This is a genomic window from Rhodoferax sp. LS1R11, assembly GCF_056521395.1.
The window spans coordinates 56,752-113,050 of sequence record NZ_JBWMAW010000012.1; the positions used below are offsets into that span (position 1 = coordinate 56,752).

At 61.1% G+C, this 56,299-nt stretch carries 57 protein-coding genes (2 of these 57 running past the window's edge); 33 read left to right on the forward strand and 24 right to left on the reverse strand.

Annotated elements, in window-relative coordinates; translation table 11 throughout:
- The 3 genes in view from AC097N_RS14695 to AC097N_RS14705 are tightly spaced (at most 1 nt apart) and all read left to right on the forward strand, a layout consistent with a single transcriptional unit that may run on beyond the window.
- Positions 1-228 carry the final stretch of a rhodanese-like domain-containing protein gene (locus AC097N_RS14695; RefSeq protein WP_479582155.1) on the forward strand. 306 nt of this gene lie to the left of the window's left edge, so the window shows 228 of its 534 coding nt (coding positions 307-534); its start codon lies off the left edge, out of view; the stop codon is at positions 226-228.
- A gap of 1 nt (position 229) precedes the next feature.
- The gene (locus tag AC097N_RS14700) at positions 230-763 is read left to right on the forward strand and encodes a YeeE/YedE thiosulfate transporter family protein (RefSeq protein WP_479582157.1); all 534 of its coding nucleotides are present in this window, start codon (positions 230-232) and stop codon (positions 761-763) included.
- A complete protein-coding gene (locus AC097N_RS14705) occupies positions 756-2,786 on the forward strand; it encodes a rhodanese-like domain-containing protein (protein WP_479582159.1) in 2,031 nt (676 codons plus the stop codon). Before AC097N_RS14700 ends, AC097N_RS14705 begins: the two co-directional genes overlap by 8 nt.
- A gap of 728 nt (positions 2,787-3,514) precedes the next feature.
- Here AC097N_RS14705 and AC097N_RS14710 read toward each other — a convergent pair.
- The 4 genes from AC097N_RS14710 to AC097N_RS14725 form a co-directional block, all read right to left on the reverse strand.
- A complete protein-coding gene (locus AC097N_RS14710; protein WP_479582161.1) occupies positions 3,515-3,841 on the reverse strand; it encodes a hypothetical protein in 327 nt (108 codons plus the stop codon).
- Positions 3,842-3,954: 113 nt separating this feature from the next.
- Positions 3,955-4,389: a hypothetical protein gene (locus tag AC097N_RS14715; RefSeq protein WP_479582163.1), complete on the reverse strand. Its 435-nt coding sequence runs from the start codon at positions 4,387-4,389 to the stop codon at positions 3,955-3,957.
- A 217-nt stretch (positions 4,390-4,606) separates the two neighbouring features.
- On the reverse strand, positions 4,607-4,990 hold the full coding sequence (locus tag AC097N_RS14720) for a DUF302 domain-containing protein (protein ID WP_479582165.1): 384 nt from the start codon (positions 4,988-4,990) through the stop codon (positions 4,607-4,609).
- Between the two features lie 184 nt (positions 4,991-5,174).
- Positions 5,175-5,336, reverse strand: a complete 162-nt coding sequence (locus AC097N_RS14725) for a hypothetical protein (protein ID WP_479582167.1) — start codon at positions 5,334-5,336, stop codon at positions 5,175-5,177.
- Between the two features lie 322 nt (positions 5,337-5,658).
- On the opposite strand from AC097N_RS14725, the gene AC097N_RS14730 reads away from it, so the two are divergent.
- The gene (locus tag AC097N_RS14730; protein WP_479582169.1) at positions 5,659-5,988 is read left to right on the forward strand and encodes a four-helix bundle copper-binding protein; all 330 of its coding nucleotides are present in this window, start codon (positions 5,659-5,661) and stop codon (positions 5,986-5,988) included.
- Positions 5,989-6,217: 229 nt separating this feature from the next.
- A complete protein-coding gene (locus AC097N_RS14735) occupies positions 6,218-6,592 on the forward strand; it encodes an iron transporter (protein WP_479582324.1) in 375 nt (124 codons plus the stop codon).
- A gap of 460 nt (positions 6,593-7,052) precedes the next feature.
- On the opposite strand, the gene AC097N_RS14740 is transcribed toward AC097N_RS14735, so the two are convergent.
- Both AC097N_RS14740 and AC097N_RS14745 read right to left on the reverse strand, forming a co-directional pair.
- Complete coding sequence (locus AC097N_RS14740) at positions 7,053-7,277, reverse strand: hypothetical protein (RefSeq protein ID WP_479582171.1); 225 nt, start codon at positions 7,275-7,277, stop codon at positions 7,053-7,055.
- A 206-nt stretch (positions 7,278-7,483) separates the two neighbouring features.
- A complete protein-coding gene (locus AC097N_RS14745) occupies positions 7,484-7,876 on the reverse strand; it encodes a YkvA family protein (RefSeq protein ID WP_479582173.1) in 393 nt (130 codons plus the stop codon).
- A 540-nt stretch (positions 7,877-8,416) separates the two neighbouring features.
- Between AC097N_RS14745 and AC097N_RS14750 the strand changes: the two genes are divergently transcribed.
- Both AC097N_RS14750 and AC097N_RS14755 read left to right on the forward strand, forming a co-directional pair.
- Positions 8,417-9,475: a 3-deoxy-7-phosphoheptulonate synthase gene (locus AC097N_RS14750; protein ID WP_479582175.1), complete on the forward strand. Its 1,059-nt coding sequence runs from the start codon at positions 8,417-8,419 to the stop codon at positions 9,473-9,475.
- A 44-nt stretch (positions 9,476-9,519) separates the two neighbouring features.
- Entirely contained in the window at positions 9,520-10,440 is a 921-nt protein-coding gene (locus AC097N_RS14755) for a transglycosylase SLT domain-containing protein (RefSeq protein WP_479582177.1), read from the forward strand.
- Positions 10,441-10,476: 36 nt separating this feature from the next.
- On the opposite strand, the gene AC097N_RS14760 is transcribed toward AC097N_RS14755, so the two are convergent.
- Genes AC097N_RS14760 through lplT form a run of 3 tightly spaced genes read right to left on the reverse strand, consistent with a single transcriptional unit; the run spans position 10,477 to position 13,173 of the window.
- Positions 10,477-10,962, reverse strand: coding sequence for a glutathione peroxidase (locus AC097N_RS14760; RefSeq protein ID WP_479582179.1), 486 nt, complete (start codon positions 10,960-10,962; stop codon positions 10,477-10,479).
- 52 nt (positions 10,963-11,014) lie between these two features.
- On the reverse strand, positions 11,015-11,890 hold the full coding sequence (locus AC097N_RS14765) for a DMT family transporter (protein ID WP_479582181.1): 876 nt from the start codon (positions 11,888-11,890) through the stop codon (positions 11,015-11,017).
- Positions 11,890-13,173, reverse strand: coding sequence for a lysophospholipid transporter LplT (lplT, locus tag AC097N_RS14770; RefSeq protein WP_479582183.1), 1,284 nt, complete (start codon positions 13,171-13,173; stop codon positions 11,890-11,892). The genes AC097N_RS14765 and lplT overlap by 1 nt, the downstream gene beginning before the upstream one ends.
- Before the next feature lie 125 nt (positions 13,174-13,298).
- Between lplT and alr the strand changes: the two genes are divergently transcribed.
- Together alr and AC097N_RS14780 are read left to right on the forward strand one after the other, a co-directional pair.
- A complete protein-coding gene (gene alr, locus AC097N_RS14775) occupies positions 13,299-14,438 on the forward strand; it encodes an alanine racemase (protein ID WP_479582185.1) in 1,140 nt (379 codons plus the stop codon).
- Positions 14,393-15,646: an HD-GYP domain-containing protein gene (locus AC097N_RS14780; protein ID WP_479582187.1), complete on the forward strand. Its 1,254-nt coding sequence runs from the start codon at positions 14,393-14,395 to the stop codon at positions 15,644-15,646. The genes alr and AC097N_RS14780 overlap by 46 nt, the downstream gene beginning before the upstream one ends.
- Before the next feature lie 3 nt (positions 15,647-15,649).
- Here AC097N_RS14780 and mgtA read toward each other — a convergent pair whose 3' ends face one another.
- A complete protein-coding gene (gene mgtA / locus AC097N_RS14785; protein WP_479582189.1) occupies positions 15,650-18,163 on the reverse strand; it encodes a magnesium-translocating P-type ATPase in 2,514 nt (837 codons plus the stop codon).
- A gap of 453 nt (positions 18,164-18,616) precedes the next feature.
- Here mgtA and radA point away from each other — a divergent pair, with 453 nt between their 5' ends.
- The 10 genes from radA to waaF all read left to right on the forward strand — a co-directional run bounded on the left by radA (position 18,617) and on the right by waaF (position 26,608).
- Positions 18,617-19,984 carry a DNA repair protein RadA gene (gene radA / locus AC097N_RS14790; protein WP_479582192.1) on the forward strand — a complete coding sequence of 456 codons (1,368 nt, stop codon included), beginning with the start codon at positions 18,617-18,619 and terminating at the stop codon, positions 19,982-19,984.
- A gap of 84 nt (positions 19,985-20,068) precedes the next feature.
- Positions 20,069-20,470, forward strand: coding sequence for a DUF1924 domain-containing protein (locus AC097N_RS14795; RefSeq protein WP_479582194.1), 402 nt, complete (start codon positions 20,069-20,071; stop codon positions 20,468-20,470).
- A gap of 49 nt (positions 20,471-20,519) precedes the next feature.
- Entirely contained in the window at positions 20,520-21,026 is a 507-nt protein-coding gene (locus AC097N_RS14800; protein WP_479582196.1) for a diheme cytochrome c, read from the forward strand.
- A gap of 17 nt (positions 21,027-21,043) precedes the next feature.
- Complete coding sequence (locus tag AC097N_RS14805) at positions 21,044-21,808, forward strand: cytochrome b/b6 domain-containing protein (protein WP_479582198.1); 765 nt, start codon at positions 21,044-21,046, stop codon at positions 21,806-21,808.
- 69 nt (positions 21,809-21,877) lie between these two features.
- Positions 21,878-22,549 carry a winged helix-turn-helix domain-containing protein gene (locus AC097N_RS14810; protein WP_479582201.1) on the forward strand — a complete coding sequence of 224 codons (672 nt, stop codon included), beginning with the start codon at positions 21,878-21,880 and terminating at the stop codon, positions 22,547-22,549.
- Positions 22,546-23,913 carry an ATP-binding protein gene (locus tag AC097N_RS14815; RefSeq protein WP_479582204.1) on the forward strand — a complete coding sequence of 456 codons (1,368 nt, stop codon included), beginning with the start codon at positions 22,546-22,548 and terminating at the stop codon, positions 23,911-23,913. The genes AC097N_RS14810 and AC097N_RS14815 overlap by 4 nt, the downstream gene beginning before the upstream one ends.
- A gap of 59 nt (positions 23,914-23,972) precedes the next feature.
- Complete coding sequence (locus AC097N_RS14820; protein WP_479582207.1) at positions 23,973-24,407, forward strand: glycerate kinase; 435 nt, start codon at positions 23,973-23,975, stop codon at positions 24,405-24,407.
- Positions 24,408-24,454: 47 nt separating this feature from the next.
- Positions 24,455-25,411 carry a branched-chain amino acid transaminase gene (locus AC097N_RS14825; protein ID WP_479582210.1) on the forward strand — a complete coding sequence of 319 codons (957 nt, stop codon included), beginning with the start codon at positions 24,455-24,457 and terminating at the stop codon, positions 25,409-25,411.
- Positions 25,408-25,614: a zinc-finger domain-containing protein gene (locus tag AC097N_RS14830; RefSeq protein ID WP_479582212.1), complete on the forward strand. Its 207-nt coding sequence runs from the start codon at positions 25,408-25,410 to the stop codon at positions 25,612-25,614. The genes AC097N_RS14825 and AC097N_RS14830 overlap by 4 nt, the downstream gene beginning before the upstream one ends.
- Entirely contained in the window at positions 25,601-26,608 is a 1,008-nt protein-coding gene (gene waaF / locus AC097N_RS14835; protein ID WP_479582214.1) for a lipopolysaccharide heptosyltransferase II, read from the forward strand. Before AC097N_RS14830 ends, waaF begins: the two co-directional genes overlap by 14 nt.
- A 264-nt stretch (positions 26,609-26,872) precedes the next feature.
- Here the strand turns inward: waaF and AC097N_RS14840 are convergent, their stop codons facing one another.
- From AC097N_RS14840 to AC097N_RS14855, 4 genes are all read right to left on the reverse strand, one after another.
- Positions 26,873-28,156: a sensor histidine kinase gene (locus tag AC097N_RS14840; protein WP_479582216.1), complete on the reverse strand. Its 1,284-nt coding sequence runs from the start codon at positions 28,154-28,156 to the stop codon at positions 26,873-26,875.
- A 2-nt stretch (positions 28,157-28,158) separates the two neighbouring features.
- On the reverse strand, positions 28,159-28,863 hold the full coding sequence (locus tag AC097N_RS14845) for a response regulator (RefSeq protein WP_479582218.1): 705 nt from the start codon (positions 28,861-28,863) through the stop codon (positions 28,159-28,161).
- A gap of 67 nt (positions 28,864-28,930) precedes the next feature.
- Entirely contained in the window at positions 28,931-31,378 is a 2,448-nt protein-coding gene (locus AC097N_RS14850) for a glycogen/starch/alpha-glucan phosphorylase (RefSeq protein WP_479582220.1), read from the reverse strand.
- Positions 31,379-31,470: 92 nt separating this feature from the next.
- Entirely contained in the window at positions 31,471-32,811 is a 1,341-nt protein-coding gene (locus tag AC097N_RS14855; RefSeq protein ID WP_479582222.1) for an AmpG family muropeptide MFS transporter, read from the reverse strand.
- A 48-nt stretch (positions 32,812-32,859) separates the two neighbouring features.
- Between AC097N_RS14855 and AC097N_RS14860 the strand changes: the two genes are divergently transcribed.
- Together AC097N_RS14860 and AC097N_RS14865 are read left to right on the forward strand one after the other, a co-directional pair.
- The gene (locus tag AC097N_RS14860; RefSeq protein WP_479582224.1) at positions 32,860-33,705 is read left to right on the forward strand and encodes a M48 family metallopeptidase; all 846 of its coding nucleotides are present in this window, start codon (positions 32,860-32,862) and stop codon (positions 33,703-33,705) included.
- Between the two features lie 452 nt (positions 33,706-34,157).
- Positions 34,158-34,685, forward strand: a complete 528-nt coding sequence (locus AC097N_RS14865) for a PEP-CTERM sorting domain-containing protein (RefSeq protein ID WP_479582226.1) — start codon at positions 34,158-34,160, stop codon at positions 34,683-34,685.
- A gap of 135 nt (positions 34,686-34,820) precedes the next feature.
- On the opposite strand, the gene AC097N_RS14870 is transcribed toward AC097N_RS14865, so the two are convergent.
- Positions 34,821-35,612, reverse strand: coding sequence for an exodeoxyribonuclease III (locus AC097N_RS14870; RefSeq protein ID WP_479582229.1), 792 nt, complete (start codon positions 35,610-35,612; stop codon positions 34,821-34,823).
- 9 nt (positions 35,613-35,621) lie between these two features.
- Between AC097N_RS14870 and pyrE the strand changes: the two genes are divergently transcribed.
- Both pyrE and AC097N_RS14880 read left to right on the forward strand, forming a co-directional pair.
- A complete protein-coding gene (gene pyrE / locus AC097N_RS14875) occupies positions 35,622-36,332 on the forward strand; it encodes an orotate phosphoribosyltransferase (RefSeq protein WP_479582230.1) in 711 nt (236 codons plus the stop codon).
- A 2-nt stretch (positions 36,333-36,334) separates the two neighbouring features.
- On the forward strand, positions 36,335-37,045 hold the full coding sequence (locus tag AC097N_RS14880) for a DUF4124 domain-containing protein (protein ID WP_479582232.1): 711 nt from the start codon (positions 36,335-36,337) through the stop codon (positions 37,043-37,045).
- A gap of 33 nt (positions 37,046-37,078) precedes the next feature.
- Here the strand turns inward: AC097N_RS14880 and gatB are convergent, their stop codons facing one another.
- Genes gatB through gatC form a run of 3 tightly spaced genes read right to left on the reverse strand, consistent with a single transcriptional unit; the run spans position 37,079 to position 40,413 of the window.
- Positions 37,079-38,602, reverse strand: coding sequence for an Asp-tRNA(Asn)/Glu-tRNA(Gln) amidotransferase subunit GatB (gene gatB, locus AC097N_RS14885; protein WP_479582234.1), 1,524 nt, complete (start codon positions 38,600-38,602; stop codon positions 37,079-37,081).
- 2 nt (positions 38,603-38,604) lie between these two features.
- The gene (gene gatA / locus AC097N_RS14890) at positions 38,605-40,089 is read right to left on the reverse strand and encodes an Asp-tRNA(Asn)/Glu-tRNA(Gln) amidotransferase subunit GatA (protein WP_479582235.1); all 1,485 of its coding nucleotides are present in this window, start codon (positions 40,087-40,089) and stop codon (positions 38,605-38,607) included.
- 24 nt (positions 40,090-40,113) lie between these two features.
- Complete coding sequence (gatC, locus tag AC097N_RS14895) at positions 40,114-40,413, reverse strand: Asp-tRNA(Asn)/Glu-tRNA(Gln) amidotransferase subunit GatC (RefSeq protein WP_479582237.1); 300 nt, start codon at positions 40,411-40,413, stop codon at positions 40,114-40,116.
- A 201-nt stretch (positions 40,414-40,614) separates the two neighbouring features.
- Between gatC and AC097N_RS14900 the strand changes: the two genes are divergently transcribed.
- From AC097N_RS14900 to mrdA, 4 genes are read left to right on the forward strand one after another with little or no spacing between them, the layout of a single operon-like run.
- A complete protein-coding gene (locus tag AC097N_RS14900) occupies positions 40,615-41,658 on the forward strand; it encodes a rod shape-determining protein (RefSeq protein WP_479582239.1) in 1,044 nt (347 codons plus the stop codon).
- Between the two features lie 15 nt (positions 41,659-41,673).
- Positions 41,674-42,597: a rod shape-determining protein MreC gene (gene mreC, locus AC097N_RS14905; RefSeq protein WP_479582242.1), complete on the forward strand. Its 924-nt coding sequence runs from the start codon at positions 41,674-41,676 to the stop codon at positions 42,595-42,597.
- The gene (mreD, locus tag AC097N_RS14910) at positions 42,594-43,124 is read left to right on the forward strand and encodes a rod shape-determining protein MreD (RefSeq protein ID WP_479582245.1); all 531 of its coding nucleotides are present in this window, start codon (positions 42,594-42,596) and stop codon (positions 43,122-43,124) included. The genes mreC and mreD overlap by 4 nt, the downstream gene beginning before the upstream one ends.
- A gap of 3 nt (positions 43,125-43,127) precedes the next feature.
- The gene (mrdA, locus tag AC097N_RS14915) at positions 43,128-45,131 is read left to right on the forward strand and encodes a penicillin-binding protein 2 (RefSeq protein WP_479582247.1); all 2,004 of its coding nucleotides are present in this window, start codon (positions 43,128-43,130) and stop codon (positions 45,129-45,131) included.
- On the opposite strand, the gene AC097N_RS14920 is transcribed toward mrdA, so the two are convergent.
- The 4 genes from AC097N_RS14920 to AC097N_RS14935 all read right to left on the reverse strand — a co-directional run bounded on the left by AC097N_RS14920 (position 45,118) and on the right by AC097N_RS14935 (position 49,824).
- Positions 45,118-46,137, reverse strand: a complete 1,020-nt coding sequence (locus AC097N_RS14920; RefSeq protein WP_479582250.1) for a GGDEF domain-containing protein — start codon at positions 46,135-46,137, stop codon at positions 45,118-45,120. The genes mrdA and AC097N_RS14920 overlap by 14 nt on opposite strands.
- A gap of 100 nt (positions 46,138-46,237) precedes the next feature.
- Positions 46,238-46,996, reverse strand: coding sequence for a TSUP family transporter (locus AC097N_RS14925; protein WP_479582252.1), 759 nt, complete (start codon positions 46,994-46,996; stop codon positions 46,238-46,240).
- 280 nt (positions 46,997-47,276) lie between these two features.
- A complete protein-coding gene (locus AC097N_RS14930; protein WP_479582254.1) occupies positions 47,277-49,001 on the reverse strand; it encodes a GMC family oxidoreductase in 1,725 nt (574 codons plus the stop codon).
- A 13-nt stretch (positions 49,002-49,014) separates the two neighbouring features.
- Positions 49,015-49,824, reverse strand: a complete 810-nt coding sequence (locus AC097N_RS14935) for an enoyl-CoA hydratase/isomerase family protein (protein WP_479582256.1) — start codon at positions 49,822-49,824, stop codon at positions 49,015-49,017.
- Between the two features lie 92 nt (positions 49,825-49,916).
- Here AC097N_RS14935 and AC097N_RS14940 point away from each other — a divergent pair, with 92 nt between their 5' ends.
- Genes AC097N_RS14940 through AC097N_RS14955 form a run of 4 tightly spaced genes read left to right on the forward strand, consistent with a single transcriptional unit; the run spans position 49,917 to position 53,493 of the window.
- Entirely contained in the window at positions 49,917-51,047 is a 1,131-nt protein-coding gene (locus AC097N_RS14940; RefSeq protein WP_479582259.1) for an MlaE family ABC transporter permease, read from the forward strand.
- The gene (locus tag AC097N_RS14945) at positions 51,044-51,832 is read left to right on the forward strand and encodes an ABC transporter ATP-binding protein (protein WP_479582262.1); all 789 of its coding nucleotides are present in this window, start codon (positions 51,044-51,046) and stop codon (positions 51,830-51,832) included. Before AC097N_RS14940 ends, AC097N_RS14945 begins: the two co-directional genes overlap by 4 nt.
- A 12-nt stretch (positions 51,833-51,844) precedes the next feature.
- Entirely contained in the window at positions 51,845-52,810 is a 966-nt protein-coding gene (locus tag AC097N_RS14950; RefSeq protein WP_479582264.1) for an MlaD family protein, read from the forward strand.
- Positions 52,807-53,493 (forward strand): ABC-type transport auxiliary lipoprotein family protein, encoded by a 687-nt coding sequence (locus AC097N_RS14955; RefSeq protein WP_479582267.1) that lies wholly within the window; start codon positions 52,807-52,809, stop codon positions 53,491-53,493. Before AC097N_RS14950 ends, AC097N_RS14955 begins: the two co-directional genes overlap by 4 nt.
- 10 nt (positions 53,494-53,503) lie before the next feature.
- Here the strand turns inward: AC097N_RS14955 and AC097N_RS14960 are convergent, their stop codons facing one another.
- Positions 53,504-53,782 (reverse strand): hypothetical protein, encoded by a 279-nt coding sequence (locus tag AC097N_RS14960; RefSeq protein ID WP_479582270.1) that lies wholly within the window; start codon positions 53,780-53,782, stop codon positions 53,504-53,506.
- 156 nt (positions 53,783-53,938) lie between these two features.
- On the opposite strand from AC097N_RS14960, the gene AC097N_RS14965 reads away from it, so the two are divergent.
- A complete protein-coding gene (locus AC097N_RS14965) occupies positions 53,939-54,400 on the forward strand; it encodes a FecR family protein (protein WP_479582272.1) in 462 nt (153 codons plus the stop codon).
- Positions 54,397-54,996: an OmpA family protein gene (locus AC097N_RS14970; protein ID WP_479582274.1), complete on the forward strand. Its 600-nt coding sequence runs from the start codon at positions 54,397-54,399 to the stop codon at positions 54,994-54,996. The genes AC097N_RS14965 and AC097N_RS14970 overlap by 4 nt, the downstream gene beginning before the upstream one ends.
- Positions 54,997-55,007: 11 nt before the next feature.
- Here the strand turns inward: AC097N_RS14970 and AC097N_RS14975 are convergent, their stop codons facing one another.
- Positions 55,008-56,299, reverse strand: partial view of a CHASE2 domain-containing protein gene (locus AC097N_RS14975; protein WP_479582276.1) — the 3' portion only. Its footprint extends 883 nt past the window's final position; the window shows 1,292 of its 2,175 coding nt (coding positions 884-2,175); its start codon lies beyond the right edge, outside the window — the gene reads right to left on this strand; the stop codon is at positions 55,008-55,010.

Consider the following 56,299-nt stretch of genomic DNA (forward strand, 5'->3'; position numbering starts at 1 on the left):
GGCTCGCTGGCTATGGCTGTAGGGGGAATCCTCTCCCAGGGTACTCGGCGCTCGATCAGGGTGCTCCATGGCGGACTGGAAGCCTACTGGAACGATACCGCGGCGCTGCTGCCGTCGGACCCAGCCCCTGCTCCAGCTCAAGCGGTAAAAGCCCCGGCTGCCGCGAAGGCGGCGGTCGCGGCGCCGGCCGGCCGTTCGACACCGACGAAGACGAGCGCGGGCTGCTGATATGACGACTGCAATCGTCGATCGTCATGGCCAGCCGGAGCCCTACGGGAATCCCTACCTCGTGGGGGTTCTGCTTGGGCTGGTGCTTTTGGCCTCGTTCGCCATTCTTGGCGCCGGGCTCGGCGCATCGGGCGGCATCGCGCGCTTCGGGGCGGCACTCTCCGCCTTCGTTGCGCCGGCGCACACGCTGGGCAGCGCGTATTTCGGCAAATGGGGTGCCAGTCCGCTGCACTACTACCTCGTCTTCATGTTCGTCGGCACCCTTATCGGCGGCTTGTTTTCGGCGCTGTTGGCGAATCGGGCACACATCCAGATTGAACGCGGCGCCACTACAAGCGTCGGTCGCCGACTCGGGTACGCCGTTGCCGGTGGCGTTCTCGTCGGCTTCGCCAGCCGCCTGGCACAGGGATGCACCTCGGGTCAAGGTCTGACTGGAGGCGCGCTGCTGCTCTCCGGCAGTCTGGTGTTTCTGGCTTGTCTGTTTGCCAGCGGCTACGGCGCGGCCTGGTTTGTGAGGAAGCAATGGCATGATTGACACGCTCTACAGCCTCGGTGCGCTCGACACTTCCCGGGCCCTCTTTCTGGCACTGCTGGTCGGCTTCGGCTTCGGCTTCGGACTCGAACGCGCCGGATTCAGCAGTTCGCGCCGTCTGGCCGGCGTCTTCTATTTCACTGACATGGCCGTGGTGAAGGTGATGTTCACCGCGCTCATCACGGCGGCCCTGGGACTCTCGTATCTGATCGGTTTTGGCTGGCTCCAGCTCGATCAGATTTACCTCATGCCGACCGTCTACGGCGCCCAGGTCGTCGGCGGACTGCTGTTCGGTGTCGGATTCGTCATGGGCGGCTGGTGTCCGGGAACGGCAGCGGTTGGCCTCGCTGCGGGCCGGATCGACGCCCTCGTGTTCCTGCTTGGTGTCGTCGGTGGCAGTGTCCTGTTCAACGAGCTTTTCCCTGTCATCGAGGGTCTCTACGTTGCCGGCAATCAAGGACCGCAGATGGCGTATGACAGCGTCGGCATGTCGCGCAACGGATTCATCTTCGCCTTCACGCTGGTGGCCGTGGCTGCCTTCTGGTTGGCCGAGTGGGCCGAGAAGAAGCGCACCGGCCGCGCGCCGTACCAGGGTTCGCCGTTTCTGAAGGCCTTCAGCCTGGCCCTCGTGGCGCTGGCTGGCGGCTTGTTCGTGCTCGTCGGTCCCGCCCCAGCGGACGCCGCCCCGAAAGTCGCCGCCGTTGCAAACGCAGGCGATGAGAAGGCGCTCATGAAGAGCGTCGAGGGGGGTCTGGACCATGTCGAGCCTGAAGTCCTGGCCGACCGCCTGATGGCCGGGGCCACGGACCTGGTTGTCGTCGATCTGCGCCCGGCGGCGGAATTCAAGGTTTTCCACATTCGCGGCGCGCAAAATGTGCCGCTTGCCGAGTTGGCGGAAACGCTGCAACCCCATAAGAACCGGGGTTCGATCGTGCTGTATTCCAATGGGATGACTCACCCCGCCCAAGCGCGGGACTCGCTCCAGCGTCAGGGCTACGGCAACGTCTTTCTGCTGACGGACGGGCTGGTGGGTTTCCAGGAGCGTTGCCTCAAGCCCGTCTCGTTACGCAATGAACCGATGACGACGGCCGATGCCGCCCGGGTCAACGCCTGGCGCTCATTCTTCACCGCGTCCGCCGGTTCAGCCAAGTCCGACGGCGCCAGCGCGCCGATACATGTCGCCATGCCTCGGACGGTGGAGACTCATCCGCTGGCGTCGATGATCTCCACTGCGGGGGTCAAGGTCATCGACCTGCGGCCTCAGCCGGAATACAACAACGCCCACATTCCGAGCTCCATCAGCCTCAATCTCGAGAGCTTGCGCGGCAACATCGGCGGCGTACCGTCGATGCTCCTGCCGGCCCCGATGCTCGCCGCCCAGTTTTCGCTGCTGGGTTTGCGAGCGTCTGACTCTATCGTTCTGGTATCCGGCGACAAGTTGTATGACACCACGTTGGCCGGGATGGCGTTCGAGCGGCTGGGCCACATGAACTACGCCGTCATGAACGGCGGATACGCAAAGTGGGCGCAGGAAGGTCGGCCAGCGGATGCCGTGCTGCCAATTACAACGGTGTCGAAATATCCGGTAAAGAAGGACGCCGACAACTTCACCGTGGAGTTCCCGTTTGTCGTCGCCCAACTCGGGAAACCGGGCGTTGTCATCATCGATGTCAGGCCGACGGACTACTACACCGGCAAAAAATCCGACGAAGCGCGTGGCGGCCATATCCCCGGCGCAATCAGTCGTCCGTTCACCGAGGATTTGGTGACAGCTTCCGACAAGGTCGTCGCCTTCAAGCCGACCCTGGCGTTGGCTGCGGCCTACAGTCGGATCATCCCCGCCAAGGACAGCTTGGTGATCGTTCACTGCCGAACCGGACATCAGGCCAGTCAGACCTATTTCGTACTGAAGCGCTTGCTCGGGTATACGAACGTCCGGTGGTACGACGCGGGATGGACTGAGTGGGCTGCCCGCCTGGAACTTCCGATTGCGAACCAGGCGCAGGACGTCACGCGCAAGCAATGATCGTATTGCCGAGCACGCATTCCGTCCTTCATTGAGTAGGGCATCCAGAAAGACAAATGACCAACCGGTGAGCAGCGCGGGCACCGTCTTGCTGCACATCTTCAGCCAGTTCTGCTTGACCCAGGTGCAATCTCCCGGAGCCGCCCACGCGGGCGGCACACCAGTCTGGCTCTCGATCCGGCATTGCGGCTGGTTCAGCGACAGACGCCGGCGGAGGAAATTCAACCGCCCTTTTCCTGGTTCTGTCGCAATGACGAGCTACAGACGGCGTTGCACAGGCGCTCGAGCAACTGTGTCGCTGCATCACCCGTCCGGCACTGGCCAACGAACAGGTGCAACGCAGCGCCGCTGGCCGGGTGGTAACCAAGCTCAAGACCCCCTGGCGCGACTGCACCACGCGCCTGGTGATATCGCCACTTGCATTCAGGCTGCTGCGCATTGAACTATCGCTTTGCGGCAGGCGGATTCATTGGTCCTACGTCAGCAGTGGGTCGGGTGCTGCCTGATGGCTGATACCGGTGAACGAGCGCACCTGGTCGTTGGCGGGTGCAGCGATCCTCGAAATCAACACCACATTGTTGACGATCGGGCTACTGGGTGAATGTCGGGTACGGAGCGAGTAGTTTGGACAAACCTATGTCGGCTGACGCTGCGCTCCGGTCAAATCACCCACGATTCGCGAAAGGCCGCCGCCACTCTGAAAGGAGTCCTTCGATATCAGTCAATCATCAAGCCTGCCAGACTCCAAACCCACCCTCGCGCAGATCGATGCCCAGTTCAACTTCCAAACTCCGAGCCTCGTCATAGGTCAACGGGTTGTAAAGCTTATAGATTTCCGGCAACAGACGCTGGCAATATTCCTGCACGTATCGGTTGGCTTGAACGCCAGCCTTGTGTTTATCGAACCGCACGTCAGGGTCCAGTCCGGTCATGCCAACATAAACGCACGGCTTTCCTGGCTGGTAATCTGGGTTCGAGCGCATGAACCGGGCATTGAGCAACACGTCATTGGACAATTCAACGACATAGACGTGGGAGTGCTTGCGCCGAGCCATGGTTGATTTGGCTCCTGGTTTACGCAAGCAAGGAGCGTTGGGCGGGAGGCACTGCGCCAATAAGCAACCGATCTGTCGGCTACCCTTACGCAGTAGATGGTTGACAAAGCCATCTATGGAGCTGCTGGCGCAGGCATGCGATCCATCATCATTTGCATCATGGAGGTCATCATTTCCATGCGCTTTTCCATCATGTCGTGATGGGCCATCATGTCCATGGACATGCCACCTTTTTTGGTGCCTGCGTCCATGCCTGACATTGCACCGCTGGAACCCATTTTTCCCATCATGGTCATACCGTCTTGCATGGCCTTCATGTGTTCACCCATGAGCGCTTTGCGTTCCTCAGGTGTTTTTGCTGCCATCATCTTGTCGTGCATGCTCTGCATGGTTTTCATCTGCGCATCCATCTTGGCGATGTAGTCGGGCATAGCCATGTCGCTGGCAAACGCGGTGCCTATGGGCATCGAGGGGGCGGTGTTGCAGGCGATCAATGCGCTGGCAGCAGTGAGGGCCAGTGCCAAGGGGATGAATCGAAATCGGGTCATAAAAATTTCCTTCTGAGTCGGTGGATGGGGAGTGCAATCCTGCGTTGGAGCACTGTTCAAGCGGGTCCGGGATGCGTTAGCGGCAGTCTTTGCACAGCTTTTTTAGTATCGAGATAGACCTGAAATCGGCATTGATTTCGATCAACCAAAACGCGAACGCCCCACTGTTCGCGTGTGCGATTCGGGTGTTCATGGTGTTTTGGGGGCTGCGGGGTGTCTACCTCGTCTCGTCAACCATTGCGATGGTTTTTTCCTCAACCTCTTTGGCAACTTGAACCAGCGCCGCGTCCTGCGACAGCGCGCAAAGCATGGGCACTGGCTTGATCAAACCGATCTTCGTTTGGCCTTTCTCCGTGTACACAGAAATACGACACGGTAACGCCATATTCAAGCGCATATCGGTGGTCAAAACTTTTGCAGCTTGGGCCGGATTGCAGACTTCAAAGACCTTGCACTCCTCATCAAATGCAATGCCTTTGCTGCGAAGTGTGGTCCCCAAGTCGTGGATATGCATTACCCCGAAGCCATTGCAGATCACTGCCGACTCAAGGTCTGTCGTCGCCTGGTGGAATGATTTTTGGGTTTCAACGACGTAGTACATGGGTTACCTCGATTTTCTATGATGCATAAACAATGCCCAGAATGAGCAAGAACATTTCGGTCAAGACAACCAAGACAGCCGAGCCAGCAGTCCTGCGTGGGACTTGGCCCCACACCTTTTTCACCTGCGCTCGGGCACGTCATTCAGGGCGCCGCGCAGTGTTGTGCAGACTTCCCGACGCCGATCACTTCTTTTGTTTAACAATCCACACCACAAGCGCAACGACCACAACAATCATCAAAATCGGCATCCATATTCCGCCGTAGCCGCCCATCCAACTGTTGCCCCACGCGCCATCATTCATCATGTTGCCGCTCTGCGCAAAAGAGACGCCTGTGGTCAGCACAGGCACCATACCAAGAGCGATGGCAAATAAATTTTCATAAATTTTCTTTAGTGAAACGAAGAATTAGACTGATAGTAAAAAATGCGTATGCGCCCGAAACGCCATCAGCGACCGCATCGCACACCACAGTTCGGAATCCGCAGTGTTGAAGTTACGCCTGCATCTAACCGCCGTCTGTGCAGCAGCACACGCAACCCTATTTCAGTGGCCTGTGAGACGCTGAATTCCTCACCCAGCCTTTGTGCACTGACGCACAGACGACCATCTTCGTTCTCGGGAAGATTCATGCGCCGCATCTTAGGCAAACTCCAAAGGAAAAAACATGTTGAGCCAAAAAGAAATTGAATGTCTTCGTGCTTGCAATGACTGCGCTGCTGCGTGCCTCCAATGCGCATCCGCTTGCCTGAATGAAAATCAGCCAAAGCCGTTGGCCCACTGCATTGCATTGGACTTGGAATGTGCTGACATTTGTCGCTTGGCAGCAGCATCCATCGCGCGTCAAGGCGCACAGCGAGACGCAATCTGCGCGTTGTGCGCCCAAGCCTGCCAAGCGTGCAGCACCGAATGCGCGAAACACGCTATGGATCACTGCAAGAAATGCGCAGAGGCCTGCAAGCTCTGCGCTGCTGCTTGTAGCGCCATGGCGGGATGAGATGCAACCCATGTCACACCTTACTCAAACAACATGGGCCTTCGCCTTAAGCGCAGCCTGCGCCGCCGCATGGTCCCAAGCTGCCCCAGTTCTCCCCGTCAAAGCACAGGTCAAGGCGCTTGCGGTTGCGGCGGACCCTTTGAAGAAAGCGGTTCTCATCGGCCGTGTTGCAACCAGCGGTATGGTGCTGCAGTTGGAGCTTGAAGGCGCCGAGGCAATGTGGATGGCCATGGGTACCCCGCCAGTTTGGGGGGCACACTCACCCGCTGCGGATGAGCGCTACCACGTGGAATTGAAGCTCGATGATCCAAAGACCAAGACGCGCATTTCCTATGCGAACGTTACGTTTGAAGCAACCAATGTGACGACGGGGAAGACCGCCACACTGTTATTGCCTCCGATGTGGGGCAGTAGCGGCTTGCACTATTCAGCCAATAGCGCGCTTTTAGGCGATGGGGCGTACGACGCTACGGTGAAAGTTGATGTGCCGACGTTTCAGCGTGAATTGACAGACAAAGACCTGTGGTCCAAGCCGGTCTACGCCAATTTCCACTTCAAGCTGATTAACGGCAAACTGACCGAGGTATCGGTACCCAGTCGGTAGTGGCCCGCCGTTGCGCCGGTAACAGGGTTGAACTGGGCTGACCTTCCGTCTGGGCCCGTTTCCGCACCCTTGCTTGCGGCTTCCGCACCGCTGGCCACTGCGGTTCAGACGACCGGGATGCCCGCACCGGCGTCGGCAGTTGCGCCAGCCAAAGGGGTAGCGCCCGAGCGCGCGTTGCCGCAAACAGGGCTCAAAATGGAAACGACCTTGGCACTTCGCAAGGCGCTCTAAAGCTACAGTCCGAGTGCCGGGTCCACTGTTCTCTGTCGCTACCGCCCACCAATTTCAACTTGCAAACTACCCCCGCGTAAGTCTTTGATTTCATTGGAAGTGGCCTCTTGAAAACTCAAGAGGGTCGCTGAGAACAGAGAGAAAAAACGAGGCAATTTGGGCCAAAAACGTCCAAGCATACTCAAATTTGATAGCGAAAAGCTCAAGAGGCAATTCGCGTAAGTGCTCGTCACCATTGAGTTTTTTTACGAAAAAAGCCCAACGGATAAGAGTTGGACTTTTGCGGTATGGTGGCAGATTGAAATATGAAACCGCGTCCGAAACCACCCAAAAAGGAATCAAACTTTTCTCGTTCTAGATAGACACGCCTGTTTTGCTTGGGGCTCGATGCGGCTGACCTGGCCACACCCAAATCAGTGACTGCACCCGCTTTAGACCCATAAGAGTCGCTCATGACAGGCAGCTTTTCGGTTGTCCAGTTCGACTCCGGTCAGAAGCCGTTCGTGGCATTCGGCAACGTCGCCAAAGCTGCCGTTTGTGTTCAGTGCCAGTTTGAGACGCCGCAGCCTGTCCGGGGTTGGGGCAGCGGTGATGCGAGAAGTCGGAGAGTCATGGTAGCCGCGATGGCAGGCTACCATGAGCGTCAAACTCTGAGACAGCCTATAGACCCGGCCTGAGCCAAAACCATGCCGCTGCACCTATGGCCAGCCATAGCACCACGATGACGACCGCGCCGACCCGACTGCTTGGCTTCGAGCCTTTCGTCTGCATCCACTCGTCTGCTTGGCCGCGACATTCCGCGAGGACGTCAGGCGGCAAGAGCCTAATGGTTAACCAGATTAGGCCCGGAAGTAGCAAAATATCATCGACGTAGCCCAGCACTGGGATGAAGTCTGGAATCAGGTCAATGGGACTCAACGCATAGCCCACCACAAACACACCTAGGGCCTTCGCGTACCAAGGCGTTCGGGGATTCTTGCCAGCAAACCAAAGCGTCACGCCGTCGCGTTTGATTCGCTTGGCCCAGTTTTTCAAGTTGTCGCTGATGCTCATGGGCGCAATTTTGTCAGAGATTCGCCTTATGTCCCTATTGTCACGGGCCTCTGCGGCGCGTCTCTGGCGCTTACCTACTTCAAGTCCCGCTTCTGGTCGACTTCGGGTGCCCATTTGGTTGAAATCTCGACCAGTCAGCAGACAGTCGGCCTCCCGACACTAATGACAGGTATCGGGCGGGCATTTTGAATTTCCGAAGACCCGGTTACGCTGCCAAACAGTCCTTCCGCCTGCTCATGCTTCTTCTTCACCAAAACCAAACTCCCAAGTTATGACACGTTGGAATCAGAACGACCGGATTTTGATTCGCAATGAATCGCTTGATTGACCGGAATATGCTGCCGCAGTCGCCGCAAGACCAATAGGTGTCGAGCCTGCACAGGTCTTTTTCAACAGCTACAAAATCAATAGCTACTAACGCAGACAGGACGTGCGCTAGCGGCCTGTTTTACATATAGCACGCAACGTGGCAAAAGCCCGCTTGAAGCAGCGCAAGCGGTCTGGTTTAATGTTTTCAATTTTTGTCCACTGGAATCAGCCATGACCTTCCCCACCGCGCTTGAAAATCTGAACGTGCTGTCGCAGCAGACCCTGCTCTCACCCACGCAGCTGCACGAAGATATTCCGGCCAGCAGCCAGGCCACCCAAACCGTCAATGCCGCGCGGCGCACCCTGGCCAACATCCTGAGCGGCAGCGACGCGCGCCTGTTTGTGGTGGTGGGCCCGTGCTCGATCCACGACACCCAGGCCGCCATGGAGTACGCCCGGCGCCTGAAAGCGCTGGCAGACGAACTGTCCGACCAGCTGTTCATCGTGATGCGGGTGTACTTCGAGAAACCCCGTACCACCGTAGGTTGGAAAGGGCTGATCAACGACCCGCGCATGGACGATTCGTTTCGCATTGAAGAAGGCCTGCGCCTGGCCCGGCGCCTGCTGATTGACCTCAACGACCTCGGCCTGCCCTGCGGCACCGAGGCGCTGGACCCGATCACCCCGCAGTACCTGGGCGACCTGATTGCCTGGAGCGCCATCGGCGCGCGCACCACCGAGAGCCAGACCCACCGCGAGATGGCCAGCGGCCTGTCCAGCCCGGTCGGCTTCAAGAACGGCACCGACGGCGGGCTGGAGGTGGCGCTCAACGCCATGCTGTCCGCGGCCCAGCCGCACGCGTTTCTGGGCATCAATGGCGCGGGCCAGGTCGCCGTCACGCAGACCCGGGGCAATGCCTTTGGCCACCTGATCCTGCGCGGCGGCGCGGTCCCCAACTACGACTCAGTGGCCGTGGCCCAGGCCGAAGCGGGCCTGGCTGGGGCCAAGCTGCCCGAGAACATCGTGGTCGATTGCAGCCACGCCAACTCGCGCAAAAACCACGCCCTGCAAACCCTGGTGCTCAAGGACGTGGTGCACCAGGTGGCCGACGGCAACCGCAGCATCAAAGGCGTGATGCTGGAGTCCCACCTGTTTGAAGGCAACCAGAAGCTCGGCAAGCCGCAGGACCTGCGCTACGGCGTGTCCATCACCGATGCCTGCATCGGCTGGGACACCACCGCCGCCTGCCTGCGCGAAGCGGCGGCCCGCTTGCGCTCAGTCCAGCGTTGATCTTTCGCAAGGAAGGCGCAGAATAAGGACGGATACTCCTCGCCATGCGTCCTTCTTGCTCCTTCGGCCCTTCCGTTCTTGCTACAGCATTCTGTGCGGTGCTGGGTGCGTCCGCCCATGCGCAGGAATCAGCCCGTGAAAGCACCCTGGCGTCCGCCCTTCGCCTGGAAGCTGTCGCTTATGAAAACGGCGAGGGGGTTCCCCGCAACCCCGTTCTCGCCGCCACCCTTTATTGCAAAAGTGCCCGCCTGGGTGACGCCGAAGCCCAGTACAACCTGGGCTGGATGTATGCCAACGGGCGTGGCGTGGAACGCAACGACGTGTCTGCAGCTTACTTTTTCCATGCCGCGGCCGAACAAGGCCTGGAAGTCGCCCAACGCATGCTCAAAATCGTGGGCGGCATCACCACCGACATTCCCGAATGCATGCGCCCCCCGGCCGCCCCGCCACCGCCTGCGGCCCTGCCCGCAGCGGTCATCAAACCCATGGTCGACTACTCGGCCATTGCACCCCGGCCCATTTTCGACCTGGTCATGAAACTGGCGCCCCAGTTCAAGGTGGAGCCCCAGCTGGCGCTGGCCATCATTGCGGCGGAATCCAACTTCAACAGCCTGGCGCTGTCGCCCAAGAACGCGCAGGGGCTGATGCAGCTGATTCCCGAAACCAGTGAACGGTTCAACGTGAAGAATGCCTTTGACCCGACCCAGAACATCCGGGGCGGGCTGACCTACCTGCGCTGGCTGCTGGCTTATTTTGAGGGCGATGTGGCGCTGGTGGCCGCCGCCTACAACGCGGGCGAAGGCAAGGTGGAGCGTTATCGCGGGGTACCGCCCTACCTGGAGACCCGCGCCTATGTGCAGCGCATTCTCAAAGCGGTGGGCGTTCCGGACCATCCGTTTGACGCGAAAATCACGCGCCCTTCACCGTCGCTGGCCTTGATTCGTCTGCCGCTGCGCGGCAAGTAACCCCCAGACTCACCCGCCGGAACGGGTCCCTGCCAGTCAGGCGGCCAGAGCGGCTTCAATATCGCCCGCCAGACTGGCGGGCGCATCGGTTGGCGCATACCGTTTGAGAACGCGACCGTCCTTGCCCACCAGGAACTTGGTGAAGTTCCACTTGATCGACTTGCTGCCCAACAAACCCGGGGCTTCGGCCGACAGCCACTGGTACAAGGGATGGGCCTGGTCGCCGTTCACCTCAATCTTGGCCATCATCGGGAAGCTCACGCCGTAGTTCAGTTGGCAAAACTCGGCAATCTCGTCGTTGCTGCCGGCATCCTGCGCGCCAAACTGGTTGCAAGGAAACCCCAGAACCACCAGGCCCCGCGGGCCATAGGTCTCGTGCAGTGCCTCCAGACCGGCAAACTGCGGCGTAAATCCGCAGGCGCTGGCGGTGTTGACAATCAACATGGCTTTGCTCTTGAACTGGTTCAAAGACACCGGTTGCCCATTGATTTGAAGGGCGTCAAAGTCATACACGGTGCTCATGTGCGCTCCTGGTTGATAGTGTTCGCGGCCAGTGTCGCACGTTGTGGCCGGGTCAGCGTTTGCGAAAACTCACCACGGACAGCCCTGAGGCCAACAAAATCAGCGCGCCGCCTGCCAAGGTGCGCGCCGATAGCTCGCCGGAGCCCAGCACCACCGCCGAGGCACTGGCAAACACCACTTCGGACAGCATGATCAGCGACGTGGCGCTGGCACTCAGGCGGGCCGCGCCATATTGCAGGCCCAGGTTGCCGGCCAGAAACGCGAGGCTGACGACCAGCACCAAGCCCATCCAGGCCACGCCGGGCGCAGGTGGCGAGTTCACCACGCCCAGCGCCATACCTGATACCGCAGCCAACGCGGCCATGACGGCGCCGCCAGCAAACATGGCCAGCATGCGCGATGCCTCGGACGTCTGGTTCAGCTTGCGCAACAAAATATTGGTCAGCGCAAAGCAAAAGCCCCCCATCAGGGCCAGCCAGTCGGGCAGGCTCTCGGGCACGGGCCACGGCGAAGCAGGCGTCTTCAGCACAATCACCACACCCGTGAGCGCCAGCAAGAGCCGCAGCAGGGAGCCGCCCGTGGGTTTCTCGCCCAGCATCGGCCAGGCCAGCAGGACCACCCAGGCGGGCATCAGATAAAACAGCAAGACGGCCCGTACCACGTCGCCCACGGTCACCGCCCAATTGAAACCCACATTGGTCAGGCCGGAGGCCACCAGCAGCAACCACAGCAGGGGGTGGGGCCCCCAGCCGCGCCAGGCCTGGGGGCGAAACGCCAGCAGGCACACCAGCGCAAAGACATAAATGAAGGCCGTGGCCCACAGCGGATGCAGGCCGTAGCCTTGCAGGCCCCGAAAAGGCCACCAGGAAACACCCCATACCAGGGCGTTCAGGGTCAGCGCTGCCGCGGCGAGCGCCTTGGTGGGCATCAGCCGTGCAGGTTGTCGTTGCGGGCGATGTCCAGCAAATGCTCGACTTCGGCACGGTGCTCCACGCAGTTGCGGGCGTGCCAGCGCCGAATCAGCCACATGAAACCGGCAATCACCAAACCAAACACGGTGATGGCGGCAAAGGTGGGCACGCCCATGCCTTTGGACAAGGTGTAGGCTGCCCCCAGCGTGAGAATGCAGGCCTGCTCATTGAAGTTTTGCACAGCAATGGAGCGCCCGGCGCCCATCAGGTTGTGCCCGCGGTGTTGCAGCAGCGCATTCATGGGCACCACCAGAAAGCCGCCCAGCGCGCCCAGCAAAATCAGGAATGGCGCCGCCACCCAGACATTGGTGATGAAGATGAGCATGATGATCAGCAGGCCCATGCCGATGCCCAGCGTGATCACCCGGGGGCCATCTTCCAGCCGCATGCGCATGGAGGCCACGACGGCGCCTACCGCCATGCCAATGGCCACGACACCTTGCAGGGCCGAAGCCTGCGTCACGGAAAAACCCAGTGCCACACCCGCCCAGGCCAGCACGATGAACTTCAGATTGCCCGCCACACCCCAGATCAGTGTGGTCGCCGCCAGTGAAATCTGGCCGAGCTTGTCGCGCCACAAGCGGGCGTTGCAGGTCCAGAAATCAGGCAGGAGGGAGGTGAGCCGCTTGGGCATGGGCCGCATTTCCACCCCGGTGAGCGGAATGTGGGTGTTGAACCATGCCGCCACCAGATAGATAAAGATCAAAACGCTGATGGCCGCCTCGGGCGGCGTGTCCACGCTGGTCGTGATCAGCGGGATATCGACGGCCAACAGCCAGGTCGACAGCAGCGGCCCCACCAGTTGGCCGCCCAGCAAAACGCCCAAAATGATGGAAGCAATCGTCAAGCCCTCAATCCAGCCATTGGCCTTGACCAACTGCGAGGCAGGCAACAATTCAGTGAGGATGCCGTACTTGGCGGGCGAGTACGCCGCGGCGCCCAAACCGACAATGGCATACGCCATCAGCGGATGCGTGCCAAACAACATGAGCATGCAACCCGCCACCTTGATGAAATTGCTCATCAACATGACACGGCCTTTGGGCATGGAATCAGCAAAGGCCCCCACAAACGGCGCCAAAATCACATAAAACAGCGCAAACATGGGCACCAAAGCGGCTTGATGCCATTCGGGCGCATTGCCGGTTCTGAGTAATTGAACTGCTGCCACAAACAGTGCGTTGTCGGCCAGCGAGCTGAAAAACTGCGCCGACATGATGGTGAAAAAGCCGCGTTTCATTGTCTACAGGCGCGCATCAGTTGTACTCATGCGATGGGTTTTGTTATTGGTTCGCAAACGATACGGGGTTATAGCACGCCCTTGAAGTGTCAGAATAAAGGCTTCTCCCGCTACCCCCGCCCGCCATGCCCCGCCCGATACAAGCCACCATCCATCCTGAAGCGCTTCGCCACAACCTGGAACGCGCCCGTCAGGCCGCACCGGATGCCCGGGTGTGGGCCATCGTCAAGGCCAATGCTTACGGTCACGGCATCGAGCGCGCCTTTGAAGGCCTGCGCGGCGCTGATGGCTTCGGCCTGCTGGACCTGGAAGAAGCCCAGCGGGTGCGCGCCCTGGGCTGGCGGGGGCCCATTCTGTTGCTTGAAGGCGTGTTTGAGTTGCGCGACCTTGAACTGTGCTCCCGCCTGGGGCTGTGGCACACCGTGCATTGCGACGAACAGATTGACATGCTGGCCACCCACAAAACCAATGTGCCGCACCGGGTTTTTCTCAAGATGAATTCCGGCATGAACCGCTTGGGCTTCACGCCGCAGCGTTACCGGGCCGCATGGACGCGCCTGAACGCCCTGCCCCAAGTGGACGAAATATCCCTGATGACCCACTTCAGTGACGCCGATGGTCCTCTGGGCGTTGCGGCTCAGATGGCCGTTTTTGCGGAAGTCACCCGTGACCTGCCGGGCGAGCGTACCTTGAGCAACAGCGCAGCGACCTTGCGTCACAACGTCTCGGCCTACGATGCCGCCGCCCACCCGGACACACTCGCCGCGTCGGACTGGGTGCGCCCGGGCATTGCCATTTATGGCAGCGCCCCCGACTTTCCCGCACACGACGCCCACCACTGGGGCTTGCAGCCCGGCATGACACTTGCTGCAAAAATAATAGCAACACAAGACCTGATTGCGGGGGCTACCGTCGGATATGGCTCGAATTTTGTCGCCGACCAGGCCATGCGCATCGGGGTGGTGGCCTGCGGCTATGCCGACGGTTACCCCAGAACCTGCCCGACCGGCACCCCTGTGCTGGTCCACGGCATTCGCACCCGCACCGTGGGACGGGTGAGTATGGACATGATCACCGTCGACCTGGGCCCGCTCGATCAGGCCGGCATCGCCGCTGGCATGGGCAGTGACGTCACCCTCTGGGGCCGCGCAGCCAACGGGGCCGTGCTGGGTATTGACGAGGTCGCCCTGAGCGGCGGCACCGTCGGGTACGAGCTGATGTGCGCGCTGGCCTTGCGTGTACCGGTGGTGGTGGTGGCCGAATGATGCTGTACCTGCCGGTTCCCCTGGCCATGCTCGAACTCGGCAAACCCCTGCCCGTCGACGTGCGCAGCCCGGACGGCAAGTTGCTGCTGCGCAAGGGCCAGCCGATTCTTTCAGAGCATCATCGGGACATTCTGGAAGCCCACCAGGCCTGCATGGCCGAAAGTGACGCCCAGGCCTGGCAAAGAAGCTACCAGCGCATGGTCCACACCCTGCTGATGGACGGCGTGGAGGTGGACGTCATTGCCCGGGCATTCATGCCGGCCGAGATTCTGGAGTCTGACTATGGCGCGGGCCTGGCGGTTCTGGGAGGGTGGCTGGACCTGCAGGAGATTCTGCGCGGCCTGCTCTACCAGGCCGAGGCGGCCAACAGCCCCCTGCAGCGCCTGGAGGGCATCGAGCAAAAAGCACGTGCCCTGCTCCAGGGCGATCCGGACGAGAGCCTGTTCATCCTGTTTCAGGCGCTGGCCGACGCCACACTGGGGTACTGCGCCACCCACGCGTTGTTGTCGGCCGTGGTGTGCGAGCTGACGGCCCACAAGCTGGGCATGGCAGAGCCCGCCCGCCGGGTCCTGTTCCGCGCCGCCCTGGTCATGAACATCGGGATGGCCCGCGCCCAGGACCATCTGGCCGTTCAAAGCGCCGTGCCCGATGAGGCACAGAAGAAACTGATCGGTGAGCACGCCGAGCGGAGTCTTGAAATTCTCCAGCACTTTGGCGTGGTCGACGCCGACCATCTGGACATCGTGCGCTGGCATCATGAGCTTGACGAGTCCAAAGGACTGGCGCGCAATCTGGAGACCCGGCGCGTGTTGCGACTGGCAGACGTGTTCATTGCCAAGATGGCCGCCCGCAAAACCCGGCTGGCCATGTCACCGCTGGGCGCGGCCAAGTCGATGATCCTGGGCGTGGCATCCGACACCGCCAAGCTTGGGTCCGCCATGACCACCGCCGTCGGTTTTTACCCGCCCGGCACCTACGTGCAACTGGTCAACGGTGAACAAGCCGTGTCCGTGGTGCGGGGCGTGCGCGCCAACAACTCGCATGTGGCCAGCATCGTCAACCCCAGCGGCATGCCGATGAGCCGCTACCTCTACCGGGACACCACCGACCCGCAGTTTGCGATCCAGTCCCCCATCACGGCAGAAAAGATCAAGGTGAAAGTGATCCTTGAGAAAGTGGTGAAAGCGCGGAGCGATCGCGCCGAGTGAGATTCAGGCCGTTGGGATCTTCCTCAACCGCCTGTAAAACCATTGCTTTCCTCCTTCCACGGCCAACAGATAGGCAATCAGCAACCCTGCCAACAACCCGAAAAATGACAGCGGCAGCGGCGTGAAGCCGAGGTAAGGCGCCAGCAGCGTGAACGGCAGCGCGATGGCCAACAGCACCACACTCAAAGACGTCAGCACCAGCCACCGGTTGGGGTGGCTGCGCAAGGGGTTGCGCCGGGTGCGGATGACAAAAATCACCAGCACCTGCGTCGCAATCGACTCCACAAACCAGCCGGTGCGAAACAGCGACTCGTGGGCATGGAACAGGCTGAGCAACAGGTAGAACGTCAGGAAGTCAAACAGCGAACTGATCGGCCCGATGGTCAGCATGAAGTTACGGATGAACGCCATGTCCCAGCGCTTGGGGCCCGCCAGGTCGTCGGCGTCCACATTGTCCAAAGGGAGCGTGATTTCAGACACGTCGTACATCAGGTTGTTGAGCAAAATCTGCAGGGGCAGCATCGGCAGGAAGGGCAAAAACAGGGTGGCCGCCGCCATGCTGAACATGTTGCCAAAATTGGAGCTGGTGGCCATCATGATGTACTTCATGACATTGCCGAAGGTGCGACGGCCTTCCAGAATGCCCTGGTGCAACACCATCAGGTCGTTCTCCAGCAGGATCATGGCGGCGGCCTGTTTGGCCACGTCCACCGCATCGGCCACCGAGATGCCCACATCGGCCGTGTGCAAGGAGGGCGCATCGTTGATCCCATCCCCCAGATAACCCACCACATGCCCACGCGCCTTCAACGCCAGGATGATGCGGTTCTTCTGCGCGGGGTTGACGCGGCAAAACAGGTTGACGCTCTCCACCCGGGCCCGCAAGGCGTCGTCATGCATCGTCTCTATCTCTGCGCCGGTCAGCACGCCGTCAATCGTCACGCCCAGCTGGGTGCAGACGTGGCGCGTGACCCGTTCGTTGTCACCGGTCACGATTTTCACGGCCACGCCGCTGGCCGCCATGGCCCGCAAGGCATCGCCCGCGCTGGCTTTGGGCGGGTCCAGAAAAGCGGCGAAGCCTGAAAAAATGAGTTCACTCTCATCCGAGACAACCGCATGGGGATGGTCAATGGGCACATCGCGCCAGGCAATGCCCAGCACCCGGAAACCATCTTCGCCCAGGCTGTCAAACAAGGTGTTGATGCGGGCGAGCGCCGCCCCCTCCAGCACCACCGCAGCGCCCGCGCTGTCCATATACCGGGTACACAAACGCAAGATGTCTTCGGGCGCCCCCTTGACCACCAGCCGGCGCGCACCGGCCTGCTCCACCAGCACCGACACCCGGCGCCGCTCGAAGTCAAACGGCACCTCGTCGATCTTGGTCCAGCCGGACACATTGATCTCTTCATGCGCCAGGATGGCATCGTCCAGCGGGCTTTTCAGGCCACTCTCAAAATAGCTGTTGAGGTAGGCCAGGGCCAGCACATGGGGGTTGTCCTGGCCCTGGGCATCCACATGGCGTTCCAGCCGAATTTTCGCCTCGGTCAGCGTGCCGGTCTTGTCGGTGCACAGCACGTCCATCGCACCCATGTCCTGCACAGCCGAGGGGCGTTTGACGATCACCTTCAACGCGGCCATGCGCAAGGCCCCGCGTGTGAGCGTGACCGACACCACCATCGGCAACAGCTCGGGCGTCAGGCCCACCGCCAGCGCCACCGCAAACAGAAACGACTCCAGCACCGACCGGTGCAACGCCACGTTGACCAGCAGGGTGAAGAGCACCAGCAACAAGGTCAGCCGCATGATGAGCATGCCGAATTGCCGCGTGCCCACCTCAAACGCAGTGGGTGGTGCTTTCTCGGCCAGGCTGACCGCTATTTGCCCCAGGGCAGTGGTACTGCCGGTTCGGCCAATCAGCGCACGCGCCGAGCCGCTGACGACCGAACTGCCCATGAACACGGCATCTGCAGCCTCCAGCACCCAGGTCTCGGGCGTGGCCGGGGCCGGGGCCGGGGCCGGGGCCGGGGCAGCATCCTGCGGCGCAAACGCTTTTTTTTCAACCGGATAGGGCTCGCCCGTGAGTTGCGCCTGGTTGACGAAAAAGTCGTCCGCCTCCAGCAGCCTGGCATCGGCGGGCACAAGGCTGCCGGCGGACAGCAGCACCACATCACCGGGCACCAGGTCAATCACCGGCAGTTCGCATGGTTGCCCGTCGCGCAGCACCGTGGCGGTCACCGCCACCTTCAACGCCAACTGCTCGGCGGCACGGCCCGCGCGGTAGGCCTGAACAAAGTCAAGCGTCACGCTCATCACCACGATCAAGGCAATGATGATGGCGCCGGTCACGTCACCCGTCAGCGCGGAGATGACAATCGCCACCAGCAGCACCAGCACCAGCGGGTTGCGAAACTGCGCGAGAAACTGCAACACCACCGCACGTTGCAGTGGTGGCTTGAGCCGGTTGGGACCGAATTGCTTGAGCCGCGCAGCGGCATCAAGGCGGCTAAGACCTTGCATGTGTGACACCCCGGAGACGGATTGACATGCGTCATTTTTGACGCGGCACGGGGTAGCGGTATTGACAGAGGTCAACCCTGACGCCTTGCGGTTGCACATGGGTTCATCACTTAAGACAGCGGATGGGGAAAAAACGGCATGAAACCCATTTTTATGGCCCCAAAGACAAGTGCCATGAGATTGGCGGTACTAACTTCATGGTGGGTGGCCAGTTTGTCGGCCAACTGAACAGGGGATGCATGTTGTTGTGCTTGCCATCAAAGGGCGGACGCTTTTTGAGCACCACTTGACTTGTCCCGCCGCCATGACCGGCCCCACATCACAAAAATTTATATAAAAAAAATGCCTGTAGCCCTTATGAGACGTACGCTAGTAGCTATAAATACAATAGCAATTCATGGTGCAAGTCAGAACCCGCTAAACATCTGTTTATTTATACAGTAACATCCCGTCATGGCCAAAGAAAAAACTGTTTACGTGTGTTCCGAGTGCGGCGGCACCAGCCCCAAATGGCTGGGCAAATGCCCCAGCTGCAATGCCTGGAACACGCTCATCGAGTCCGTTGCCGAGAGCGCCGCCCCCACCAAAAACCGCTTTGCGTCCCTGGCCAAAACCGCCGAAATCGCGGTGCTGGGCGACATTGACGCGGTCGACATGGCGCGCACACCCACCGGCCACGAGGAACTGGACCGCGTGCTGGGCGGCGGCATGGTGGAAGGCGGCGTGGTGCTGATCGGTGGCGACCCCGGCATTGGCAAGTCCACGCTCTTGCTGCAGGCCCTGGACTCGCTGCAGCGCAGCGGGCAAAGCACCTTGTATGTGACGGGCGAAGAAAGCGGCGCCCAAGTGGCGCTGCGCTCACGCCGCCTGGGGCTGGACAACTCCCAGGTGCGGGTGCTGGCCGAGATTCAGCTGGAGAAAATTCTCGCCACGCTGGACGCCACGCAGCCCGACATTGCCGTCATCGACTCGATCCAGACCGTGTACTCCGACCAACTCACCAGCGCACCCGGCTCGGTAGCCCAGGTACGCGAATGCGCGGCGCACCTCACGCGCGCCGCCAAGGCCAGCGGCGTGTGCATCGTGCTGGTCGGCCACGTGACCAAAGAAGGCGCGCTGGCCGGGCCGCGCGTGCTGGAGCACATGGTGGACACGGTTCTGTACTTTGAAGGCGACACCCACAGCAGCTTTCGGCTGGTGCGCGCCATCAAGAACCGCTTTGGCGCGGTCAACGAAATTGGCGTGTTTGCCATGACCGAGAAAGGCCTCAAGGGCGTGAGCAACCCCAGCGCCATCTTCCTGAGCCAGCACTCGGAACCCGTGCCGGGCAGCTGCGTGATGGTCACCCTGGAGGGCACGCGCCCCATGCTGGTGGAGATTCAGGCACTGGTGGACAGCGGCGGCCCCTCACCCCGGCGCCTGAGCGTGGGCCTGGACAAAGACCGCCTGGCCATGCTGCTGGCAGTGCTGCACCGCCATGCAGGCGTGGCCTGCATGGACCAGGACGTGTTTGTGAATGCGGTGGGCGGGGTGCGCATCAGCGAGCCCGCAGCCGATTTGGCGGTGCTGCTGGCCATCACGTCAAGCTTGCGCGGCAAGCCGCTGCCCAAGGGGTTTTTTGCGTTTGGCGAGGTCGGGCTGGCCGGCGAGGTGCGCCCGGCGCCGCGCGGTCAGGAGCGCTTGAAAGAGGCTGCCAAGCTGGGCTTCAGCGTGGCCGTCGTCCCCAAGGCCAACGTGCCCAAAAAACCCATTGAAGGCCTCACCATCCACGCCGTGGAACGCGTCGAGCAGGCGATGGAAGTGGTGCGCGGCCTGACCTGACCCCCGCCGTTGCCGGGGGGCTTCACCCGCGTCTTAAGTTCTGCTTAATCTGTGCTTCCTACCATGGCGATTCATGGAGGTGTTATGCACATTTTTCCCGACTTTTCACGCGCTCTGGTCCTGGGCTGTGCTGCACTGAGTCCACTCGCCCACGCGGTCACCCCTGCCGAGCAACTCACCAGCTACACCGCCCAGACTGGCGCCCCCGCCCAAGCGGCACGCGGGCAACTCTTGTTCACCAGCAAGCATGGCAAGGAGTGGTCCTGCGCGTCTTGCCACACCGCCTTGCCCACGGTAGATGGCAAACACGCCAGCACCGGCAAATTGATTGCCCCTCTGGCGCCCGCGTTCAACCCCAAAAGTTTCACGGACCCGACCAAGACTGACAAGTGGTTTCGCCGCAATTGCAACGACGTGATGGGCCGCGAATGCACCGCCGGTGAAAAGGCCGACGTCCTGGCCTGGTTGCTGACGCTCACGCACTAGCACCGGCGCTGCAAGCCATGCACACGGTCCATCTCATTGAAAGAACCTCATGACCTATTCGTTCCTCAAACAACTCACCGTCATCCCCCTGCTGGCAACCGGCGCCTTGAGTGCCCTGGCCGACAGCAAAGGGCCAATGGTGCCGCCCCTGCCCAAGTACAAAGCGGAGTGCGCCGCCTGCCACATCGCCTACCCGGCGGGCATGCTGCCGGCGCCCTCCTGGAAGCGTCTGATGGTCAACCTGAACAAGCACTACGGCACCGATGCGTCGCTGGACGAAGCCAGCGTGCGCGAGATCAGCGGCTGGCTGCAAACCAACGCAGGCACGTACAAGCGTGTCAGCGAGGCGCCGCCGCAGGACCGCATCACCCAATCGGCATGGTTTCTGCGCAAGCACCGCGAACTGGATGCCACGGTCTGGCGCCTCGCTTCCGTCAAAAGCGCGGCCAACTGTGCGGCCTGCCACACCGGTGCTGAACAAGGCGCCTACAACGAGTCAGGCCTCAAATTCCCGGCGGGCTTGAGCGAGCGTTATCGCCGCAACTGGTCTGACTGAACACACGGAGCCACACCATGAACGCAAGTACCTCACTGGGCACAGCCCCTGGCGCCACAACCATCCCACCCCGCACCCGCCGCATGGTGGACGCCCCGACGCGGGTTTTCCACTGGCTGTTTGCCCTGAGTTTTCTGGGGGCCTACCTCACAGCCGACGGCGAAAGCTGGCGCATGCTGCACGTCACGCTGGGCTACACCCTGGCGGGGCTGCTGGCGTTTCGCGTGCTCTACGGCGTGTGGGGGCCACCGCAAGCCAGGTTGTCGCTCCTGTGGCGCAAACTCACGTCTGGCCCCCAGTGGTTGAAGTCACTGGCATCCAGCGCCGCCAGCGGCTCACGCGCCAGCATCAACTGGCGCCAGGGGCAAAACCTGCTGATGGCATTGGCTGTCGTGGCCTTGCTGGCGCTGGTTGTGCCGCTCACACTCTCAGGCTACGCCAGCTTCAACGACTGGGGTGATTTTCTGGGTGGCGAGGGCTTGAAGGACGTGCACGAGGTGATGGGCAACGCCTTTCTGATCGTCGTCCTGACCCACCTGACCCTGATTGCAGGCCTGAGCCTCTTGCGCAAAAAGAATGTGGCCCAAGCCATGTTGACCGGCCGCGTGGAAGGCCCGGGCCCCGACCTGGCTCGCCGCCACCACGGACTGCTCGCCCTCTTGCTGCTGGTCGCGGTGCTGGCCTACTGGACTTGGGAGTGGCAACAGTCACCCAACGGGCTGATGGCGGCCGGGGCGTGGAGCGGCGCCACGTCAGACCGCCACCATGACGACGATGACTGAGTCCCTGCCAGTGGCCTTGCGCTAGCATCCACCCTGACCAACGGCCTGAGGCCTTTCGGAGTTTTTAAAATGCGGATTTTGCTGGCTGAAGACGATGTGATGCTGGGCGACGGACTGCGCGCAGGCTTACGCCAGCTGGGCTTCCAGGTGGACTGGGTGCGCGACGGCGTGGCCGCCGAGCGCGAGTTGGCCTCCGGGGAGTACGCCGCCGCCGTGCTGGACCTCGGTCTGCCACTGAAGGATGGGTTGGAGGTGTTGCAGGCCCTGCGGACCCGGAAAATAAGCACCCCGGTGCTGGTGCTCACCGCGCGTGACGCCGTACCCGACCGCATTCGCGGCCTGGACCTGGGGGCAGATGACTACGTCGTCAAGCCGGTGGACTTGCACGAGTTGGGCGCCCGCCTGCGCTCGTTGGTACGCCGCTCGCATGGTCAGATACAAAGCGTGCTGCAGTGTGGTGGCGTCCTGCTGGACCCCTCGGCGCGACAGGCCAGCCTGAACGGCGAAGCCGTGACCCTCTCCACCCGGGAATTTGATTTGTTGCACGCCCTGATGCTCAATGCCGGACGCGTGATGTCCCGCGAGCAGCTGGAACAGCAGCTGTACAGCTGGGGCTACGAAGTCGACAGCAATGCCATCGAGGTCCACATTCACCACCTGCGCCGCAAGCTGCACGCGGAGGTGATCCAGACCGTGCGTGGCGTGGGTTACACCGTGCAGCGCACCCCAGGCACCCCATGACCTTGCTGCCGCCCCTGAAATCCTTGCAGGCCCGGCTGCTGGCCTTGCTGCTCAGCCTGGTCACCGTGGTCTGGCTGGGCGCCGCAACGATGACGTGGGTGGACGCCAGCCATGAGCTGGACGAATTGCTCGATGGCCACCTGGCCCAGGCGGCGGCGTTGCTGGTGGTGCAACAAACCAGAACCGATGATGACAACGTGGCAGATGCCCCCTCGCTGCACAAATACGCGCCCAAAGTGGCGTTCCAGGTATTTCACGAGCAGCGGCTGGTGATGCGTTCGGCCAACGCGGGCAGCGCGCCCATGTCGACCAGGTCAAACGGCTTCTCCACGGTGCAGCTGAGCGATGGCACACCGTGGCGGGTGTTCGCCACCCGGGGCGGCGAGAGCGATGTGCAGGTTTTTGTGGGAGAGCAGACGGAAACCCGCGCAGCGATTTTGTGGGCCGTTCTGCGCAGCATGCTGCTGCCACTGGCATTTGCCCTGCCCCTGCTGGCACTGTTGTTGTGGTGGGCTGTTCGCCATGGTTTGTCGCCTTTGCGGCAACTCAGCCAGGCCCTCAGCCAACGCAGGCCGCGGGCGCTGGAGCCGGTGGTCTTGCAGCATGTGCCGTCCGAAATCCAGCCCCTGGTGCTGGCGCTCAATGCGCTGTTTGAACGCATCGACGCCATGGTGGCCTCCGAACGCCGCTTCACGGCCGATGCCGCCCACGAACTGCGCACCCCCATTGCGGCGATTCGAGCCCAAGCGCAAGTGGCGCTGGGCGCCGGCAATGACACGGCGCAGCGCGAGCATGCCTTGCAATTCACCCTGGCCGGCTGCGACCGTGCCACCCGGCTGGTCGAGCAGTTGTTGACCCTCTCGCGGCTGGAAACCTCAGACGCCACGGGCACCAGCGCGGCAGGCGCGGTACCGGTGGACCTCAGCGCCCTGACCCGCCGCGTCGCCGCCGACCTGGCACCCGCGGCCCTGCTGCGCCATCAACATCTGGCACTGGATGCGCCCACCGTGTGCCTGGTCGCCGGTAATGAAACGCTGGTCAGCGTGCTGGTGCGCAACCTGATCGACAACGCCCTGCGCTACAGCCCTGAGGGCGCCCACATCGACGTGCGCGTGGCGCTGGAATCAAATCACGCCGTTCTGCGCGTGGAAGACAGTGGTGCGGGCATGACGGCGCCTGAGATGGTCCGTTTGGGGGAGCGTTTTTACCGTGTGCTGGGCAACGCGCAACCCGGCAGTGGCCTGGGTTGGTCAATTGTCAAAAGAATTGGGGACGTTTTTGGCGCCCAAACGCAGGTCAGCCGGTCCGAACGGCTGGGCGGGCTGGCGGTAACGGTCCGCTGGCCCTTGCAACAAACCCCGTGACCCGGCCCGTACGCATTTCCCGCATCGGGGCATCCCGCCAAGCCTGACAAAATCCGGGCATGCAATTTCAAAAAATCCTTGTTCCCCTGGCCAGTCTGGCCCTGGTTGTTGGCGGCTATCACTATTACGGCTGGCCTGGCGTGGCGGTGGCCGCCGGTGGTTTGGTGATGTGGATGCTGCTGCATTTCACCCGCATGATGCAGGTGCTCAAGCGTGCGGCCAACCGCCCGATCGGCTACGTGGGCAGCGCGGTCATGCTCAACGCCAAACTCAGGCCCGGCGCGACCCTGCTGCATGTGGTCGCCATGACCAAGGCGCTGGGCGAACTGCAAAGCCCCAAGGACACCCAACCCGAGTTGTACCGCTGGACCGACGGCACCCAATCCCACGTGACGTGTGAATTTTGGGGCGGCAAGCTGAAAAAATGGGCGCTGGTGCGCCCCGTTCAGGCCGAGGACACACAGCCTGACACGCCTGCCAGCCCGGCCCCGTAAAATCAGCCGACGGCAAGGCCTGCCAACGCACACATTTAAGGAAACCGATGAATCCCTTACCCTCTTCGATGTCTGACCGAGACGGAAAAATCTGGATGGATGGCCAGATGGTGGACTGGCGTGACGCCAAAATCCACGTGCTGAGCCACACCCTGCACTACGGCTGCGGCGCATTTGAGGGCGTGCGCGCCTACAAGGGCGAGAGCGGCACCGCCATTTTCCGGCTCGCAGAGCACACCGACCGTCTGTTCAACAGCGCCAAAATTTTGCGCATGGTCATCCCGTTCACCAAAGAGCAGGTCAACCAGGCGCAGATCGACGTGATTCGCGAGAACCAGCTGGAATCCGGGTACCTGCGCCCCCTCACCTGGATTGGTGACAAAAAGCTGGGCGTCTCGCCCAAGGGCAACACCATCCACCTGATGGTCGCGGCCTGGCCCTGGGGCGCCTACCTGGGTGAAGAAGGCATGAAGCGCGGCATCCGCGTCAAAATCTCCAGCTATACCCGCCACCATGTGAACATCACCATGACCCAGGCCAAGGCGGTGAGCAATTACACCAACTCGATCCTGGCCAACATGGAAGCCACCGACGACGGCTACGACGAAGCCATGCTGCTCGATGCCAACGGCTTTGTGTCCGAGGGCGCAGGCGAGAACCTGTTTGTGGTCAAAGACGGTGTGGTCTACACGCCTGACCTGTCGGCCGGCGCGCTGAACGGCATCACCCGCAACACCGTCATGCACATCTGCAAGGACCTGGGCCTGGAACTGGTGCAAAAGCGCATCACCCGCGACGAGGTCTACATCTGCGACGAGGCCTTCTTCACCGGCACAGCCGCTGAAGTCACCCCCATCCGGGAACTTGACCGCATCGAGCTGGGCAAGGACAACTATGTGGGGTCCCGCGGCCCGATCACCGAAAAAATCCAGAGCGCCTTCTTTGACATCGTCAACGGCCGCAATCCCAAATACGCCCACTGGCTCACGAAAGTTTCCGCATGAGCAAAAGCACCATTGAACTGTTGGCCAAAGACCTCAATGACCAGGGCGGCGTGTACTGCCCCAGCCCGCTGGCGGGCATGAAAATCTGGGACGGCCACCCCAAGGTGTACCTGGACGTGGCCCTCACCGGCGAGGCCAAGTGCCCCTACTGCGGCACCGTGTACAAGCTGAAGGACGGCGAACACTTCGGTGGCCACCACTAACAGCCTCGTCATCGCGCCCCAGTGGATTGGGGACGCGGTGATGACCGAGCCCCTGATGCGCCGCCTGGCGGCGCGCGGCGAGCGCCTGACGGTGGGCGCCCTTCCCTGGGTGGCGCCGGTGTACCGGGCAATGCCGCAGGTGGCCGAGGTCATCGAGTTTCCGTTTGCCCACGGCGGCCTGCAGTTCAAGGCCCGGCGCAGCCTGGCCAAGCAGCTCGAAGGCCGGTTTGACACCGCCTACGTGTGCCCCAACTCACTCAAAAGCGCGTTGCTGCCCTTCATGGCCAGCATCCCCAAACGTGTGGGTTACCTGGGCGAAGCGCGCGTGGGACTGCTCACCCAGCGCCTGAAAAACCCACCCAAGAGCCAGCATCCGCCGATGGTGGCGTTTTACTCGGCGCTCAGTGGCGACACTGACGTTGCCCACGACCGGCCCCAGCTGCGCATGGATGACCGCGAGGTGGATCAGGCCCTGCAGGCCATGGGCTTGCAGCGCGGCGCCTACTATGTGTTTGCCCCCGGCGCCGAATACGGCCCGGCCAAACGCTGGCCTGCCAGCCACTTCACTGAACTGGCCCGCCAGCTGGACCTGCCGGTGGTCTTGCTGGGTTCCGGCAAGGAGTTCGCCCTGTGTGAGGAAATTGCGGCACCGGTCAATGCGGTGCACGCCGGCAAGTGCCTGAACCTGGCAGGAAAAACATCGCTAGCCCACGCGTTCAGTGCGATAGCCGCTAGCAAAAACATAGTAACCAACGACTCCGGCCTGATGCACGTGGCCGCCTCGTTTGGCATCCGCCAGATTGCGGTTTTCGGCTCCAGCAGCCCGCTGCACACCCCACCCCTGAATGACAAGGCCACGGTGCTGTGGCTCAAAGACGACCGCACCTACCAGCCGCCGCTGGACTGCGCGCCCTGTTTCGAGCGCATCTGCCCGTTGGGGCACACACGCTGCCTGGTGGATATCAGCGCCGCCCAAGTGCTACAAAATATATAGCTACTCCCGCACGTCACATCTGGGCTACAGGCTGTTTTTATTTAAATTTTGAACAAAAAAAAGCCACCCGAAGGTGGCTTGTAAAAGTCCCCAGGGGGGACGTCGTTGGAACTTTGCGATGTTTGAGTACCCACATCTTGCGATGGGGCTCCAACACTTGATCACTGTGACAGCAGCTGATGCAACTTTAACCAGCCTCGCGAATTTCGGATATCCCACATTTGGGGGATATGACCCCTATATTTGCAAAATATGTCGTTTTTTTCATCCCTTTGACGTTCCAGCGGGCGACAAAGGCAGCCGAATAACAAAACAGGCGCCACCACCGACCTGGTTTTCACAAAAAACGGTGCCGCCATGGCGCTCGGTGATGGACTTCACCAGCGCCAGACCCAGTCCCACGCCACCGTCGCGCTCGGTAGCACCCGGCAGCCGGTAAAACGGCTCAAAAATACGCTCGCGCAGTTCCACAGGCACACCCGGCCCACGGTCGCAGACCCGAATCACCGCTTGGTGGTCGGTCTTGGCCAGGCTGACCGTGATGCTGCCTGCCGCGTGGCGACGGGCGTTCTCCAGCAGGTTGCGCACGGCGCGGCGCAACAGCTTGGTCACCCCCTGCACCGGGAGGTCAGACCCGCTGGCCCCCTGGGCACGGGACGAATCAGAAGGCAGTTGCACATCCAGCTCCGCGTCCACGCGGGCGCACTCCTCGGCGGCCAAACCGATCAAATCAACCGATTCGATGGTGCCCAAATCGGCTTCATGCGCGTCCAGCCGGCTGGCCAGCAGGATTTCTTCAATCAACTGGTCCAGCTCGGCAATGTTGCGGGAAATCTCGGCCTTGAACGCCGCCGACGAAGGCGCTCCCATCAACTCCAGCCCCATGCGGATGCGGGTCAGCGGCGAACGCAATTCGTGGGAGGCATTGGCCAGCAAGGACTTTTGCGAGGCCAGCAAGGTTTCGTGTGATTTCACCAGCGTCTCAATGCGCTGGGCCGCATGGTTGAAGCGGGCCGCCAGAAAGGCCACCTCATCCTGCCCGCCCTCGGGCACGCGGATCGACAAGTCGCCCTCACCCCATTTCTCGACACCGTTTTGCAGGCGCTCCAGACGGCGCGTGAGCTTGCGAATGATCGGGTAGGTGGCCAGCGCCACGGCCAGCCCGACCAGCGAGAGCATCCAGAAAAATCCGAAAGGCGGACGGTTCCAGGGCGACTGCGGTGGACGCGGCAAATGCATGTGCACGGTCTGGCCGTCCGTCATGCGGACTTCAAACTCCGGGCCGTTGCCATACCGGCCACGAGAACCGGGCGGCGGGCCGTCCCCGTCAGGCTCACCTCTGGAACGGTCTCCAAAGCCCACGCCCGGCGGATGCATCATGCGCGATTGCCCGCTGCCGATGACCTGCCCGGCTTCGTTGCGAATCACGACTTCGCGCAGGGGCGGCTCCGACGCCATGCGCCAGGCCCAGCCGACCAGAAAGGTCAACACCGCCACTGCCAGCACCACGGCCAGCCAGATGCGCACATACAGTTTTTTGAAGAACATGGTCAGTCTTGCTGGCGGGCGAACACATAGCCCACACCGCGCACCGTGAGAATGCGCTTGGGGTTCTTGGCATCCACCTCAATGGCGGCGCGAATCCGTCCCATGTGCACGTCGATGGAACGGTCGAAGGCGTCCAGCTCACGCCCGCGTACGGCTTCCATGATCTGGTCCCGGGTCAGCACCCGGCCCGCGCGTTCGGCCAGCGCCACCAACAGGTCAAACTGGTAAGAGGTCAGGTCGCAGGCCTGGGTGCCCACGTTGACGGTGCGGGCGTCCCGGTCAATCTCCAGCGAGCCAAACCGCAGCTGTTTGCCGACGGTGGGCACGCCCTCCACACGCCGGCGCAGAATGGCGCGGATGCGGGCCAGCAACTCGCGCGGCTCGAAGGGTTTGGGCAGGTAGTCATCCGCCCCGATCTCCAGGCCAATGATGCGGTCCATCGGGTCCCCCTTGGCAGTCAGCATCAGCACCGGTGTTTGTGCCATGGCGCCGGGCAACGCACGAATGCGGCGGCACACCTCCAGGCCATCCATGTCGGGCAGCATGAGATCCAGGATCACGAGGTCGGGCGGGGTAACCTGAAGGGCATCGAGCCCGGTTTTTCCGTCGCCGGCATGGCTTACCGCAAAGCCGGACTGGCCAAGGTATTCGACCACCATCTGGGCCAGGCGGGCATCGTCTTCAATCATCAGCAGGTGTTGGGTCATGGGAACAGTCTAGGCGGTGACCACCTCAAGCCCTTGAAGCGGCGGTAAAGTTAAGTAAATGAAGCGGCTATTGCAGTGGCTGGACACCCCAGATGTCGCTGGCGTATTCCCGGATGGTGCGGTCGGAGGAGAAAACGCCCATGCCAGCCACATTCAGGATGGCGCTGCGCGTCCAGGCTGACGGGCGGCGGTAGAGGTCATCCACCCGGTCCTGGGTGGCGCAATAGTCGGCGTAGTCCGCGAGCAACTGGTAGTGGTCCGAGTCCAGCAACGCGTTGACCACGTCGCGGTAACGATCCGGCTCTTCGGGCGAGAACGCGCCTTCAGCCAACCGGTCGATGGCGCACTTGAGGTCAAAATTGGCCTCGTAGTAGGTGCGTGGCTGGTAACCGTAGCCTCGCAGTTTGGCCACTTGTTCGGTACGGTTGCCAAACACAAACATGTTGTCCAGCCCCACGTGGTCGGCAATCTCGATGTTGGCGCCGTCCCAGGTGCCAATGGTCAGCGCGCCATTGAGTGCGAACTTCATGTTGCCCGTGCCCGAGGCTTCCGTGCCGGCGGTTGAAATCTGCTCCGACAAATCAGCCGCCGGCATGATGATCTCCGCCAGCGACACCCGGTAGTTGGGGATGAACACCACCCGCAGCAGCGTGCCAATCCGCGGGTCGCTGTTGATCACACGGGCCACGTCATTGATCAGGTGGATGATCCGTTTGGCCATGTCATAAGCGGAGGCTGCCTTGCCGGCAAAGATGACGGTTCGGGGCACCCAGTGGGTCTGCGGCTGGGCCAGAATCCGGTAGTAACGGGTGATGACGTGCAACACATTGAGCAACTGCCGTTTGTACTCGTGGATGCGCTTGACCTGCACGTCAAACAGGCTGTTGGGGTCCACCGTCACACCGGGGCAGCGCGCCATCGCCTCGGCCAGGCGGCGCTTGTTGTGTTGCTTGGCGAGACGAAACGCGTTTTGAAACTCATCGTCATCCGCCAGCGCACGCAGCTGGGCGAGCTGGTCCAGGTCACGCCGCCAGTCGGGGCCGATGCGGCTGTCAATCAAGGTGGCCAGCGGCGGGTTGGCCAGGGACAACCAGCGGCGCGGGGTGATGCCATTGGTCTTGTTGCAAAAGCGTTCAGGGTACATCTGCACAAAATCGGAAAAGATGGTGTCCACCATCAGTTGGCTGTGCAACGCTGAGACGCCATTGACCTTGTGGCTGGCCAGCACCGACAGGTGCGCCATGCGCACGCGGCGCACACCCCGCTCTTCGATCAGCGAAATCCTGCGCGGCAAGGCGTTGTCGGCCGGAAAGCGGCTGTGCACCTCGGCCAGAAAGCGGGCGTTGATGTCGTAGATCAGCCCCATGTGCCGCGGCAGCACGCGCGCCAGCAGATCGACCGGCCAGGTCTCCAGCGCCTCTTCCATCAGCGTGTGGTTGGTGTACGAAAAAATGGGCGTGCACAAGGCCCAGGCGGCCTCCCAATCGAGCTGGTGCTCGTCCAGCAGCAGCCGCATCAGCTCGGGCACCGCCAACGCCGGGTGGGTGTCGTTGAGGTGAATGGCCACCTTGTCGGCCAACTGGTGGAGGCCGTTGTGGGTTTTGAGATGCCGGCGCAGGATGTCCTGCAAGGAGGCACTGACAAAAAAGTATTCCTGGCGCAAGCGCAGTTCGCGCCCATGTTCCGTTCGGTCATCGGGGTAGAGCACCCGGGTGACGTTCTCGGAGAGGTTTTTGGCCTCGACGGCCTGGATGTAGTCGCCCCGGTTGAAGGCGTCCAGGTTGACACCTGCGCAGGCGCGGGCGGACCACAGACGCAGGGTCACGACGCTGTGCATCTGGTAACCCGGCACGCCACTGTCGTAGGCCGTGGCAATCACGTCCTCGGTATCGACCCATAACGAGTGTCCGTTTTCTGGCGCCAGGCGTCCGCCAAAACGAATGATGTAACTGAACTCGGGGCGCATGAATTCCCACGGGAAACCATTGACCAGCCAGTAGTCCGGTTCTTCCACTTGCTGCCCATGTTCAATGCGCTGGGCGAACATGCCGTACTCGTAGCGAATGCCATACCCCATGCCGGGCAGGCCCACGCTGGCCATCGAGTCCAGAAAGCAGGCCGCCAGCCGGCCCAGACCGCCGTTGCCCAGGCCGGCGTCGGGCTCCAGATCGACCAGGGCGTCAAAGTCCACCCCCAGCAGGGCGCAGGCCTGTTTAACCGGCTCGTAAATCTCGGCCGACAGCATCGCATTGGTCAGGGCACGGCCTGTGAGGAACTCCATGGACAGGTAGTACACCCGCTTGGCATCCTGATCTCCAGTGCGGGCCCGCGACTCGCGCCAGGCGTCCACGATGCGGTCGCGCACGGCGTGAAACACCGCAAACAACCAGTCGCGCCGGGTCGCCGAACGCTGGTCTTTGCCGACCGCATAGACCAGCCGGTTTGAAATGGAGCGGCGCAAGCCCTCCACGGTATTGACGGGCTTGTCGTATTCAAATACGTCCGATGCAGACATGGCTCATCCCTTTCGAGAAAACACATCGCCCCCATGTTGACCCGGCGTGCCAGGCAAGCTCAAGAATCGGGCACCAGCAGCCCGGCCGGGCGTCAGGGAGTCGTCTGGGACGGGGGCGCGGCCCGCGAGGCGAGCCACACCAGCAGCAGCACCGGCACCCCCAGCAAGGCCGTGGCAACAAAGAAGTGCTGGTATCCCAAAGCATCCACATAGCGCCCCGAATATCCGGCCAAAAATTTGGGGGCCAGCAGCATCATCGAACTGAATATCGCGTATTGCGTGGCTGAGTAGTTGAGGTTTGTCAAACTGGAGAGGTAAGCAATAAAAGCCGCCGAGGCAATCCCGCTGGAGAGGTTGTCAGCTGACACCACGAAGATCAACGAGGTGACGTCGTGCCCCTGTGACCCGAGCCAGGCAAACAGCAGGTTGCTGGCGGCGCTCAAGGCCGCACCCAGCATCAGCACCCGCATCACGCCCAGACGCATGGACAGCACACCGCCCACAAAGGCCCCCACCAGCGTCATGATGACGCCATAGATTTTGGTCACGGCGGCCACTTCGTCTTTGGTGTAGCCCATGTCGACATAAAACGGGTTGGCCATGATGCCCATGACGACATCGCTGATGCGGTACACCGCAATAAGGGCCAGGATCAGCATGGCCTGCTTGCCGTAGCGGCGCAGGAAATCGGCAAAGGGCTCGACCAGCGCACTCTGCAGCCACTCGGCCACATTTTTGGAGGGCGCCAGCACGCGGTGGCTGGGCTCAGGGGAGAGCAACACCGTCACCATGCCCACCAGCATGCTGGCCGCCATGGCCAGGTAGGCCGTTTGCCAAGCGCCATGCTGGTACCCGACCAGCCCCACCACCTCGGCCCGGGCGGCCACCCACAGCACACCGGCACCAGCCCAGATCATGGCCAGGCGGTAGCCAGTCTGGTAGGCCGCCGCCAGCGCAGCCTGGCGGTCGGTGTTGGCGGACTCAATGCGAAAGGCATCCAGCGCAATGTCCTGGGTGGCAGACCCAAAAGCCACCGCCAGGGCGCCCCACACCACCGGCTGCAAGGCCACCTGGGGGTCATTGAACGACATGGCCACCAGGCCCACCATCACGGCCAGTTGCGCCAGCAGCAGCCAGCTGCGCCGACGCCCCAGCCAGCGTGTCAACAAGGGAATGGGGAGACGATCCACCAGCGGCGCCCACACCCACTTGAAAGCGTAGGCCAGACCGACCCAGCTCAAATAACCAATCGTGGTGCGGTCAATGCCGGCCTCGCGCAACCAGAAACTCAGGGTGCCCAGCACCAACAGCAAGGGCAATCCGGCAGAAAACCCCAAGAACAACATCCGAAGGGTGGAGGGCTCAAGGTAAACCTTGAAGGTGGTGAGCCAGGAAGGCTTGATTTGGGGGGCGTCGGCGGCACTTGAGGTCATGCGGGAATAATACGCGCAGCTCCATCCCCTCTTTTTTGGCGACCCAGCATGTCCAACACCTCACTTTTAGCCCAGCCATTGCGCCGCCAGCTAGCCCTGCGGGCCTGTGCCTTGATACTGGTTTTGTCGTCGCCCTTCACCCTGGCCCTCGCACGCGACGGCGTGGACGTGGGGGACAACTCGGCCTTCAGCAAGCTGGTACCGGCAGATACCGTGGAGCGCTCCGCCGGCCAGCAATACGCCCAGATGCTGCAGGAAGCGGCCAACGGGAATGCGCTGGCTGGTGCCAACAACACCCAGGTACGGCGCCTGCGCGCCATTGCCAAAAACATCATTCCCTTTGCGGTGGACTGGAACCCGCGCGCCCGGGACTGGCGCTGGGAGGTGAACCTGATTGGCAGCAAGCAGATCAACGCGTTTTGCATGCCCGGCGGCAAGATTGCCTTTTACAGCGGCATCCTGGAGCAACTCAAGCTGACCGACAACGAAGTTGCCATGGTCATGGGCCACGAAATTGCCCACGCCCTGCGTGAACACGCCCGTGAACGCATGGGCAAGAACGCCGCCACCGGCATTGGTGCCAGCTTGCTCAGCCAGGTTCTCGGCCTGGGCCAGCTCGGACAGACGGTGACCAACTACGGCGCGCAGTTGCTGACCCTGCAATTCAGCCGCGACGACGAGTCCGAAGCCGACCTGGTGGGCATGGAACTGGCTGCCCGCGCCGGTTATGACCCCCGGGCAGGCATCACGCTCTGGCAAAAAATGGGGGCCGCCAGCAAAGGCGCGCCACCGCAGTGGCTGTCCACGCACCCCGCAGGCAGCACCCGGATTGGCGACATCGAAGCCAACCTGCCCAAGGTCATGCCGCTTTACGAGCAGGCCAAACGGGGTTGACCTCCCTCTTATTTATAAGAAATAGGGCTGTAGCCCAGGTAGATAGTGCGTTAGTAGCTATTAATTTAATAGCATACTCCATCATGATCGGCGCATGGTCCGAGAATTTCTCTGGCTTGTAGATCGCATGTGACCGTGCCAAGGCAGCGAACGCTGGCTTCGCCAAATGGGTAGTTGCCGCGAAAGAACAGCTGCATCCTTAGGCTCTTGCAGTGATGGCACGTTTGATTTTTTTGCATCAATCTCCGGCATCTGTGCAGGCAATTTGACAGACGAATCCCGCGACGCTGACTGTCGGAATTTTTTACATAGAAAATATAAACTGGCGACATGCAACTCGCAACTCCAATTGAAACAAACATTTACATTTTGTGGCCCAAAATTTGCTTAACTTGATAGTTATCAAAAAATCACAAATTAATCCTCCTCTTTTTCCATCAAGGCATCAAACCGTGTTTAACAAAATCAAATCGTTGGCCGCATTGAGCGTCGTTGCTCTTGCATTCTTTGCATCACCCTCCAGCGCTACTGTGGTGGATTTCACGGGCTTGTCCAACTTCGGGAATTACACCGAAAACGGAATGGTCATGACATCTAACTCCGTTTGGAATTGGCCGGGCGCCAATATGGCGCATATGGACAGTGGTGTGGCCATTTTCAAATTGTTGTCGAATGACGACTTCAACCTGACCAGCGTCGACATGATCAGCAGCGGCGGCAACGGCCCTGCGCAATTTGGCGCTTACAACAATGGCTCTTTGCTGGGGACCGTTAACATCAGCGGCAATGCTGGAACTTATTCTTTCGGCAACCTATTTAGTGGCATTGACGAGTTTCGCGTTACCGTGATTAGCAGCCACTTCACTTATGACAACATCAACTTCGCCGCAGCCAACAAAATTCCTGAGCCTGGCACTCTTGCCTTGATGGGACTCAGCTTGGTTGGTCTGGCGTTGGCCCGTAAGCGTAAAAACGCATAAAACGGCTGCCCCGCAAGGGACAAGCAGCAAAGACCGCCTTGTCGCGCGTCAGCTAACAGCATTGCTTCTAAGGCTGTGTAAAAAGGGATGGATTAAACCATCCCTTTTTTTATAACATTTCCGACGTTGGCACCGTTAGCGGGGCCAGTCGTAGTCAATCGTGATCGGCGCATGGTCCGAGAATTTCTCTTCCTTGTAAATCGCATGTGACCGGGCCAGGGCAGCCAGCGCTGGCGTCGCCAGGTGGTAGTCCAGCCGCCAGCCGACGTTTTTCGCGTAAGCTTGGCCTCGGTTGCTCCACCAGGTGTAGGCCTCATCGGTGGCCGTGGGTTCGAGTTGCCGGTACACATCGACCATGCCCGCCTCGCTGAGCAGCCTGGTCATCCAGGCCCGCTCTTCGGGCAGGAAACCGGAGTTCTTGCGATTGCCTTTCCAGTTTTTCAGGTCGATTTCCTGATGGGCAATGTTCACATCGCCGCACAGGATGAACTCGCGCCCCGACTTGAGTCCGTGCAGGTGCGGAAAGAACTCTTCGAGGAACCGGAATTTGGCTTGCTGGCGCTCCTCGCCCGACGACCCGCTGGGGAAGTAGCAACTGATGATGGAGCGCTTTTGCTGTGGCGTGTCAAAACGCAGCTCCACGTAGCGGCCCTCGGCATCAAATTCGGGTGAGCCATGGCCCACAATCACATCGGTGGGTTCCTGGCGGGTGTACACGCCAACGCCGGAATAACCTTTTTTCTCGGCAAAGTGAAAGTGCCCCTTGAGCCCCGCCAGCTCTTCAAAGCGGCCCTGGACATCCGCGGCCTGCGCCTTGACTTCCTGTACGCAAATACAATCGGGACTGGTTTTGGCCAGCCAGGCCTCAAGGCCTTTGGTGGTGGCGGAGCGGATACCGTTGAGGTTGAGGCTGGTTAATTTAAACAAGGAATTCCCATGTCGATAAGTGTTGCAGCAAAAGCGGGTCAGGCCCCATCCCAGGATGGACTGGCGCAAGACTTTGTGCAGTTTGCAGTTGATTGTGGCGTGCTGCGCTTTGGCGAATTCAAGACCAAGGCGGGCCGCATGAGCCCCTATTTCTTCAATGCCGGCCTGTTTGACGATGGTGCCAAGCTCGGGCGGCTGGCGCAATTTTATGCGCAGCGTCTGTTGGCCAGCGGTATTGAATTCGACATGATTTTCGGGCCCGCCTACAAAGGTATTCCGCTGGGCGCGGCACTGGCCGTCGAACTGGCCCGCCTCGGCCACAACGTGCCTTTTGCCTACAACCGCAAGGAGGCCAAAGACCACGGCGAGGGCGGCACCCTGGTTGGCGCGCCCTTGAAGGGGCGTGTGCTGATTGTGGATGACGTGATGTCGGCGGGCACGGCGGTGCGTGAATCCATCGCCATCATCCAGGCCGCTGGCGCCACGGCGCACGCCGTCGTCATCGCCCTGGACCGCCAGGAAAAAGCCACCGAAAACGGCGTGGATGTCGAGCACAGTGCCGTTCAATACGTCAAGAACCAGCTCGGCATGCACGTGTGTGCCATTGCGAAACTGGCTGATTTGATGCAGTATCTTGAAAGGCACAGCGCGGGCGGACTCGCTGCAGACCACCAGCGCGTTCTGGCCTACCGACAACGTTACGGCGTGGAAGAAAGTTAAGCATGTTCAGACCGACCGGGTATGCCAGGTTCACCTTCAGGCACGAGCTTGCGGGTGCCGCCACGGTCTTGCTGCTGGTCGCCCTGTCCGGCGTCAACGCCGTGCAGGCACAGGAAAGCACGCAACAAGGCATCTACACCTGCACCGACGCCCGTGGCCGCAAGCTGACATCCGATCGACCCATTGCCGAGTGCAATGACCGTGAACAAAAGGTCCTCAATCCCAGCGGGACGGTGAAGACCCGGGTGGGACCCACCCTGACCGCGCATGAGCGCGCCGACCTGGACGCCAAAGAAAAAGCGGACCAGGAGGTACGGGCTCTGTCCAACGAAGAGAAGCGGCGTGACCGCGCTTTGCTGATCCGCTACCCCAACAAAGCCGTCCATGACAAAGAACGCGCCGAGGCGCTGGCCCAGATCGATGTGGTCAAACAGGCGGCCATCAAGCGGGTGGACGAGTTGATGCGCCAGCGCGTGGCCATCAACGACGAAATGGAGTTTTACAAAAAAGACCCCAGCAAAGCGCCCTCCTCCGTGCGTCGCCAATTGGATGAAGTGACCCAAAGCCTGGCGGTTCAGTGGCGCTTCATTGGCGATCAGGACATGGAGCTCAAACGCGTCAACACCCGGTTTGACGAAGAGCTGGTCCGCCTGAAACAGTTATGGGCCCTGCAGTTGCCCACCGTCCCGGCAGCGGCGGGTAAAACCCGCTGACGCGGGAGGTTGGACCGATCCCGCGAAAGGATCTCAGCCCAGCTTTTTGCGCAGCAGGTCGTTGACTTGCTGCGGATTGGCCTTGCCCTTGCTGCCTTTCATGATCTGGCCCACGAGCGCATTAAGCGCCTTGCCGTTGCCCGCCTTGTATTCCTCGACGTTTTTCGGGTTGGCGGCCAGCACATCATCAACAATTTTTTCCAGCTCGCTGGTGTCGTTCATTTGCTTGAGACCCTTGGCTTCAATCAGGGCAAGAGTCATCGCGCTCATCTCTGCGAAAGACCCCGCGACCAGCGCTTCTTCGCCCGTCCACAAGAGTTCAAACACTTGCTTCGCACCTGTATTGGATACGGTTCCATCGGTAACACGACTGATCAACGCAGCAAGTTGCAGCGCTCCTACAGGAGCTTTCGCAATCCCAGCATCACTGACATTCAAGCGGCGTGAAACTTCACCCATGATCCAGTTGCTGGCCAGCTTGGGCTGGCCGCAGGCCTTGGCAGTGGCTTCAAAATACGCCGCCATCTCACGGCTTTGGGTCAGTGCCGTGGCGTCGTATTCAGAGAGCTCGTAGTCCGTCACAAAACGCTGCGCCATGACCCGTGGCAACTCCGTCATCTCGGCGCGCACGCGTTGCACCCATTCATCTGCAATCACCAACGGCGGCAAATCCGGATCCGGAAAATACCGGTAGTCGGCCGCATCTTCTTTGGTGCGCATGGCGCGCGTTTCACCCGTATCGGGGTTGAACAGCACGGTCGCCTGCTGGATGGTGTGACCGTCCTCGATCTGTTCAATTTGCCAGCGCACTTCATAGTCGATGGCCTGCTGCATGAACTTGAAACTGTTCAGGTTCTTGATCTCGCGGCGTGTGCCCAAAGGCTCGCCCGGTTTGCGGACCGACACATTGGCATCGCAACGGAAGCTGCCTTCCTGCATGTTGCCGTCGCAAATACCAATCCAGGTGACGATCTTGTGCAGCTCCTTGGCGTAGGCCACCGCCTCGGCGCTGGAGCGCATGTCGGGCTGGGTCACAATTTCCAGCAAGGGCGTACCCGCACGATTCAAATCAATACCGGTTTGGCCAATGAAGTCCTCATGCAAGGACTTGCCTGCATCTTCTTCCAGATGGGCGCGCTCCAGACGGACCTCCATCTTTTCATCGCCCAGAAAAAACTCAATAACCCCGCCCTGCACCACCGGAATTTCAAACTGGCTGATCTGGTAGCCCTTGGGCAGGTCAGGGTAGAAATAGTTCTTGCGGGCAAAGATGCTGCGCGGCGCAATGTGGGCGCCAATCGCCAGACCAAACTGGATGGCCCGCTCCACCGCCCCCTTGTTCATCACCGGCAAGGTGCCGGGCAGCGCCAGATCCACGGCGCAGGCTTGCGTATTGGGCTCGGCACCAAACGCCGTGGCGGCACGGCTGAAAATTTTGGACTGGGTCGACAGCTGGGCATGGGTCTCAAAGCCAATCACGACTTCATAGCCCATCACCAAGGGTGACTTGACGGCCGCACGGGAAGGCAACGGCGCTTTTTCGACAAATTCATTCATGTTCAAAATCCCTGGGGCTTGGCGTTGTGCCAATCCGTAGCCTGCTGGAAACGATGCGCCACGTTCAGCAGCTTCGCCTCCTGCACATAATTTCCAATGAGTTGCATGCCCACGGGCATGTGGCCTGCGCCAAAACCGACGGGGATACTCATGCCGGGCAAACCGGCCAGCGAACCCGGCAAGGTAAAGATATCAGCCAGGTAATCAGCCAGTGGGTCATTGCCATGCCCGCCCAGCGTCCACGCCACCGTGGGTGCGACCGGACCGGCAATCACATCGCACACCTTGAAAGCCTGCTGGAAATCGTCGGCAATCATGCGACGGATCTTTTGCGCCTGCAGGTAGTACGCGTCGTAGTAACCGTGGGACAAAACATAGGCCCCGATCATGATGCGACGCTTGACCTCATCGCCGAACCCCTCGGCACGGGTCTTTTTGTACATATCAACCAGGTCGGTGTATTTGTCGGCGCGGTGGCCAAACTTCACACCGTCAAAACGGCTCAGATTGCTGGAGGCCTCGGCCGGGGCAATGATGTAGTAAACGGGAATGGACAGTTCGGTGCGGGGCAGCGAAATGGGAACGAGCTTCGCGCCCAGTTTTTCGTACTCTGCCAAGGCCGCATCGACCGCGGCACGAACGTCTGAAGCCAGACCTTCACCAAAAAATTCTTTGGGCACGCCAATGCGCAAACCTTCGATCGAGTCGTGCAGCGAACGAGTGAAGTTTTCAGCCGGCACTTCCAGCGATGTGGAATCGCGGTCCAGATCGGGGCCGCACATGGCAGAGAGAAGCAACGCGCAATCTTCGGCCGTACGCGCCATCGGACCGGCCTGATCCAGGCTGGAAGCAAACGCCACCATGCCGTAACGCGAAGCGCGGCCATAGGTGGGCTTGATGCCGGTGATACCGCAAAACGAAGCGGGCTGGCGAATGGAGCCCCCGGTATCCGTCCCGGTTGCTGCAGGCGCCAGCCGGGCCGCCACCGCTGCGGCGCTGCCACCCGACGACCCACCAGGCGTGCGGGTGATATCCCACGGATTTTGGACCTTGCCAAACGCCGAGTTTTCGTTAGCCGACCCCATCGCGAATTCGTCGCAATTGAGCTTGCCCAAGGTCACCACACCTTCACGAGCCAGCTTGTCGACCACCGTGGCATCAAAGGGCGACCGGTAGCCCGCCAGCATATTGGAGCCCGCTGTGGTGATGAAATCGCGGGTGACAAAAATATCCTTGTGTGCCACAGGAACGCCCAGCAGTGTCTGGGTGTCCCCTGCTGTGCCAGCTGCCAATGCCAGATCGGCAGCCCGGGCCTGGGCCAGGGTCGCCTCTTCGTTCATATCGAGAAACGCCCCCAAGGCGGCGTGGGCCTTGGCGCGCGCCATGAAGTGCCGGGCGGATTCGACCGCAGAAACCTTGCGCTGGCGCAACTGGGTGATCAGCTGGGCGACCGTCAGGTCGTGTAGTTCAGAAGTGCTGTTCGTCATTTTTTACTTTGGTGGGTCCGCGTATTACTCGATCACCTTGGGAACCAGAAACAACCCATGCTCCACGGCAGGCGCATTGCGCTGGTTGGCCTCGCGATTGTTCGGTTCGCTGACGCGGTCTTCGCGCAGACGCAATACGATGTCCTGGATGGTGGCCACCGGGTGAGCCAGAGGCTCCACACCGGCCGTGTCCACGGCGCGCATTTGCTCGACCAGATCAAAAAATCCATTGATCTGGGTCAGCATGCGCTCACTTTCTTCCGGCCTGAGTTCGAGTCGGGCAAGATTGGCAATTCGGGCGATGTCAGCAGAAGTCAGGGACATGACAGTTTTTCATTCGAAACCGGTTGTAATACACATCAGGAGAGGCGTAGTCGGCTTAAGTTTTGACAGGGGATGAGGTATTATCCCGCCTTTGGCTTTGACTCCGCGGCGCCGCGCGTTTTTGCCAGAAATATACGATTTTGAACCAGTCAATATGGTGATGGTCAGCCGAAGCGCTGGCCATGCCCGAGAGGATTTTTAATGTTTGGAGCATTCCGTCAGTACTTCTCCACTGACTTGGCGATTGACCTTGGTACCGCCAACACCCTGATTTACGTACGTGACAAAGGCATCGTGCTGGACGAGCCCTCAGTTGTCGCGATCCGCCACGAAGGCGGCCCGCAAGGCAAAAAAACCATTCAAGCCGTCGGCAAGGAAGCCAAAGCCATGCTGGGCAAGGTTCCCGGCAACATTGAGGCCATCCGCCCCATGAAAGACGGCGTGATTGCCGACTTCACGGTCACTGAGCAAATGCTCAAGCAATTCATCAAGATGGTGCACCCGCGCAGCATCTTCCGCCCGAGCCCCCGCATCATCATTTGCGTCCCCTGCGGCTCAACCCAGGTGGAACGTCGCGCCATTCGCGAATCAGCCCTGGGTGCTGGCGCCAGCGATGTGTATTTGATTGAAGAGCCGATGGCTGCCGCCATTGGCGCTGGCTTGCCCGTGAGCGAGGCCAGCGGTTCGATGGTCGTGGACATTGGCGGCGGCACCACCGAGGTCGGTGTGATCTCCCTGGGCGGCATGGTCTACAAAGGCAGTGTGCGTGTGGGTGGCGACAAGTTTGACGAAGCCATCATCAACTACATCCGTCGCAATTACGGCATGCTCATTGGTGAGCCCACGGCAGAAGCGATCAAAAAGAAAATTGGTTCGGCTTTTCCCGGCAGCGAAGTGCGCGAGATGGAAGTCCGTGGCCGTAACCTGTCTGAAGGTGTGCCACGCAGCTTCACGATCTCCAGCAACGAGATTCTGGAAGCCCTGACAGACCCGCTCAACAACATCGTGTCGGCCGTCAAGAACGCGCTGGAGCAGACGCCGCCCGAGCTGGGTGCAGACATTGCCGACCGCGGCATGATGCTCACCGGCGGTGGCGCCTTGTTGCGCGATCTGGACCGCCTGTTGGCTGAAGAGACAGGGCTGCCTGTCCTCGTCGCCGAAGATCCCCTGACCTGCGTGGTTCGGGGTTGCGGCATGGCGCTGGAGCAGATGGAGCGTCTGGGCTCCATTTTCACCAGCGAATAATTTTCAGGTGCAGCGATGCCACTTGGTACGCTGGACGGTACACCCCCCCCCTTCTTCAGACAGGGCCCCTCGGCCCTGTCCAAACTGACATTTTTCAGCGCCCTCGCGCTGTTTCTGATGGTGGCAGACACGCGATTTCACATCGCGCAACCCCTGCGAACGACCGTGGCAACGGCCCTGTACCCATTTCAGTGGCTGGCGTTACGCCCAGCAACGTGGGCGCAGGAGGGCGGCAAGTATTTCGAATCACTGCGCGCATCGCAAGCGGGCGAAGAAGCAGCTCGCCACCAGCTCGATTTGCAGTCTCAGCGCGCCAGCCAGGTCGAGCAACTCACGCTCGAAAACATGCGTCTGCGCCAGCTGATGGGGCTGCGCGACCGGATCACAAGTCCATCCCAGGCGGCACAGGTTCTGTACGACGCCGCCGACCCCTACACCCGCAAGGTCATCATTGACCGGGGCTTGCTCGATAAAGTGGAAGCCGGTTCTCCGGTTTTGGATGAAACCGGCGTATTGGGCCAGGTGACGCGGGTCTACCCGATGGTGAGCGAAGTGACCCTGGTGATCGACCGTGACCAGGCGATTCCCGTGCTCAACACACGCACTGGGGCGCGCGGCGTAGCCTTTGGCGACCCGGCCCCCCGTGCCGGGGCCCTGGAGCTGCGCTTCATGGCCGCCAACTCGGATGTCAAGGTGGGCGACCTGCTGACCACCAGCGGTGTTGACGGCGTCTACCCGCCCGGCTTGCCGGTGGCGCGGATAGAAAAAATTGAACGCAGGGTGGATTCAGGCTTCGCGCGCATCACCTGTGCCCCGCTGGCGCTGGTTTCAGGCGCGGGGCATGTCATGGTGCTCAAGGCGGTGACCTCACAGGTGGCACCGCGTCCCGTTGAACCAGCACCTGCCGGGCCAGTCCGCAAAGGCACGAAGCCATCATGATCATGCGTCCCGGCCAGCAGTTGCTGCTGCCCGCCAATCCACTCTTCATCTGGGCCACCTTGCTGCTGGCCCTGACCCTCAACATGCTGGAGAACATGGGCTTGTGGGGACGGGCCGCCTGGGTGCCCGACCTGTTGGCCCTGACGCTCGTGTTCTGGAGTGTCCATCAACCGCGGCGGGTCGGCATCGGTGTCGCCTTTGTTTTTGGCATCCTGATCGACGTTCACCAGGGCGCCATGCTGGGCCAGCATGCGCTGGCCTACACGGTACTGAGTTTTCTGGCCATTGCAATCCACCGCCGCCTGCTGTGGTTCAGCGTGCCATCGCAGGCGTTTCAGGTCTTGCCGTTGTTCGCAGCCGCTCATGCCATAGAGTTGGTCGTGCGCATGATTGCCGGGGGCGCGTTCCCGGGGCTCTGGATATTGCTGGCGCCATTGATGGAATCCCTGCTCTGGCCAGTCGTGAGCGTCTTCTTGCTGCTGCCCCAGCGAAGAGCGCCCAACCCTGATGCGCATCGGCCTCTCTAGACCATGATGGAGTTACGCAATGTAGAGGCGGACCTGTCCCGCTTTCGCTCGCGGGTGCTGGTGGCCAGCATCGCGGTGGTGCTCTTTTTTGTACTGCTGGCATCGCGGCTGGTCTACCTGCAGGTGGTACGTCATGAAGACCTGACCGAGCAGGCAGAAAATAACCGCACCGCGATCGTGCCTGTCGTCCCCAATCGGGGGTTGATCCTGGACCGAAACGGCGTCGTGCTGGCCACCAACTACTCGGCCTACACGCTGGAAGTCACCCCCTCCAAAGTTGCCAACCTGGAGCAGACGATTGATGAATTGTCGCAGGTGCTGGAGATCACGGCCCGTGACCGTCGTCGCTTCAAGAAGCTGCGGGAAGAATCCAAAAGCTTTGAGTCCCTGCCGCTGCGAACCCGGCTGAGTGATGAAGAAGTTGCGAAGTTTGCAGCCCGCCGGTTTCTGTTTCCCGGTGTTGACATCAAGGCGCGGTTGTTTCGCAACTACCCCTTTGGCGCGCTGGCGAGCCATGTGATTGGCTACATCGGGCGCATCAACCCGTCAGAAAAAGAACGGCTGGATGATTCCGACGACCAGGCCAATTACCGGGGCACCGAATACATTGGAAAGCTGGGTGTCGAGCAGAGTTTCGAGACCCAGTTGCACGGCATCACCGGCGTGGACTCGGTAGAAACCTCGGCCGGTGGACGGGCCATGCGCAAACTTGACAGCAGCCCAGCCGTACCAGGCAACACCGTCCAGTTGTCGATTGACATCAAGCTGCAGCATCTGGTGGAAGAACTGTTTGGCGAGCGACGCGGCGCACTGGTGGCGCTGGACCCCAAGACCGGCGAGATCCTGGCGTTTGTGAGCAAACCCACCTTCGACCCCAACCTCTTCGTCGAGGGTATCGACAGCGAGAGCTGGCAGGCCCTCAACCAGTCGCCCGACAAACCCTTGTTGAACCGGGCCTTGCGCGGCACCTATCCACCAGGCTCCACCTACAAGCCGTTCATGGCACTGGCCGCGCTGGAAACCGGCATACGGACACCGGAGCAGTCGATTTCCGACCCAGGCTATTTCATGTTTGGCAACCACCGGTTCCGGGACGACAAGGAAGGGGGACATGGCACGGTCAACATGTACACCTCCATCGTCCAGTCCTGCGACACCTATTACTACATACTCGCCAACGACATGGGGGTGGACACCATCCATGACCAGCTGCAACGATTCGGTTTTGGCGAATTGACCGGCATTGACATTTTTGGCGAAGTCCGCGGTTTGCTACCGTCCACGGAATGGAAGCGCCGGGCCTACAAACGGCCCGAGCATCAAAAATGGTATTCGGGCGAAACCATCTCACTGGGCATTGGCCAGGGGTACAACAACTTCACCATGCTTCAATTGGCAAGTGCCACTGCCACACTGGCCAATAACGGCATGAAGATGAAGCCCCACCTGGTCAAGGAGGTGGTGGACATCATGACCCACGCGCCCAGCACGACGGTGCAGCAATCCATGGGCGAAGTCATTGCCAAACCAGCCAATATTGCCATCATCAAAAAAGCACTGGTGGGCGTCAACATCGAGGGAACCTCCAGCAGCAGTTTTCGCGGCGCAGGCTACACCAGCGCGGGTAAAACCGGAACAGCGCAAGTGTTTCAGGTCAAGCAGAATGAAAAGTATGTGGCCTCCAAAATCGATGAACGGCTTCGTGATCACGCGCTTTTCATGGCCTTCGCACCCGCGGAAGAACCCAAGATCGCATTGGCCATGATTGTAGAAAATGCCGGCTTTGGCGGCCAGAGTGCCGCCCCCATCGCACGCCGCATTTTTGACTACTGGCTGATGAACCAGTACCCGAGCACCGAGGACTTTCAGGCTGTGCGCACAGGCAAAGCGACTGCACCTCTTGGCAAACCCCGTTCTCTTGATGACATGCCCTGGCCACCCGGCTCGCCAGAGACCGCAACACCAGCAGCCAAAGCCGCCAGCGCACCAGGCCTCAAGCGCAGGTAATACGGTCCCGGCCGGCTTGCTTGGATTTGTACAAGGCGCTGTCCGCGCGCGCGATGAGCCCGGACGCGTCATCGCCGACTTGCATCGCCGCCAGACCACCCGAGATGCTGACCGTCAACACCACCTCCTGGGTACGGCGGTCGCGAATTTTCATGTCCTTGGTCCGTTGGCGGATTTTTTCAGCCAGTTGCAAGCTGTAGTCCAGCGTGCAATTCGGCAATAGAACGGCAAACTCCTCGCCGCCATACCGGGCCACCGCGTGGGCCTTGTCGGCCACACAGCTGCGCAAGACTTCGCCCAAGGCCTGAATGACCTTGTCGCCCATCACGTGACCGTGCGTGTCGTTCACCTTCTTGAAATGATCGATGTCCAGCATGATCAGACAATGTTCGCGTTCGGGCAGGAGCGGCTCCTCCAGCAGGGAGGCCAGCTCCTGGTCAAAACCCTTGCGATTCAACACGCGGGTCAAGGGGTCCAGCACAGCCTCGTCGCGTGCGCGGACCAGGTCCACCTGCAAACGTTCAATTTCCTGGCGACTGGAAGCGACTTGCGCCTTCAGTTCCTGGGCCGAGGTTTTCATCTGTGCCGTGCCAGCCAGGGCCGCCACGACCAGGTCCGTCATGGCCTGGGCATCATTGGCTTTGAGAGCCACCGACAAACCGTCAAGCTGATCACTGAAGGCCCCCGCCCGGTCGCCGGTGCGGGCTGCGCTGTCAGAGATCCCTGCCATCATGCGCTGCAACTCTCCGCTAATGCGTTGCATGTCCACTTGATCGACCTGGGCGACATACGCCAGGTACAGGCGTGCCAGCGTGTCATTTCCAAGCCGTGGCTCAGTCTGCATCGCGCTTTTGAGGGCCTGTGCCAGGCGGGCATTGATGCCAGCTGCAAATTCATACCAGACTGCAAAGGACACCGGATTGAAGGCGGCATCGTGCTGCCCCATCAAGGTGAGCACCTGTCGCAGCAATTCCGCACTTTGTTCTTTTGATTCTTTGTACCGCAAGGTTAATCTCCAACGTGATCCAAAACCCTCCCACAATCACCAGGGTCGGCGCGATGATACCGTGAGCGAACAGCAAGGCTTGACGGAGCCTCGGGGCAACTCAGCGCACGAACGCGTCATACCCGGTTTTCACAATCAATGCACTGACCACCAGAATGAAGACAACACGGACAAAACCGGTGCCGTGCTTGAGTGCCATGCGCGTTCCCAACAAGCTGCCAACCACGTTGGCTACCGCCATGCCCACCACAAAATGCCACCAGACGTGACCCTTGACGGAGAAGAGAATGAGCGCTGCGACATTGGTCGCGGTATTGATCAGCTTGGCAGAAGCCGAAGCGCTCAGGAAGTCGTAGCCGAGCAAACGCACAAACAAAAAAACAAGAAAGCTGCCCGTACCGGGTCCAAAAAATCCGTCATAAAACCCGATCACTGCACCAATGCCTGCCGCCACCCAGGCTTCTTTGGCACCGGCAAACTGCGGCGTGTGGTTTCGCCCCAACTCCTTTTTAAACAGGGTGTACACCAGCACCACCAGCAAGATAAAAGGCAGCACCTTGCGCAGGTAGTCAGGTGACACGACCGTGACCAGCCATGCTCCCGCAAAAGAGGCCACAAAACCCGCAGCGGCAGCAGGCAGCAGGGCCGCCCACCGCATCTCCACGCGGCGGCTGAATTGCAAGGTGGCAAAGGCGGTGCCCCAGACCGAGGCGCCTTTGTTGGTGCCAAACAAGGTGGCGGGATGGGAGGCGGGAAAGGCTGCAAACAGAGCGGGCACCAGAATCAGGCCACCGCCGCCCACAATGGAGTCCACAAACCCGGCCAGGAGGGAGGCCAACGACACAATCAACATTTCCATCAGGCCATTGTCTCACTCACTCACAGGCGGAAAATGCTCTGATATTGATAGCTGCCTGCGCAATGAATACGGGGACTACAGGCTGTTTAAACTGAAAAAGGCACCGGGGTTACCGGTGCCTTATCAAAACGCAGCTGCTTGCGGATGCGCTATTTTTAGTTTGCCCATTGGGCTTTGTCTCCTGGGCCTCTCTCCTTCAGCGAGCCTGAGGCTCGTTGACGATTGGCAATAATGTAAGCAAAAAATCGGGGTGCCACATCAGGACTTACCCTCTGAGGATTTACCCTTTGGCACGCAAAGCGGCGTCTTCAACAATCCATTGCGCGGCCTTCTCGGCAATCATCAACGTGGGCGAGTTGGTGTTGCCACTGGTGATCAAGGGCATCACGCCCGCATCCACCACACGCAGGCCAGCAATCAACCCGCCTTTTCCGCGCACACGCAACCTTGAATCCACCACGGCCATCGGGTCATTCTGAGCCCCCATCTTGGTCGTGCCCACGGGGTGAAAGATCGTGGTGGCGATATCGCCCGCCAGTTTGGCCAGATCCTCGTCACTTTGAAACTGGGTGCCGGGCTTCCATTCTTGGGGCTGGTACTTGGCCAAGGCAGGCTGCGCCACGATGTTGCGCGTGACCCGGAGCGAATCGGCCGCCACCTTGCGGTCGGCATCGGTACTGAGGTAATTGGGCGCAATCGCCGGTGCATCCTCGAACTTGCCGCTCTTGATCTGGACTGTGCCCCGGCTCGTGGGGTTGAGGTTGCACACGCTGGCGGTGAATGCATTGAAGCCGTGCAGCGGCTCGCCAAACGCGTCCAGGCTGAGCGGTTGCACGTGGTACTCGATGTTGGGATAAGGCTGCGCCGGGTCACTGCGCGTGAACGCGCCCAGTTGCGACGGCGCCATGCTCATCGGGCCGGTACGCTTGAACGCGTATTCGAGCCCGATCATGGCCTTGCCCCACAGGGAGTTGGCCTGCGTGTTCAGCGTCTTGACGCCGTCCACCTTGAAGACCGCACGAATCTGCAAATGGTCCTGCAGGTTGGCGCCCACGCCCGGCGCATCCAACACCAGGTCGACACCATGCTTTTGCAGCAGCGCCGCCGGACCGACGCCGGAGAGTTGCAGCAACTGGGGCGAAGCAATGCTGCCCGCACACAGGATGACCTCGCCCATCACGCTGGCCGTGACCATTTCATGACTCGCCCACACCTGCACGCCGGTGCAACGCTGACTGCCATCGGCCTGCGTTTCAAACAACAGCTTGCTCGCCTGGGCCGAGGTCCACATCTCGAAGTTGGGACGCCCGTAACAGGTGGGTCGCAAAAAGGCCTTGGCAGTATTCCAGCGCCAACCGGCTTTTTGATTGACTTCAAAATAGCCCACGCCCTCGTTGCTGCCTTCGTTGAAGTCCTCACTGGCCGGGATGCCCGCTTGCTGCGCGGCCTGCGAAAACGCGTCCAGCACGTCCCAGCGCAAACGCTGCTTTTCAACCCGCCACTCGCCTCCGGCATTGCGGTGCCGCAACACCTTGCGGTAGGGCGTGGCATCGTCACGCATCAACTCCGGCGCCACGCCACGCGCGCCGTGCAAGGCGTTGGCGCCTTTGTGGTGGTCTTCATGCAATTTGAAGTACGGCAGGGACTGGTCCCAGGTCCAGGCGTCATCCCCGGTGAGCTTCGCCCACTGGTCGTAGTCACGCGCCTGACCCCGCATGTAAATCATGCCGTTGATGCTGCTGCTGCCGCCCAGCGTTTTGCCGCGCGGGTAACGCAACGCCCGGCCGTTCAGCCCGGCTTCGGGCTCGGTGTTGAAGAGCCAGTCGGTGCGCGGGTTGCCGATGCAATACAGGTAGCCCACCGGAATATGAATCCAGTGGTAGTCGTCCTTGCGCCCGGCTTCAATGAGAAGAACTCGCTTGGTCGCGTCGGCCGAAAGTCGGTTGGCGAGCAGACAACCGGCCGTGCCGGCGCCGATGATGATGTAGTCGAAGGTGGTGCTCATGGGTGTGTTGTGCTCAATGTCCGACCCAGTTCGGCTTGCGCTTTTCCTGGAATGCTTTTTGGCCCTCTTTGGCATCTGCCGTCAGGGTAAACAGGGCAATCTGACTCTCGGTAAACGACATGGACTCTTCAAACGCCATGGTTTCGACTTTCTTGAGGGTGTAGAGGCCCCGGCGGATGGCGGCCGGTGATTTGTCCAGCATGCGGTCCAGCAGCCACTGCAGCTTGGCATCCACATCGTCATCCACATAGTTCACCAAGCCCGCGTCCAACGCCTGGGCGGAGGTGATGGGCTCGCCGGTCAGGCACATCTCGTTCAAGGTGCGCCGCGGAATCAGGTGCTGCAAGACGCTCAGCACTTGGGCCGGGAACACCCCCACCTTGACCTCGGGCAGGCCAAACACCGCATGGCGGGCTGCCACGACCATGTCGCACATCGACATCAGCCCCATGCCACCGGCCATGCAGGCGCCATTCACGCGGGCAATCAAAGGCACATAGCTGGCCCGGGCGGCCCGCAGCAGTTGCGCCAGATGGCCATGGGGTTCGGAATAGTCGGTGGTGAAGGCCTGGGCCGACTGCAGGTCAGCCCCGGCACAAAACGCCTTGGTGCCGGCGCCTGTGATGACGATGGCGCGGATGTCACGCTGGCTTTGCGCGGCCAGGATGGCCTGCGCCATGCCCGCCAGCACGCCATGGCTCATGGCATTGCGCCGCTCTTCGCGGGTGATGGTCAGCCACAAAACCGGGCCGCGCTGTTCTACGCCGAGTTCGGACGTTGATGAAAAAATGACGTTGCTCACGTTGTCTCCTGTTTGGGTCATTTTGCCGCATCCGTCATGTGACCCGTGTCAACGGGAAAGCAGGTCTTTGGCGTTACGATGTTCACTCCACTTTTGAGAGCCCGCGCCCCTCCATGGAGGACAACACCCCACGCATCACCCCCCACATGACGCCAGAAGGTTCCGGCGTCGTGGTGTCGGGTTGCTGGACGGCGACGCGCTTGGCCGATCCCGTGGTGTGGTCGCAGATTCAAGGCGCGTTGAAAACGCCATCAAACGCCGGTGCAGCGGACCATCCCTGGGATTTGCGCTCCCTTCAAAAGCTGGACCACACCGGTGCCCAGGTGCTGTGGAACGCGTGGGACCATCAATGGCCCAAACATCTTTTCTTGCTCGACGGCCAACGCACCATGCTGGCCCGGGTGGCCCAGTTTTCGATACCGCCACCGGTGACCTCACGTCCCTCGGGATGGCAAGTGTTTCTTTTGCTGGGCAGCAAGGTCCTGTTTCTTCTGGACCATGTCAGCGGACTCATCCGGTTGATGGGGCAGCTTTTACTGGACACCTGGCGCCTGCTGCGCGCCCCGGGGAAAGGTCCGTGGCGCGACGTGTCGGGCCACCTGTTCCACATTGGCGCCACGGCACTGCCCATCACGGCGCTGGTCGGTTTTTTGATCGGCGTGGTGCTGGCTTACCTGATGTCGCAGCAGTTGCGGCAATTTGGCGCCGATGCTTTCATCGTCAACATTCTGGGCATCTCCCTCATTCGGGAATTGGGGCCGGTGCTGGCAGCCATCCTGATCGCGGGCCGCTCCGGCTCCGCCATCACGGCACAAATTGGGGTGATGCGGGTCACCGAAGAACTCGACGCCATGCGGGTCATGGGCATCCCCAAGGGGTTTCGCCTGGTCTTGCCGCGCGCCATGGCCATGGCCATAGCGATGCCCTTGCTCACCGTGTGGACCACGCTGGCGGCACTCCTGGGCGGCATGCTGGCATCAGACCTGGTGATGGGCGTGACCCCGGCGTATTTCTTTGCCGCGCTGCCGCCCGCGGTGCAGGTCGCCAACCTCACGCTGGCGATCTCCAAATCAATCGTGTTCGGGCTGCTGATCGCCCTGATTGGCTGTCACTACGGTCTGCGCGTGAAGCCCAATACCGAAAGCCTGGGGCAAGGCACCACCGCCTCGGTGGTGACCTCCATCACCATGGTGATCCTGGTGGACGCGCTGTTTGCGGTGGTGTTCAAGGACATTGGCCTATGAGCCAGCCCGTGGTCGAAATAGACAAACTCTGGTCCGTGTTTCACACGCAAGGGGTGGAGACCGTCATCCACCAGGGCCTGGACCTCACCATCGACGCGGGCGAGATGATGGCCATTGTGGGCGGTTCAGGCAGCGGAAAAACCGTGCTGCTGCGCCAGATACTGGGGCTGGAAACGCCAGCCCGCGGCCGCGTCACTGTGCTGGGCCAGCCCGCGTCTGAGCTGGGCAACGAGGGGGCGGCCAGCCGCGTGGGCATGCTGTTCCAGCACGGCGCGCTGTTTTCGGCCTTCACGGTACTGGAGAACATTGCATTTGCGCTGCGCGAACTGGGCACCCTGCCCGCCGCACTGATTCGGGATGTGGCCATGGTCAAGCTGCAGATGGTGGGCCTGGACCCGTCACAGGCCCACAAAATGCCCGCAGATCTGTCCGGCGGGATGGTCAAGCGCGTGGCGCTGGCCCGTGCGCTGGTGATGGACCCGCCCCTGCTGCTGCTGGACGAACCCACGGCCGGGCTGGACCCGGACAGTGCGGACGCCTTTTGTGCGCTGCTCAAGTCCCTGCACGGCGAACTGGGGCTGACCGTGGTAATGGTCACGCACGACCTGGACACGCTGTTTGAACTCAGCACCCGCATTGCGGTAGTGGCCGACAAAAAGATCATTGCCAACGGGTCGCCGCGGGAGGTCATGGCCCATCCGCATCCCTTTATTCATGATTTCTTCCTCGGTGAACGGGGCCAGCGCGCCAGTGCCTTGTTGCCCGGCCAAGCGTCGGCCCTGTAGAAACGGACATTTATGGAAAACAAATCCCACGCCCTCGCCGCTGGCAGCTTTGTGCTGCTGCTCCTGGCCCTGCTCGTGAGCATGGCCGTTTGGCTGACCCGCGACACCCGCTCACTGCGGGTCTACGAACTCTCCAGCGCCGAGGCCGTGACCGGCCTGCAACCGCAAGCGGCCGTGCGCTTCAAGGGCGTGAACGTGGGCAAGGTCACCGACATCGGGTTTGACCCCCAGACCCCGGGCAACGTGCTGGTCCACATTGCCATTGACGAGACAACGCCCATCAGTACCGCCACCTTTGCCACCCTGGGTTTTCAGGGCGTCACCGGGCTGGCGTTTGTACAGCTCGACGACAGCGCCGCAGCCAAAGCGGGCCTGCCCGCCGCGACCGCTGCACCCACACGCATTCCCATGCGGCCCGGCCTGCTGTCCAGGCTGTCCGACCAGGGCGCCAGCATTCTGCTGCAACTTGATGAAACCAGCCGTCGCGTCAACCTGCTGCTCGCGCCTGACAACCAGGCACGTTTGATGGGCGCCATTGACGGAATGGGCCAGGCCGCCGCCAGCGTCCAGGCGTTTTCAAACCGGGCAGACAAGATGCTGCCGCAACTGGCGCAAGAGTCCAGCGCCACCCTGAAAAAGCTGCAGGCCACGTCGGACCGCGTAGGCGACAGCGCCGATGAGGCCCGCGCCTCCGCCCTGGCCTTCAAACGCGTGACCGAGCGCATGAATGAAAAAGGCGGCACGCTGGACCAGTTGACCCAGGGCGTCAACACGCTGGCCGCCACGGGCCAGACCCTGAACTCCTCCACCCTGCCCAAGCTCCACCGTGTCATGGACGAAACCGCTCGCACCGCGCGATCGGTGACCCAGGTACTCGACGCCGTCAACGACAACCCGCAGTCACTGATCATTGGCAATGGGCCCCAATTGCCCGGACCCGGTGAGGCCGGGTTTTCTACAAGAACAGGAAAACCATGAGAAACGCTATCTATTTAATAGCTGCTAGCGCACGTCCTACCTGGGCTAGAGCCACTTTTCTCATAATTATTGCAGCCTTGACGGGCTGTGCCCTGCCGCAAAAAGCCGTGCGCCCCGCCATCTACGACTTTGGCCCGGGCAGCCTGATGGCACCCTCAACGCAGTCATCACCCCAGTCGTCACCCAGGCCCGCGGTCAACCTGCCTCCGCTGGCCGTGGCCGACATCGAGGCCAGCCCCGCAGTGGACGACACGGCCGTCCTGTACCGGCTGGTCTACACCAACGACCAGCAATTGAGGCCCTACGCCCTGGCGCGCTGGAGCATGACCCCGGCCCAGCTGATTCGCCATCGGCTGCGCGAACACCTGGGTCAAAGCCACGTCTTGCTCAATGCAGGTGAGAGCAGCCTGCCCGATGCAACACCCCCTCTCACACTGCGCATTGAGCTTGAAGAGTTCAGCCAGCTGTTTGAGGCGGTTGACAAAAGCACCGGGCTGCTGCGCCTGCGCGCTACCTTGACGCGGGCCAGCCCCGCGGGTGAAAAACTGGTAGCCCAACGCAGCGTTGTCATTCAGCGGCCTGCGCTCACCTCAGATGCCCCCGGCGGTGTGCGCGCCTTGACGGCCGCCACAGATGCTGCCGTGCAGGAGATTGAGGCGTGGTTGCTGGGGGTGGCACGTTAAATTTCAGCCATCACTGACGGGCGAACCTTCCTATTGAGTTCCCATTCCCGCCAGTTAGCCGCTGCTTGCCGTCTGCCGCAGGCAATTTCAACTGTCGACAAAATGTCGACAGTTCAGCCCCGTCTTCCACCTTGACACGCAGCTTCATCTTGAACCAGTAATCGCGCGCATTTTCGCTGTCCGTCAGCACTTGCACCAAGTCAATAACCGAAAACCACCAGATTTCAGTGGCTTCGTCGTACACGCGGCGAATGGTTTGGCCGTCGAATTCAGTGGGGAAGATTTTCATCGTTTACTCCTAACGCACATCAGCATTTGCGGGTCAGAGTCACACCGGGCGTTGGTGCCACCGTTTCACCAACTTGCAAAGCTTTGCCGTCACCTATTCAGAATTGAACGTCCTGCATGACTGATAAGTGAAAATACGCTTTTATGGGAGCATGCAATGAATAAAAAACTGTTGGGTTGGAACCCGTTGGCGGGCCTTGTGCTGTCGGCGCTGTCATGGGGGGCTCTGGCGCAGGCCGAGCCCGTGGGCTACGTCAAAACCGTGACGGGTGAGGCCTGGGTCACGACCGCCGGGCAACGCCTCAAAGCACAGCCGGGCACCTCAGTTCTGCTGGGCAGCCAACTCAAGACCATGGAGGCCGCAACGATGGGGGTGACCTTCAAGGACAGCACGGTGATGTCGTTCGGGCCAGATACGGAGTTGACCGTGGACGAGTACCTCTATTCACCCGCGCAAGGCGAACTCAAGCTGGGCGTGCGGCTGGGCAAGGGCAGCCTCAACTACGTCTCGGGCGTCATCGCCAAACTCAAGCCCGATGCCGTGACCGTCAAGACACCGGCCGGCATCATTGGTGTGCGCGGCACGCAGTTTGTCGTCAAAACAGAGGCCACTCCATGAACCAGCCCCTCAAGTCAACGTTGACGGCAAGCGCCGTGCTCCTGGCGCTGCTTCTGGCGGGATGCGCGTCCCGCTCCTATGTGGTGCTGCTGCCCAGCCCGGACGGCAGCGTCGGCCAGGTGACCGTGCGTGGCGCAGGCGGCGAACAAGTCCTGACGCAAGCCCAAACCGGTGCGGCACTGGATGGCAGCAAAGCGCCGTTTGAAGTCAGCAAGGACCAGCTGGCGCGTGATTTCGGCGCGGCCATGAGTGCACGCCCGGCCCTGCCGGAGCAGTTTCTGCTTTATTTTGAAAGTGGTGGCAGCGAACTGACCGTGGAATCCAAAGCCCTCCTGTCACGCATCGTGGTGCGCGCCAAGGAGCGCACGGCAGTCGACATGTCCGTGATCGGGCATACCGACACCCAGGGCAACGCCGAAGGCAATGAAGCGCTGGCGCTCAAGCGGGCTGGCGTCATTGCGGAGCAGTTGCGTGGCCTGGGTCTGCAGGAGGCGGTGCTGACCGTGGAGTCCCACGGTGAGCGCAACCTGCTGGCAACCACCCCGGACGAAGTGGCCGAGCCCCGCAACCGGCGCGTGGAAGTCACCCTGCGCTGACGGGCGCTGGCCTATTTTTCGGCCAGCACCAGCAAATCGTCCGTCGCCCCCTCACGCAGCCGCTGCAGGTGCAACTGCACCAGCGGATCATGCGGGCAACTCGCGGCCAACCCCTCGAACGCTGCAAGTGCCAACCCGGGTTGTTGATCAGGCCCCGGTTGCAGCAAGTGCATCGCAGCGGCGTAATCCGCGGACGCTGCGTAAGCCGCCCCTTGCGTGGGGGTGACTGGCTCATAGGCTTGCAAAGGCTGGCTCTTGCCTTTGAGGACCAGGCGCCCGACAGCGCGTACCGTGGCGCCGGGGCAGCCCTCCAGAATGGCCTGTGAAATGCACACCCGCGTACCCAGTTTTTTGTTGACGCTCTCCAGCCGCGCGGCCGTGTTGATGGGGTCGCCCAGCGCCCGGTAATCAAACAGGGTCTTGCCACCGAAATTGCCAACAATGACCTCGCCACTGTGGACGCCAATGCGGGTATGGCCCCACGGTACGCCCCGCGCCTGCAGTTGCAGGGCGTAACGGGAGGCAAAGGCATCCATTTCCAGCGCACAGTCCAGCGCGCGCTGACGGTGGTCCGTTTGCTGAACGGGGGCCGAGAACAGCACCACCACGGCGTCCCCCATGATGCGGTCCAGCGTGCCCTCGTGCTTGAAAACAATGTCCAGCATCGCATCCAGGTAGTCATTGAGCAGCGTGACCACCTGCGCCGGGTCACTGCGCTCCATCATGCTGGTGAAGCCCTGCAAGTCGGTAAAAACAAAGCTGCACACCTGGCGCACCCCACTCAGCTGCAGTTGCTCCGGATGCGCCATGAGATGCGCCACCCGGTTGGGGGAGACATAACGCGAGAAAGCTTGATGAATCCAGCGCTGCTCACGCTCACTGGCATAGTGGTGCACCCCGCTGGCCAGGATGAAACTCAACAGAATCGCGAGCGCCGGGTTGATCGCGTCGAGCAAAAGATGCTCCGCCACAAACACATACCAGGCCCCGCCCAGGAGCAAGGCCAAAACGGCGGCGGCCAGCAAGGCTGACCAACGGGCTGGCGCCACCAACGCCACCCATCCCACCAGGAAAGCACCGAACACCAGAACCAGCGCCTCAATGCCTGCAGCCCCGCTCGGGCGTTGCAATTGCTGGCCGGAGAGTACCTGCTCCAGCGCCAGTGCGTGAGCCTGCACGCCCGGCATCAACTGGCCCATGGGGTTGACACGCAAGTCAGTCAAACCGGCGGCTGAACTCCCCACCAGCACGATGTGTCCCTGCAACTCGGCCAAGCCCACCTGACCATTCAGAACCTGCAAAG

Coding starts and splice junctions, on each gene's coding strand:
- AC097N_RS14700 (WP_479582157.1), top strand. CDS start 230: ATGACGACTGCAATCGTCGATCGTCATGGCCAGCCGGAGCCCTACGGG.
- AC097N_RS14705 (WP_479582159.1), top strand. CDS start 756: ATGATTGACACGCTCTACAGCCTCGGTGCGCTCGACACTTCCCGGGCC.
- AC097N_RS14710 (WP_479582161.1), bottom strand. CDS start 3,841: ATGGCTCGGCGCAAGCACTCCCACGTCTATGTCGTTGAATTGTCCAAT.
- AC097N_RS14715 (WP_479582163.1), bottom strand. CDS start 4,389: ATGACCCGATTTCGATTCATCCCCTTGGCACTGGCCCTCACTGCTGCC.
- AC097N_RS14720 (WP_479582165.1), bottom strand. CDS start 4,990: ATGTACTACGTCGTTGAAACCCAAAAATCATTCCACCAGGCGACGACA.
- AC097N_RS14730 (WP_479582169.1), top strand. CDS start 5,659: ATGTTGAGCCAAAAAGAAATTGAATGTCTTCGTGCTTGCAATGACTGC.
- AC097N_RS14735 (WP_479582324.1), top strand. CDS start 6,218: ATGGGTACCCCGCCAGTTTGGGGGGCACACTCACCCGCTGCGGATGAG.
- AC097N_RS14740 (WP_479582171.1), bottom strand. CDS start 7,277: ATGAGCGACTCTTATGGGTCTAAAGCGGGTGCAGTCACTGATTTGGGT.
- AC097N_RS14745 (WP_479582173.1), bottom strand. CDS start 7,876: ATGAGCATCAGCGACAACTTGAAAAACTGGGCCAAGCGAATCAAACGC.
- AC097N_RS14750 (WP_479582175.1), top strand. CDS start 8,417: ATGACCTTCCCCACCGCGCTTGAAAATCTGAACGTGCTGTCGCAGCAG.
- AC097N_RS14755 (WP_479582177.1), top strand. CDS start 9,520: ATGCGTCCTTCTTGCTCCTTCGGCCCTTCCGTTCTTGCTACAGCATTC.
- AC097N_RS14760 (WP_479582179.1), bottom strand. CDS start 10,962: ATGAGCACCGTGTATGACTTTGACGCCCTTCAAATCAATGGGCAACCG.
- AC097N_RS14765 (WP_479582181.1), bottom strand. CDS start 11,890: ATGCCCACCAAGGCGCTCGCCGCGGCAGCGCTGACCCTGAACGCCCTG.
- lplT (WP_479582183.1), bottom strand. CDS start 13,173: ATGAAACGCGGCTTTTTCACCATCATGTCGGCGCAGTTTTTCAGCTCG.
- alr (WP_479582185.1), top strand. CDS start 13,299: ATGCCCCGCCCGATACAAGCCACCATCCATCCTGAAGCGCTTCGCCAC.
- mgtA (WP_479582189.1), bottom strand. CDS start 18,163: ATGCAAGGTCTTAGCCGCCTTGATGCCGCTGCGCGGCTCAAGCAATTC.
- radA (WP_479582192.1), top strand. CDS start 18,617: ATGGCCAAAGAAAAAACTGTTTACGTGTGTTCCGAGTGCGGCGGCACC.
- AC097N_RS14795 (WP_479582194.1), top strand. CDS start 20,069: ATGCACATTTTTCCCGACTTTTCACGCGCTCTGGTCCTGGGCTGTGCT.
- AC097N_RS14800 (WP_479582196.1), top strand. CDS start 20,520: ATGACCTATTCGTTCCTCAAACAACTCACCGTCATCCCCCTGCTGGCA.
- AC097N_RS14805 (WP_479582198.1), top strand. CDS start 21,044: ATGAACGCAAGTACCTCACTGGGCACAGCCCCTGGCGCCACAACCATC.
- AC097N_RS14810 (WP_479582201.1), top strand. CDS start 21,878: ATGCGGATTTTGCTGGCTGAAGACGATGTGATGCTGGGCGACGGACTG.
- AC097N_RS14815 (WP_479582204.1), top strand. CDS start 22,546: ATGACCTTGCTGCCGCCCCTGAAATCCTTGCAGGCCCGGCTGCTGGCC.
- AC097N_RS14820 (WP_479582207.1), top strand. CDS start 23,973: ATGCAATTTCAAAAAATCCTTGTTCCCCTGGCCAGTCTGGCCCTGGTT.
- AC097N_RS14825 (WP_479582210.1), top strand. CDS start 24,455: ATGAATCCCTTACCCTCTTCGATGTCTGACCGAGACGGAAAAATCTGG.
- AC097N_RS14830 (WP_479582212.1), top strand. CDS start 25,408: ATGAGCAAAAGCACCATTGAACTGTTGGCCAAAGACCTCAATGACCAG.
- AC097N_RS14840 (WP_479582216.1), bottom strand. CDS start 28,156: ATGTTCTTCAAAAAACTGTATGTGCGCATCTGGCTGGCCGTGGTGCTG.
- AC097N_RS14845 (WP_479582218.1), bottom strand. CDS start 28,863: ATGACCCAACACCTGCTGATGATTGAAGACGATGCCCGCCTGGCCCAG.
- AC097N_RS14850 (WP_479582220.1), bottom strand. CDS start 31,378: ATGTCTGCATCGGACGTATTTGAATACGACAAGCCCGTCAATACCGTG.
- AC097N_RS14855 (WP_479582222.1), bottom strand. CDS start 32,811: ATGACCTCAAGTGCCGCCGACGCCCCCCAAATCAAGCCTTCCTGGCTC.
- AC097N_RS14860 (WP_479582224.1), top strand. CDS start 32,860: ATGTCCAACACCTCACTTTTAGCCCAGCCATTGCGCCGCCAGCTAGCC.
- pyrE (WP_479582230.1), top strand. CDS start 35,622: ATGTCGATAAGTGTTGCAGCAAAAGCGGGTCAGGCCCCATCCCAGGAT.
- AC097N_RS14880 (WP_479582232.1), top strand. CDS start 36,335: ATGTTCAGACCGACCGGGTATGCCAGGTTCACCTTCAGGCACGAGCTT.
- gatB (WP_479582234.1), bottom strand. CDS start 38,602: ATGAATGAATTTGTCGAAAAAGCGCCGTTGCCTTCCCGTGCGGCCGTC.
- gatA (WP_479582235.1), bottom strand. CDS start 40,089: ATGACGAACAGCACTTCTGAACTACACGACCTGACGGTCGCCCAGCTG.
- gatC (WP_479582237.1), bottom strand. CDS start 40,413: ATGTCCCTGACTTCTGCTGACATCGCCCGAATTGCCAATCTTGCCCGA.
- AC097N_RS14900 (WP_479582239.1), top strand. CDS start 40,615: ATGTTTGGAGCATTCCGTCAGTACTTCTCCACTGACTTGGCGATTGAC.
- mreC (WP_479582242.1), top strand. CDS start 41,674: ATGCCACTTGGTACGCTGGACGGTACACCCCCCCCCTTCTTCAGACAG.
- mreD (WP_479582245.1), top strand. CDS start 42,594: ATGATCATGCGTCCCGGCCAGCAGTTGCTGCTGCCCGCCAATCCACTC.
- mrdA (WP_479582247.1), top strand. CDS start 43,128: ATGATGGAGTTACGCAATGTAGAGGCGGACCTGTCCCGCTTTCGCTCG.
- AC097N_RS14925 (WP_479582252.1), bottom strand. CDS start 46,996: ATGGAAATGTTGATTGTGTCGTTGGCCTCCCTCCTGGCCGGGTTTGTG.
- AC097N_RS14930 (WP_479582254.1), bottom strand. CDS start 49,001: ATGAGCACCACCTTCGACTACATCATCATCGGCGCCGGCACGGCCGGT.
- AC097N_RS14935 (WP_479582256.1), bottom strand. CDS start 49,824: ATGACCCAAACAGGAGACAACGTGAGCAACGTCATTTTTTCATCAACG.
- AC097N_RS14940 (WP_479582259.1), top strand. CDS start 49,917: ATGGAGGACAACACCCCACGCATCACCCCCCACATGACGCCAGAAGGT.
- AC097N_RS14945 (WP_479582262.1), top strand. CDS start 51,044: ATGAGCCAGCCCGTGGTCGAAATAGACAAACTCTGGTCCGTGTTTCAC.
- AC097N_RS14950 (WP_479582264.1), top strand. CDS start 51,845: ATGGAAAACAAATCCCACGCCCTCGCCGCTGGCAGCTTTGTGCTGCTG.
- AC097N_RS14955 (WP_479582267.1), top strand. CDS start 52,807: ATGAGAAACGCTATCTATTTAATAGCTGCTAGCGCACGTCCTACCTGG.
- AC097N_RS14960 (WP_479582270.1), bottom strand. CDS start 53,782: ATGAAAATCTTCCCCACTGAATTCGACGGCCAAACCATTCGCCGCGTG.
- AC097N_RS14965 (WP_479582272.1), top strand. CDS start 53,939: ATGAATAAAAAACTGTTGGGTTGGAACCCGTTGGCGGGCCTTGTGCTG.
- AC097N_RS14970 (WP_479582274.1), top strand. CDS start 54,397: ATGAACCAGCCCCTCAAGTCAACGTTGACGGCAAGCGCCGTGCTCCTG.